This window comes from Roseateles sp. P1_C1_2 (assembly GCF_056406535.1).
Map to the genome: position 1 here is coordinate 1 of NZ_JBFUAB010000007.1, position 55,364 is coordinate 55,364.

A 55,364-nucleotide genomic window follows, 5' to 3' on the forward strand; every position below is an offset into this window, starting at 1 on the left:
GCCACGCCCAGCGTGGAGCTGCCGGCCCCGGTACGCCGCCTCGAGGCGCCGGCCGAGGCGGGCGTGAGCCGCGCCCTGCCGCGCGCGGCCGAACTGCGCACTGCGCCGCCCGGCCCCGTGGCCCAGCCGGCGCCCAGTGCGGCCCTGCCTGCCGCCGTGCAGCGGCTGGAAGCGCCGACGGCCGAAGGCAGTGCCGTCACGCCGCTGGCCCGCGCCAGCGAACTGCGGGCCACCGCGCCCGCCGCAACCAGCGCCACCTCGGCGCTGAACCCCCAGGACCTGCCGGCGGCGGTGCGCCGACTGGAGTCGGCCGACAGCGGCAGCACGGTCGCGCCTATGCAGGCAGCGCCGAACCCGCGCGCCACCGCACCGGCTCCGGGTGCGGCGCCGCTGTCCGAGTTGTCTGGCAGCCTGCCTGGCGAAGTGAACGCCCCGGCCGGTATGGCCAAAGGCGATCCCAATGCCAGCCCCTACGCCGCCCCCAAGGCCTCGGCCGGCTCTCCCGATGCCGGCTCGCGCCTGGGCCCCGACCTGCCCATGCCCCCGACCGCGGCAGCCAGCGCACCGCGCGCGCCGCTGAACCTGTCGCTGCCGCGCGGCGACATCGCGGCCCGGCGCGGCCCCGGCCTCGTCGACATGCTGCCCCAGCCACCCGAGCGCAAGTCCAAGCTCGAGCAGTCCATCGAGGACGCCGCCAACAAGGACTGCCGCAAGGCCTACGCCAACGCCGGCATCCTGGCCGCCCTGCCCCTGGCCGTGGACGCGGCACGCGGCAAGGGCTGCAAATGGTGACCCGGGCTCAGAGCAGGGCCTGAAGCCGCAGCGCATCCTGCAGCGCAGCGCCCGAGGCCGTGTTGTCGAAGACGCACCAGCAGGCCGTGTCGCGCGGCAGGGCCCGCGCGCGTGCCTGCAGCCAAGCCTCCTCGTAGGGTGACCAGTAGATGCGCGGTGAGCCGTGCCAACGGAAGTAGCGCAGGCCTGGCCAGCCGCCGGGCTCGCTGGAACCCGGCCACTTGGCCGGGTCGACCGCGGCACGCGCCACCTCGTGATCGCGCAGCAATTTCTCTGCCTCGGGGGAGAACCAGCTCAGATGGCGCGGCTCGCAGACGATGCCGCCATCGAATGCCGCATGCACTTGCTTGAAGAAACGGCCGGCCACGCCGGCGTCGAAATGCAGGGACGGCGGCAGCTGCACGAGCAGGACCGCCCATTTTTTTCCCAGGGCACCGGCTTCGCCGGCAAAGCGCGCCAGCGGTTCCTCGGCGCCTTCAAGCCGCGCTTCATGCGAGATCTGCTTCGGCAGCTTGACGGCGAAGCGGAAGTGCGCGGGCGTGCTGGCCGCCCAGCGCTCATAGGTCTGCGGCCGGTGCGGGCGGTAAAAGGACGAGTTGATCTCGACACCGTTCATGACGGCTGCATAGCGCTGCAGTTGCGAGCCTTGCGCTGGAAAGGTCGCCGCCACCTTGGCCGGAATGGACCAGCCCGCCGTGGCGATGACGGCCGCAGGCTGGGGCTCAGCGCGGCGGCCGGACATGCACGCGCATCCCGTCGCTCGGGCCATAGGGCCACGCGTCATCGAGGCCGATGTCGTCCCGCAGCATGGCCTTCAGCCGCAGCGCATTGCGCACCGCCTTGCCGCCCGCCGCGTTGCCGAAAATGCCCCAGCACGGTTGGTCCCGGGATTGCGACTGCAGCCACTGCGCGCGCTCGCGGAGCCAGTGCTCGTCGTAGGACGACCAGTACTCGCGCGGCGAGCCGTGCCAGCGGCTGTAGAGCGTCGCGGCATGGTCCATGGCGATGGCGCGGGTCCATCCGCCCGGCTCGCCTGCCTGCGGCCATTTCGCGGGGTCGACCGCCGCGCGTGACACCTCGACGCCGCGCAGCAGGCGCTCGGCCGGCTCGGTGAACCAGCTCGGGTGCCGCGGCTCGCAGACGATGGCACCGCCGAAACAGGCACGCAGCTGTTCGAAGAAGCGCCCCGCCATCCGGTCGTCAAAGGCCAGCGAGGTGGGGAGCTGCACGAGCAACACACACCACTTCGGCCCGAGCGCAGCGGCGGCGTCAACGAAGCGTTTCAGCGGCTCCCGCACGCCTTCGAGCCGGCAGCCATGCGAGATCTTCTTCGGGCATTTGACGGCGAAGCGGAAATCGCCCGGCGTGCAGTCGGCCCAACGCTCGTAGACGCCGGCGCGATGGCTGCGATAGAAGGATGAATTGATCTCCACGCAGTCCATCAAGCCTGCAAAGCGCTGCAGATCGAAGCAGTCCGCCTCGAAGGCCGCTGCCCCCTGGGCCCCCAGGGCCCAGTCTGCCGTGCCGATGAAGATCGTCATGCCACACAGCCTAGGCAGGCCGGTGCGGCATGGGCGTCAGACAAGGGCGCAGCTCAGGGCCGCTCCCGTCCGACGTGTCAGAAACCGCTGACGACGACCTTGCCGCGCATGCGCCCCGACTCGACGAGTTCATGGGCCCGCCGCAGATTCGCCGCATTGATCGGGCTGAATTGCTCGCTGACCGTGGTGCGCAGCCGGCCCGCGTCCACCAGCGCCGCCACGCGCGCCAGCAAGCGGCCCTGCTCGGCGATGTCGGCCGTGCCGAACAGCGGCCGCGTGAACATCATTTCCCAGTGCAGCGACAGGGCCTTGCGCTTGAGCGTCATCACGTCGATGGGGCCGGACAGGTCGTCGATGAGGCCGACGCGGCCCTGCGGTGCCGCGGCATCGATGATGGCGTCCCAGTGCTGCTCGGTGTGAGTGAGGCTGGCGACGTACTCCACCTCAGCGACGCCGGCGGCGACGAGCTGGGGGCGGAATGGCTGGCCGTGGTCGATGACGGCATGGGCGCCGAGCTCCTTCACCCAGGCCTGCGTCTCGGGCCGGCTGGCCGTGCCGATGACGCGCAGCCCGGTCAGTTCGCGGGCCAGTTGCACGAGGATGGACCCCACGCCACCGGCCGCGCCGATGACGAGCAGGCTCTGGCCCGCGCCGCCGCCTTCGTTCACGCCGAGGCGGTCGAACAGCAGCTCCCAGGCCGTGATGGCGGTCAGCGGCAGGGCCGCGGCCTCGGCGTCCGTCAAGCTCTGCGGCGCGCGGGCGGCAATGCGATGGTCGACCAGTTGCAGCTCGGCGTTGGAGCCGGGACGGTTGATGCCACCGGCGTAGTAGACACGCTCGCCGACGACAAAGCCCGTCACGTCCTTGCCCAGCGCCTCGATGGTGCCGACGGCGTCCCAGCCCAGCACCTCGGGCTGGCCGGCCTGCGGTGCACGTCCGAGGCGCACCTTGGTGTCCACCGGATTGACCGACACGGCCGCGACGCGAACCAGCAGGTCTTGCGGACCGGGTGCCGGTGCCGGCAGCTCCAGGTCGACGAGGGATTCGGGGTGGGTGATGGGCAGGGATTGCAGATATCCGACGGCTTTCATGGTGTCCTTTCTGGGACGAAACAGCGATGGCCGTCATGGTGGAGCCCAGCATTCAAAGCAGAAAGCCTAGGATTGGAGAATGAGTTTCATCGAAAGAATGAAGATGGACCGCCTATTCCCCTTGCAGCTCTTCATCGCGGCGGCCGACGCCGGCAGCTTCTCGGCCGCGGCGCGGCGGCTGGACCTGGGCCCGGTTCAGGCCAGCGCCACCATCGCGCGGCTGGAGCGTGAGCTGGGCGTGCGCCTGTTCGAGCGTTCGACGCGCCGGCTGCGCCTGACCGACGCGGGCGAGCAATGGCTGCCGCATGCCCGCCAACTGGTCGCCACCTGGGAGGACGGCCAGGCCTCGTTGCGTGAAGCGGCGGGCGTGGAGCAGCCGCTGAGCGGCCGCTTGCGCGTCAGCCTGCCGAGCGACGTCGGCCGCCAGCACCTGTGGCGCTGGATCGAGGACTTCATCGCCGCGGAAGCCGGGCCGCGCCTGGCACKGGAACTGCGCCTGAGCGACCGCGTCGCCGACCTCGTGCAGGAGCCGGTGGACTACGCCGTGCGCTATGGCGAGCCGCCGGACTCCAGCCTGGTCGCCCTGCCGCTGGCGCCCGACAACCGCCGCGTGCTGTGCGCCAGCCCGGCCTATGTCGCACGCCACGGCCAGCCGCGCACGCCCACCGAGCTGAAGGTGCACGACTGCCTTCGCTGGGGTCTGGGCGAGAGCGTGCACGGCCGCTGGCGCTTCGCCACGCCCGACGGCGAGACGACTGCCGTCGAAGTCGGCGGCAGCCGCATCGCCGATGACGGCGGCCTGGTGCGTGAATGGGCCGTGGCCGGGCTCGGCATCGCCTACAAGAGCCGGCTGGATGTGGCGGCCGATCTGGCCGCGGGCCGCTTGCTGGCCCTGCTGCCGGACTGGCTGGGCGAGCCCGCGCCGCTGCACTGGATGGCAGTGGGCCGGCACCGGCTGACACCGGCGCTGCGGCGGCTCGCAGAAAGCATCAGGGCCCGCTGTGGGGCCCTGGGTGCGAGTGAAGAGCGGCGCTGAGGCCGCTTGATTCAGGCGCGACGGCGGCGGAAGGCGCCCAGGCCCAGCAGGGCGAGGCCGGCCAGCGCCAGGCTGGCAGGCTCGGGCAGGCGGTTGGGGTCACGTACCGTGAAGCTCAGCGGGCCGCTGGAGAAGTTGCAGCCGTAGTACGCGACGCTATGGATGTTGGAATCGAGACACTGGCCTTGGGTCAACAGCACGTCTGTGCCTTCCGCGACCGCCGTGAAATCGAAAATGAACAGCGACGGGTCCAGCGTCCAGTCCACACCCTGAGCGACGGTCCCAATAACGAAATTGGTCACCAGCAGGAGCGGAGCACCATCGCTAGCCACACCGCCACCGGTAAGGCCGTTATTGGCAGCGACTTCGCCGGGCGTATCGCCATGGATGATCACTTCAACCTGGAAGGTCTGACCGATGAGCAGGTTGTTCAGATCCACACCACCCACGCCACGCATGATCAGAACGGGGTCGGCTTGGGCAACCAAAGCAGATGCTGCGAGAGCAACACCGGCCAGGACGTTACGGAAATTCATCTTATTCTCCAGGCGATTGGCAAGGTTAAAGCAAGCATCGGGCCAATGCTGGTTTCTCCTATGAGGGGCGGGTTTGTTGTAACAGCCGCTGTAAAGCTCCCCGACACCCAAATCGGGGTTGGCCCCCTCAATGCGGCTTGACGGGCAGGCAGGGCGATGGCCAGCCCGGCGCCGCGCCTGGCGCGGTCGCCTGACCCTCGCGCCAGGCCGCAGCCCAGGCTTGCGGCCCATGCATCGCCCCGGCGGCAAGGCCACGCACGACACAGCCGGCGCTGGCCCCGCTGGCGGCGATATCGGCCAGTTGCTGCGGCGCCAGCACGCCGCCGATGCCGACCACGGGCGCCGGCGCCATCGCGGCCCACCAGGCCAGGTTGTGCAGCCCCTGCGCCCGCCAGGGCATGGCCTTGGTCAGCGTCGGCCAGACCGGACCGCAGGCGATGTAGTCGGGCGACCAGGCCGCCGCGCGCGCCAGCTCCCAGAGGCTGTGCGAGCTCAGGCCCAGGCGCAGGCCGCGTTGGCGGGCCTCGGCCAGTTCTCGATGATCGGCGGCCGAAAGCGCGAGCAGATCCTCCTGGCCGAGATGGATGAAGTCGACGCCCGCCGCCAGCGCCTCGCGCCAGTGGTCATTGACGATAAGCGTGCCGCCAGGGCGCCGCGCCGTCTCGATCTCGCCACGCAGCCGCGCCTGCCAAGCGACCTCGCCCTCTCCCGGCGCGCGCTTCACGCGCAGCTGGACCGTCCGCAGGCCGGCCTCGAAAAGCTGCGCGGCATGGCTGCCGCTGTCGGTGATGGCATAGACCCCTGCGACGGCGGGCGATCCGCGGCGCGGTGCCGGCCAGACCGTGGGCGGGGCCTCGTCACCGAAGAGGGCCGGCAGCAGGCTGGCGTCGACTATGAAGCCGGGCAGAGGCAGCACCGGCGCGGCACCCGCACCGCGCGGCTGAACGTCGTTGCACAGGCCCGAGGTCGTCAGCATCTTGGCAATGACGGCGGCATCCGCCGCCACGAAGCCGCGCGCCAGGGCCGCGGCCAGCGCGGTCGCAAAGCTGCAGCCGGTGCCGTGGTTGTTGCCAGCGCTGCGGCGCGGCAGGGCCAGCCAGCCGCTGGCGTGCTCGGTAGCCAGCCAGTCCAGCGCGAGCGGGCCGTCGGCATCACCACCGGTGACGCAGGCCGCGCGGGCGCCCAGGGCCTGCAGCGCGCGTGCCTGGGCTGGCGCCTTCCCTTCGCCCACCAGGCGGGCGGCCTCGCGCTGGTTGGGTGTGACGACGCTGGCACGCGGCAGCAATTCGTCGCGGTAGGCGCGCAGCAGCGCGTCGTCGGCGAAGCTCGCGCCGGTGGAGGCGCGCAGCACGGGGTCGACGACCAGGGCCACGGGAGAGCGCTCGCGCAGCCAGTCCACCCAGCGCACGACGACGCGCAGCTGCTCGACGCCGCCGAGCAGGCCGGTCTTGATCGCGGCCGGTGGCAGGTCGGCGGCGAGTGCCGCGAGCTGGGCGTCGAGTTGTTGCGCGGGAACGGCAAACACGGCCTCGACGGCAACGCTGTTCTGCGCCGTCAGCGCTGCGGCCACGGGGCAGAGATGCACGCCGGCGGCGTCGGCGGCGCGCTGGTCGGCCGACAGGCCCGCGCCGCCGCCGCTGTCCAGGCCGGCGATGCTCCAGATGATCGGTGGCTTGGTCATGGAATGAGGAAGGGTCGGCCGCCGACCGGCGTGCTCGCGACCGCCATGTCCTGCTTGCTCATGACACCGGCCTCAAAGCCCAGGCGCCCGGCCGCGATGGCCTGGCCAAACGCCGCGGCCATGCGGATGGGATCGCCGGCCTGGGCGACGGCGGAGTTCAGCAGCACGCCGTCATAGCCCAGCTCCATCGCCTGGGCGGCATGCGAGGGCGCGCCGATGCCGGCATCGACGATCAGCGGCACGCYGGGCAGGCGCTCGCGCAGCGTGCGCAGCGCGAAAGGGTTGAGCAGGCCCTGGCCGGAGCCTATGGGCGCCCCCCAGGGCATCAGCACCTGGCAGCCGGCGTCGAGCAGGCGGCGGCAGGTGACGAGGTCGTCGGTGCAGTAGGGGAAGACCTCGAAGCCGTCCTTGACGAGTTGCTCTGCGGCCGTGACCAGCTCCCAGGGGTCGGGCTGCAAGGTGTATTCATCGCCGACAACCTCGAGCTTGATCCACGGCGTCTCGAAGAACTCGCGGGCCATGTGGGCCAGCGTGACGGCCTCCTGCGCGGTTCGGCAGCCGGCCGTGTTGGGCAGCAGGTGACCGCCGGTTTCGCGCAAGGTCTCTCGGATGGCGGCGACGAAGCCGTTGTCGCCGGCCGCGGCCAGCGTGCGCTTGAGGCCAACGGTCAGCACGCGGGCGCCGCTGGCGCGCACCGCCTGGCGCAGCACGTCGGGCGACGGGTAGCCGGCAGTGCCGAGCAGGAAGCGGCTCGCCAGCGTGCGGCCGTAAAGGGTCAGGGACGACATGTCATCCTCCGGTGATGGGTTGGATCAGGGTCAGCTCGTCGCCGGGCGCTATGAGCGTGGCACTGCGAAGCGCGCGCGGCACGAAAACGCCGTTGAGCGCCGTGGCGACGGACTCGGCCGCCCTCCCCTGCTCGGCCAGGAACTCGGCGACGCTCAAGGCCTCGCGCCAGGGCTGGGGCTGCCGGTTGACGGTGAACTCAGACATGCCGCAGCGCCTTCTCGGCCAGGGCCGGCGCCATCAGCCAGCCGTGGCGGAACAGGCCGTTGATGCGCAGCAGGCCCGGCTCGTGCTCGAGGCGCGGCCTGTGGTCGGGCAGCGCCGGGCGCAGATTGGTTTCCATGTGGACGATGCGCGCCTCGGCCAGCGCCGGCAGCACGCTGTGGGCCGCGGCCATCAGCTCGACGGCGCTGCGCAGGCTGACCGGCGAGCGGTCCTCGCTCTCGACCTCGGAGGCGCCGACGACGATGACATCACCCGGCCGCGGCACGAGGTAGACGCGATGGCGCGGGTGCAGCAGGCGCACGGGGCGGTTGAGCACGACACCCGGCGCGTGCAGCCACAGGATCTCGCCACGCACGCCGCGCAGAAGAGGCAGGTCGGCCTTGGCACCCAGGCCGCGTGTGTCGATGACGAGGTCGGCATCGATGCGGCGGCCATCATCGAGTTCCAGGCCGTAGGGGCGCACGACGGTGGCGCGCCGGCCCCAGAGCCAGTCGACGTCGGGGGCCCGCTCGGCCAGCGCGGCCATCAGCTCGCGCGGCAGCAGCTGGCCTTCGCCCGGCAGCCACCAGGCCTTCAGATCGGGCGCGAGGGCTGGCTCCAGCATCTGCAGCGCGGCGCCGTTCAGCGGCTCGGGCTCGCCCTGCAGGCGCGCGAGCACGCGCAGGGCCGCGCCCAGGTCGCAGCCGTGAGCCAGCAACAGGCTGCCCTCGGTCTTCACCAGTTCGGGCTCGCCCAGGGCACTGGCAATGGCCGGCCACAGCGCCAGCGACCGCCAGCCCAGCGCGACGACTTCGGGCTCGGCATGCGCCTGCTCGGCCAGGGGGCTCAGCATGCCGGCGGCAGTGAAGGCCGCGGCGCCGGGCTGGGTCGGTCCATCGGCCGGGTCCACGACGCTGACGCGATGGCCGGCCCGCGCCAGCTGCCAGGCCAGCAGCCGGCCCATCACGCCGGCACCTGCAATGGCGACGCTGAGCATCAGGCTTTGGCGATGGGGATGTAGAGCTCGCCGCCGCCGGCCCTGAACTCGGCCGACTTCTGCGCCATGCCGTCGGCGACAACGTCCGCTGCCTCCAGCCCCTTGGCCGCCGCGTATTCGCGCACGTCCTGCGTGATTTTCATCGAGCAGAACTTCGGGCCGCACATCGAACAGAAATGCGCCTCCTTGGACGAGTCCTTGGGCAAGGTCTCGTCGTGATAGTCGCGCGCGGTGTCGGGGTCCAGGCCGAGGGCGAACTGGTCGTTCCAGCGGAACTCGAAGCGCGCCTTGCTCATCGCATCGTCGCGCGCCCGCGCGCCGGGGTGGCCCTTGGCGATGTCGGCCGCATGGGCGGCGATCTTGTAGGCAATCAGCCCCTGCTTGACGTCGTCGCGGTCGGGCAGGCCCAGATGCTCCTTGGGCGTCACATAGCAGAGCATGGCCGTGCCCATCCAGCCGATCATGGCGGCGCCTATTGCCGAGGCGATGTGGTCATAGCCCGGCGCGATGTCGATGGTCAGCGGGCCCAGCGTGTAGAACGGCGCCTCGTCGCAGTGCTTCAACTGCTCGGCCATATTGGCCTGGATCAGGTGCATGGGCACATGGCCGGGGCCTTCGATCATGGTCTGCACGTCGTGCTTCCACGCGACTTTGGTCAGTTCGCCCAGCGTGCGCAGTTCGGCGAACTGGGCCTCGTCGTTGGCGTCGGCGCCGCTGCCGGGGCGCAGGCCGTCGCCCAGCGAGAAGGTCACGTCATAGGCCTTCATGATTTCGCAAATCTCTTCGAAGTGCGTGTACAAGAAGTTTTCGCGGTGATGGGTGATGCACCACTTGGCCAGGATGGAGCCGCCGCGCGACACGATGCCCGTGCGGCGCTTGGTGGTCAGGTGGATGAAGGGCAGGCGCAGGCCGGCGTGGATGGTGAAGTAGTCGATGCCCTGCTCGGCCTGCTCGATCAGCGTGTCGCGGAAGATGGCCCACGAGAGGTCCTCGGCCACGCCGCCCACCTTCTCCAGCGCCTGGTAGATGGGCACGGTACCGATGGGCACGGGCGAGTTGCGAACGATCCAGTCGCGCGTCGTGTGGATGTTGCGGCCGGTGGAGAGGTCCATCACCGTGTCCGCACCCCAGCGGATGGACCAGACCAGCTTCTCGACCTCTTCCTCGATGCTGGACGTGACGGCCGAGTTGCCGATGTTGGCGTTGACCTTGACCAGGAAGTTGCGGCCGATGATGGTCGGCTCCAGCTCCGTGTGGTTGATGTTGGCCGGGATGACGGCACGACCGCGGGCCACTTCCTGGCGCACGAACTCGGGCGTGATGACGTCGGGGATGGCCGCACCCAGCGAGTCGCCACGCAGGCGCTGCTCGCGCTCGGCGTCGCCCAGGTACTCACGCATCCACTCGCGTTTGCCGTTCTCGCGCAGCGCGACGAACTCCATCTCCGGCGTGACGATGCCACGGCGGGCGTAGTGGAGTTGGCTCACATTGCCGCCCGGCAAGGCGCGGCGGGGTTGGCGCTGCAGGGCGGCGGCTTCGGCGCGCAGCTGGGTAATGCGCTCGCTGTCCTCCTTGCCGCCGTCGTCCAGAGCGACACGCGTGCGGCCCGTGTAGGCCTCGGTATCGGCACGGTCACCGACCCAGCTGGAGCGAATGGGCGGCAGCCCGCGGCGCACGTCGACCTGGGCTTGGGGGTCGGTGTAGGGGCCGGAGGTGTCGTGCACCACCACGCGCTCGCCGTTGGTCAGCGCGATCTCGCGCATGGGCACACACACGTCGGGCCGGCTGCCCGGCACATAGACCTTGGTGGAGGCCGGGAAGGGCTCGCGCGTCAGCGACAGGCGCTCATCGAGCGAGAGGTTTTTATCGGGGGCATTCACGGCGGTCTCCTGAAGCAGCTGAAGGTGTGCTCCGGGGGGCCGCCTGTGGGTGTGCGAGGGCGCAACCACGGGGGTGGCAGCGCCCGCACGCCGCGAGGCATGCGCTCTCCTTACGCCGGTATTAGCCGGTTCAAGTTCACGGGTTCGGTCTCATGACCGTCTCAGCGTCTGGGTCTGGCAAGCCAGTCCCGGGCACCCCGGAGCGGGGGCGATTGTGCTTGTCAATTCGCGCGCCTGGCAAGCCCGAGAGAGATGGCAAGCAAGGCTGTCGCGATGACGAAGCTCAAACGCAGGCCGCCGGCGGCGAAGACGGCGCCCATGGCCGAAGCGCCCGTGATGAGGCCAAGGTTGCGCGACAGCGTCAACAGGCCGGAGATGACACCGCGCTGCTCGGCCGCCACATCGGCCATGACGGCCGTGTTGTTGGCGGCCTGGAACAGCGCGTAGCCGGGTGTGACGATGACGAGCGGGCCCACGTAGGCGATGGCTCCGAGCGAGGCGGGCAACAGAGCTATCAGCGCGCAGCCGAGGGCCATGGCGCCGAGACCCAACTGGGTTGTGCGCCGCGTGCCGAAGCGGTCCACCAACCGGCCTGCTGGCACGCCGCTCAGCGCCGACGCGATGGGGCCGATGGACATCAGTGCGCCAACTGCCGCCGCACCCAGGCCCAACGCGCCGCTCAGGTGGAAGGGGCCGACGACGAGGGTGGCCATCATGACGGCCGAGACGACGGCGTTCATCGCCAAAGCCGCACCGAGGATGGGATCGCGCAGGCGGTCCAACCGCACCAGCGGCGCCGTGGCGCGGGCTTCGGTGCGCAGGAAGAGCAGAAGGCACACAGCGGCGATGGCGAGCAGACCGAGGTGGCGCGTCATCGCCAGGGCATAGGCCGCCAAAGTCAGGGCAAGCCACAGCGTGCCGGGCAGGTCGAAACCCGTCGCGCCCTGCCCTCGTTCCGCCGGCAGGTAGCGCCAGGCCAGCACGAGGGCCAGCAGGCCCAGCGGCAGGTTGACGGCAAACACGGCCTGCCAACCCAAGGTGCCGATCAGCACGCCGCCCAGCGATGGGCCGAGGGCCGTGCCCACCGCCGACATCGTGCCCAGCAGCCCCATCGCGCTGCCCGTGCGCGCCTTGGGCAGTGCAACGCCCACCATCGCCATCGTCAAGGCCATCATGGCCGCCGCACCCACGCCCTGCAGCGCACGGGCGGCAATCAGCAGCGGCAACGTGGGCGCCAGCGCGCAGAGCGCCGACGCGGCCGTGAACAGTGCGATGCCGGCCAGCAGCAGGCGGCGCTTACCCGTCAGGTCGCCCAACCGGCCGGCGCCGACGATGAGGGTCGTGATCGCCAGCAGATAGGCCAGCACGACCCACTGCACGTCGGCGAAGCTGGCACCCAAGGCGGTGGCCAGCGTGGGCAAGGCGACGTTGGCGCTGCTGATGGCAAGCGACGGCAGCAGCGTGCACAAGGCCAGGCTGGCAAGCACGCCGGCGGCGGGCGCCGCGGCGGTTTCAGCGTGTGGGGCGAGGGTCGTGGTGTTCATGCCTCAACCTTAGGCATTGGCCAGGTATGGCGGAAGACGCATCATCTGCACTTCATCCCTGCACGAAACGCCATGTCAGACCCTGATCTGAATCTGTTGCTGACGCTGGACGCCCTGCTGGCAGAGGGCAGCGTCGCGGGTGCCGCCAGGCGCCTGAGGTTGAGCCCGTCGGCGATGAGCCGGTCACTCGCGCGTCTGCGAGAGGCGACAGGTGACCCGCTGCTGGTGCGGGCTGGCCGCGGCCTGGTGGCGTCGCCGCGGGCGCTGGAATTGCGCGAGCGCATCGGCCCGTTGCTGCACGAAGCCCAGGCCGCGTTGAGGCCGGCCGCGGCGCTGCGGCTGGACAAGCTCGAGCGCGAGTTCACGCTGCGCACGCGCGAGGGCTTTGTCGAGAACTTCGGCGCGGCGCTGCTCGCCCGCGTGACCTCGGAAGCGCCCGGCGTACGGCTACGTTTTGTGCCCAAGCCGGATCGGGACAGCGCGCCGCTGCGCGAGGGCAGCGTGGATCTGGAGACCGGTATCGTCAGTGCGACCAGCGGGCCGGAGCTGCGCACCCAGGCACTGTTTCGTGATCGCTTTGTCGGCGTCATACATGCCAATCACCCACTGGGGCCCCGCAAGCCGACGGCACAGCGCTACGCGGCCGGTCGGCACGTGGCCATCTCCCGTCGCGGCACTTCGCCTGGCCCGGTCGACGAGGCACTCTCCGCGCTGGGCCTGCAGCGCGACATCGCGGTCACCGTGGCGGGCTTTGCCGAAGCCCTGGCCCTGGCACGCGGCACCGACCTGATCGCGACCGTGCCTGAGCGCCACACCGGCCATCTGCGTGACGGGCTGCTGAGCTTTGATTTGCCGCTGGCGCTGACGCCCTTCACCGTGTCGCTGCTGTGGCATCCACGCATGGATGGGGACGCGGCGCACCGATGGTTGCGGGGCTGTGTGCGCGAGGTGTGTTCTGACACCCCCCGTTGATGACCGTGCATCTTCACCGGGGTCGCGCATCAGCCTGTCGATATTCGTGGGCATAGTCCCCGGCATCGACCTCCAACAGGCCCTTGTCCGAAAGATGCAATCTGTCAGCTTCACTCCGGCATCCGCAGACTATGTCTTCGTCCACCAGCACGTGCGCGCCCACCTCCTGGATCCTGGGCTCGCTGGCCAATTGCTGAGCGGGCTTTTCCTCGTTGGGACCATGAGCGGCGTCTTCGGAGCCGTGGGGGTTTTCACCTCGACGGTGACTCGCCACGAGGTTTACTTCTCCGAGCTGCGAATGGTTGGCCTTGCCGCGAGTGCCGGCTTTCTTGCGCTGCTGACCTGGAGCTATGTCCGTCAGGCACTGATCCGCCGGCTGGCTGCGGCTCAGCACAAGGACCTCCTGATTCCGACGGAGGTGCAGCTCACTGCCGCGAATCTGACCCTGCTCAACCCAGGCAAGACGGCAAGCTTTGACTGGCAAACCTTCCATCGTGTGAAAGAAGTCGATGGCTATCTTCTGTTCTATACGTCGGTGGACAGTGCGCTCTTTGTTCCAGCGCACGCTTTTCCGAGTCCGGAGACGTTCTCAGACTTCGTCAAAGTAGCGCTGGCCCAACACGCCAACAGCCACGCCAGCTTGGCCGCCCAACAAAAAGGGCCGACCACCTAAGCAGCCGGCCCAGCGCAGAAGCGCTCGAGGGATCTTGACTATTCCTTGTCCGCCGGCATCGCACCCGGCATGCCATGCTGCGGCAGCGAGCTGGCACCGCCCAGCTCCGCCGCCTTCTTGGCGGGCTTCTTCTCCCGCACCAGATAGCTGTAGAGCACCGGCACCACCACCAGCGTCAGCAGCGTCGACGTGATGACGCCGCCGATGATGGCGCGGCCCATGGGCGCCTGGATTTCGCCGCCGTCGTTCAGCGCGATGGCCATGGGCAGCATGCCGAAGACCATGGCGGCCGTCGTCATGATGATGGGGCGCATGCGGATCAGGCCGGCCTCGCGCAACGCTTCGGCGACGGTCGCACCCGCCTTGCGGGCATGGTTGGCGAAGTCGACGAGAAGAATCGCGTTCTTCGTCACCAGGCCCATCAGCATGACCAGGCCGATCATCGAGAACACATTCAGCGTCGAGCGCCACAGCAGCAGGGCCAGCATCACGCCGATGAGGGCGAGCGGCAGTGAAGCCATGATGGCGATGGGCTGCAGGAAGCTGCCGAACTGGCTGGCCAGCACGATGTAGATGAAGATACCCGCCAGCGCCATCGCCGCCAGCAGGCCGTTGAAGGCTTCGGCCTGCTGCTTGCCGGCGCCGTCCACCTTGAAGCTGGTGCCCGGGGGCAGCTGGGTGGCCTTGATCAGCTTTTGCACATCGGCGTTCACGTCGCCGCCCGGGCGGCCCTGGACGCCGGCGAACACGGCCTCGCGGCGCTGCAGGTTCTCGCGGCGGATCACCTCGGGGTTGAACACCGGCTCGATGGTCGCGACCTGGTCCAGCGCGATGGGCGCGCCGTCCTTGGAGAAGGCCACCGGCAGCTTGCTCATCTGCTCGATGCGCTCGCGCTGTTCGCGCGGCAGGCGCAGCAGCACCTCGACTTGGTTGCCATCCGGCGTCGTCCAGTAGGTCGCGATCTCGCCGTTCACGTAGGCACGCAGGCTGGAGGCGATCTGCGGGGCGGTCAGGCCCAGTTCGCGGATGGCCGAATCCTTCAGGCGCACGGCAAAGGCCGGCAGGCCGGGCTTGACTGTCGTGTCCACGTCGACGGCGCCGGGGATCTTCTTGATCTTCTCGACCAGGTCGGTGGCGGCCTGGGTCAGCACTTCGGGGTCGCTGCCCAGGATGGTGATCCAGATCGGGCGGTTGAAGCCAACACTGACCTCGATGCCAGGGATCTTGGCAATGTCGGCGCGGATGGCGTCCTCGATCTCCTTTTGCGTGCGCTTGCGTTCGCTGCGGTCGGTCAGCGTGATATTCAGCGCCGCCTGGTTGCGGCCGGTGGACAGGCCTTCGCCGGTGCTGCCGACCACGGTCGAGACGGTCTTGATCTCGGGGTAGTTCTTGAGGATCTCCTCGATCTGGGCGACCTTGGCGCTGCCGCGCTCGATGCTGCTGGCCACCGGCATGCGCAGGTTGACCTGCGTGAAGCCGTTGTCCGTCTCGGGCACGAATTCGCTGCCGACCATGGGCGCCAGGGCCAGTGCGGCGACGAAGCTGGCGAAGGCTCCCCACATGACGAGGCCACGCGGCGTCAGCGTCGCGAAGCGGAACACGCGCTTCGCGGCCTTGTCGCGCTTGCCGTCCGCGCTGAACGGATGGCCATAGGCGGGAATGGGCGGCACGAAGACGCGGTAGCGACGGCCGGAGAAGGCCCAGTCGATCGTCCTGGCATAGAGGTCGTGCAGGCGGTCCATGCTCCAGTCGGTCGCGCGGATGAGATGACCGATGACAGGCCAGTGCTTGATGCGCGTGCCCGGCGGGTCTGGCCAGACCGACGACAGCATCGGGTCGAGCGTGAAGCTGACGAACAGGCTGACCAGCACCGCCACCGCGACGGTGATGCCGAAGGGGTAGAAGAACTTGCCGATGATGCCGCCCATGAAGGCGACGGGCACAAACACCGCGCAGATGGCGAAGGTCGTCGCCATGACGGCCAGGCCGATCTCGTTGGTGCCGTCGAACGACGCCTGGCGGTGGTCCTTGCCCATGGCCACATGGCGCACGATGTTCTCGCGCACGACGATGGCGTCGTCGATCAGCAGGCCGATGCACAGGCTCAAGGCCATCATCGTCATGAAGTTCAGCGTGAAGCCGAAGGCCTGCACGGCGATGAAGCTGGAGATGACGGCGATGGGCAGCGTGAGGCCGGTGATGATGGTCGAGCGCCAGCTGTGCAGGAACAGGAAGACGATGGCCACCGTCAGTAGCGCGCCTTCAATCAGCGTGTGCTGCAGGCCGGTCAGCGAGCCCTTGACGAAGTCGCTGGCGGCGTAGATGAGGCGCAGCTCGACGTCCTTGGGCAGCGTCTTGCGCAGCTCGGCCATTGCTTCCTTCACGGACTCGCCGGTCTTGACGATGTTGGCGTCCTGCTGCTTGAAGATGTTGAAGCTGACGGCCGGCTGGCCGTTGATGCGGGCGATGCTGTCCTGCTCGCGCTCGCGCTCGACCAGGGTGCCGAGGTCGTTCAGCGTCAGCGCCAGGTTGCCGCGGCGGGCGACGATCATGTTGCCGAAAGCCTTGGGGTCCTTCACGCGACCTTCCACGCGCAGGATGGCGTCGGAGGTGGAGTCGGACAGCAGGCCCACCGGCTGATCGGCGTTGGCCTCAGCCAGCGCCTTGGCAATCTCGGCCGGCGTCACGCTGTAGGCGCGCAGCCGCATCGGGTCGAGGTCGATACGCACCTCACGGGTGGTCAGGCCGCCCACGTCCACCTTGGCCACGCCTTCCACACGACCCAGGCGCTTGGAGACGATCAGGTCGGCCATCATGGACAGCTCGCGCGAGCCGCGTGTGGGGCTCAGCAGCGCCATGACGACGACGGGCTGCGAGTTGTCGTTCTCGAAGCGCTGCACCGTCGGCGGCTTGGCGTCACGCGGGAATCGGGCCTGCGCGGCGGCGACGCGGTCGCGCAGGTCCTGCATCGCGCGGCCCATGTCGGCGTTCAGCGAGAACTCGACGCTGGCCTGCACACGGCCCTCGAAGCTGCGCGACTGGATGCGTTCCACGCCGGCAATCGTGTTCAGCGCCTCTTCAAGCGGTTTGGCGATCTCGCGCTCAACGGCCTCGGGCGAGGCGCCCGGGTAGCGCACGTCCACCTGCGCGCCGGGGAAGGAAATGTCGGGCATCTGCTCGACGCCCAGCTTGGAGTAGGAAAACAGGCCCAGCACACACAGGGCCACCATCACCATGGTCGCAAAGACCGGGTTCTGGATGGAAACGCGGGTCATCCACATGGCACGCCCCTTACTGAACCGTGGCGGCCGACGCGGCCGAGCTGGCCACCTTGGCCTTGGCTGCAACGATGTTCGCCTTGTCACCTTCGCGCAGGTTGTCGAAGCGCGCCGCCAGTACCTGGGCTTCGGGCTTGAGGCCGTTCAACACCTCCACGCGGCCTTCGCGGGCGTCGCTGCGGCCGGTCGTCACGATCCGGCGCACCAGGGCGCCGCTCTCGATCATCCAGATCTGTTCCTGGCCGGCATTGCGGCTGATGGCGGCGATGGGCACGGTCAAGCGCTGGGTGTCGTCCTGCAGCACCACCTTGGCGACGGCGTACTGGCCGGCGCGGTAGGCCTCCTTGGGGTTGGCCAGCACCAGGGTCACGCCGATGGAACGCGTGCCCGGCTCGGCGCTCGGCGCGATGCGGTCGATCTTGGCCTCGACCGGCTCTTCGACACCCTCGACCTTGACCTGCACCGTCATGCCCGGTTTCAGGCGGCTGACTTCATGGGTGCCGACCAGGCCGGCCAGTTCGAGCTTGGACAGGTCGACGATGGTCAGGATCTGCTGTTCGGCGGCCACTTTCTCGCCGGGCACCACATGGCGCTTGGAGACGACGCCGTTGATGGGCGCCACCAGCGCGGCCTGGCGCATCGTCACCTGGCTGGTGTCGAGCTGGGCCTTGGCGGCGTTCCAGTTGGCGCGGGCCGACTCGTAGGCGGCGCGCGAGTTGTCGAGTGCCGTCTGGGCAATGAAATTCTTGGCAGCCAGGCCTTCGTTGGCCTTGAAGCTGCGCTCGGCCTGCTCCATCTGGGCCCGCATGGCTTCGACGCTGGCGCCGCGCTCGGCGATGCGATAGCGAAGCTCTTCCAGGTCGACCTGACCGAGAGCCTGGCCCGCCTTCACGCGACTGCCTTCGCCAACGGCGAGGGTGAGCAGGGTGCCGTTGGACTTGGCACGCACCATGGCCGTGCCCGGCGCCACCAGCGGCCCGCTGAATTCGATCTGGGCCGGCATGGCGGTCAGCGTCGGCTTGACGACCTCGCTCGGCACGAACTCCAGAACGGTCTTGGCCTTCTCGTCACCCGGCTTCTTCGGGCCATCGCCCTTGCTCGCCATGACGGCCACACCGGCGCCACCCACCAACAAAACGGCTGCGACAACGCTACCGATCTTCCAAGACTTGCGCATGGCTCCCCCAATCACTCTCTGATTTCACGACCTTTACAGTCTAGAAACCGGCGCGGGGCGGCGCAGCGGACTTGTGACGAAACGCGGTTTGCGGGGGCTGAGCTGCACCGGCTGGCGATCAGGCCGGTGGCTTTCCGGTGACGAACTGCAGCTCAGGCCGGACGAGTCGCCGGGATCGGGTCGATCGGCAGCCCCACGTCGCCGCACCGCGCCCTATGACCAACGGCATGGCCCGTCAACGGTTCGATTGACGAACCGCGATGTTGTCGAACATGTGAGGCTTGTTCACCAAGCAATCGCCTTGTTGCCATGAGACGCTGTTCAGGCGGTTGAAGTGGCCAGGGAATCGGATGCGTTGCCAGCCGCGGTCGGCTTTGAGATCGACGCTCAGCACCACCTTTTCGCCGTAGACGGTCGTGCCCTCAAAACGCACGGACACGTCGGGATCGCCATTGAGCGGAGCCAAATCAATCGCCTGCAGGTCAAACGGGTTGTTGTCGATCCCCGTCATCACCACGGTTGCGCCGCAACTGTTGGGGTTCACCGCCGCTGAGCGGCCGTTATAGCGCCAAGTCGGGCCGACGGTTTGAAAACCCACCGGATACGGTTCACCCGCTGCGGGGAAGTAGCGAAAAAGATAGCCCTTCGAAATGAGCTGGTCGCCGGTGCCCTGCAACTCGGCGCCATGCTCGAGTTCTTCAAAGTCCAGCGTGGTCGGTTTGGCATGGCTGATATTCAGCATCAGCATGCTGGCCAAGGCGACGATCCACTTCATTCAATACTCCCTCATTGTTGGAGGGCGAATCATGCTGGAGACGCAATCCGTCCGGTCACCGGTTCAGCCGGCCGCGCCCCTGCGGTTCGGGGGGGCAGATGTTCAATAACTCACGCTGGAGCCGACTATCGCGTCGGCTGGACGACTCACCGCCGACCCGGAATTGCCTCCACCGGCAACACCACATCCCCGCACTGCGCCCTATGACGGAGGGCATGGTCCATCAGCACCAGAGCCAGCATGGCCTCGGCGATGGGCGTGGCGCGGATGCCCACGCAGGGGTCGTGGCGGCCAAAGGTTTCCACCACGGACGGATTGCCGGCGCGGTCGATGCTGGCCTTGGGGCTGCGGATGGAGCTGGTGGGCTTGATCGCGATGCTGGCGACGATGTCCTGGCCGGTGGAAATGCCGCCCAGCATGCCGCCCGAGTTGTTGCTGGCAAAGCCCAGCGGGCTGAGCTCGTCACCATGCTCGGTGCCCTTCTGGCCGACGACCGCGAAGCCGGCGCCGATCTCGACACCCTTGACGGCATTGATGCCCATCATGGCGTAGGCGATGTCGGCGTCCAGCTTGTCGAACAGGGGCTCACCCAGGCCGACCGGCACGCCGGTGGCTTCCACGCGGATGCGCGCGCCGACCGAATCGCCGGCCTTGCGCAGCGCATCCATGTAGTCCTCGAGCGCGGCGATCTTGCTGGTGTTGGCGGCGAAGAAGGGATTGGCGCCGACGTGTTCCCAACCCTCGAACGGGATCTCGATCTCGCCCAGCTGCGTCATGCAGCCGCGGAACTCGGTGCCGTAGGCCTGCTTCAGCCATTTGCGGGCCACGGCGCCGGCGCCGACCATGGGGGCCGTCAGCCGCGCCGACGCGCGGCCACCGCCGCGCGGGTCGCGCACGCCGTATTTGCGCCAGTAGGTGTAGTCGGCGTGCCCCGGGCGGAAGGTGTCGAGGATGTTGCCGTAGTCCTTGCTGCGCTGGTCGGTGTTCTCGATCAGCAGGCAGATCGGCGTGCCGGTCGTGACGCCCTCATAGACACCGGACAGGATCTTGACCGCATCAGGCTCGTTGCGCTGGGTGACGTGGCGGCTGGTACCGGGTCGGCGGCGGTCCAGCTCGGGCTGGATGTCGGCCTCGCTGAGCGCCATGCCGGGCGGGCAGCCGTCGATGACGCAGCCGATGGCCGGACCATGGCTTTCGCCGAAATTGGTGACGCGAAAGAGTTCGCCGAAGGTGCTGCCTGACATGACGAGATGAGAGAGAGGACAGGAGGATTCTAGGCAGCCTGCTTCACGTTCCGCCTTCGTGATCAGCGGGCCATGCCATGCGCACGGCCTGGCGCCAGCGGAGCCGCATAACCTGCCAACACAGGGTGTCGGGAAAGGTTACAAACAAGTCCTTGCAAAACGGAATTTATATTCAAGTCAATGATTTAAAAGGTGTTTTATTCAATGGCATGACGATTGCTTGTCGCATCGTGTCCAACCCACCTTTGTCCAGAGGAGCACAAAATGAAGAAACTGCTTGCTGCTTTCGCCCTTGTCGCCACGGCAGCCGCCGTTCAAGCCGCCCCGATCATCTCGTCGGCAACGCCCATCCCGGACCAGTACGTGCTGCTGAACTACGCAGGTTCGGGTCTGGACTGGACCTACGCCGGCCCGATCGCCCCGAACGAGTTCGGCCCGGGCAACATCGAGCCTTCCTCCTATCGTGCCGCTGAAGGCTGGCGCGCCGCCACTGCTGCAGAGTGGGCCGCACATCCGATCTGGAGCGATTTCATCGCCGCCGGCAACCCCTGCAACATCGTTGCGGCTGCCACCTTCAACAACCACAGCTGCTACGTCTACTCTTCGGAATACTGGAGCACCTTCAGCCACGTTGACGCGCAAGACTTCGCGAACGGTCGCGTGACTGACGGCGTGAACGGTCTGCTCAGCGGCGTTCCCGAGACCATCTACGTGCGTGACTCGCGCAATGCCAACGCCGTGCCCCTGCCCGGCACCCTCGCCCTCGTCGGCGCCGGTTTCCTGGCCATGGGTGCTCGCCGCCGCAAGGCTGCCTGAAGTTCGCAGACTGCGAACCTGGCTTGAGAAGAACCCGCCTCTGGCGGGTTTTTTTTATTGGGCGGCAGACAAAGCGAAGGCGGCCTCGCGAGGCCGCCTTCTTCATTTTGCGTTGCCGTCAGGCCTGCAGGACGGGCGTTTGCCCCCTGTGGCCTCGGTCCGGCCTCAGAGCTTGGACTCGTGCTCGGTCGCGTTCTCCTCGACCGGCCAGTCGCGGATATAGGCCTTGAGCATGCGGTTCTCGAAGTCCTGGCTGTCCACCACGGCCTTGGCCACGTCGTAAAGCGAGATGACGCCCATCAGCGTCTTGCCGTTCATGACCGGCATATAGCGGGCGTGCCGGCCCAGCATCATGCGGCGCACCTCGTCGATCTCGGTCTCGGGCGTGCAGGTCAGCGGCGCGTCGTCCATCACCGAGCGCACGATGGTCGTGCCGACGGCGCCGTTGTTCTTGACGACCGCCGAGATGACCTCGCGGAAGGTCAGCATGCCCACCAGGTCGCCATGCTCCATGACCACCAGCGAGCCGATGTCGCGCTCGGCCATGACGGCGAGGGAATCCTTCAGCGGCTCGTCCGGCGTGACGGTGAACAGGGTGCCACCTTTGACACGCAGGATATCGACGACTTTCATAGGGGCCTCCATGGGAAAACTGCCAGTCAACATAGCACACAATGCCCGCGACTCCACCCCATGAAAAACACCATGCCGGGCTTCGACACCCTAGCTTTGCATGCCGGCGCCACGCCCGATCCGAGCACCGGCGCGCGGGCGACACCGCTGCATCTCAGCACCTCCTTCGTCTTCGAGAACAGCGAGCACGCGGCCTCGCTGTTCAACATGGAGCGCTCGGGACACGTCTACAGCCGGCTGTCCAACCCGACGACAGCGGTCTTCGAGGAGCGGATGGCCGCGCTCGACGGTGGCATCGGCGCCATCGCGACGGCCAGTGGCCAGGCCGCCTTGCACCTGGCCATCTGCACGCTGATGGGCGCCGGCGGCCACATCGTCGCCAGCACTGCGCTGTATGGCGGCAGCCACAACCTGTTGCACTACACGATGAAGCGTTTCGGCATCGAGACGAGCTTCGTGAACCCGCGTGACCTGGACGCCTGGCGCGCGGCCATCCGGCCCGAGACGCGGCTGCTGTTCGGCGAGTCCCTGGGCAACCCGGGGCTGGACGTGCTGGACATCCCGGCTGTCTCGGCACTGGCGCACGAGGCCGGCCTGCCGCTGCTGGTGGATGCCACCTTCACGACACCCTATCTGCAGCGCCCGGCCGAACTGGGTGCCGATCTGGTCTACCACTCGGCCACCAAATTCCTCTGCGGCCACGGCACCGTGGTCGGCGGGGTGCTGGTGGATGCGGGCAGCTTCGACTGGCAGGCCGCGCATGACCGCCATGGCCGCTTCGAGACCTTGTGCGAACCGTACGAAGGCTTCCACGGCATGGTGTTCGCCGAAGAGAGCACCGTCGGCGCCTTCCTGCTGCGCGCCCGCCGCGAAGGCCTGCGCGATTTCGGCGCCTGCATGAGCCCGCACACCGCCTGGTTGATGCTGCAAGGCCTGGAGACGCTGCCGCTTCGCATGGCCCGCCATGTGGCCAATGCCCAGGCGGTAGCGGAGTTCCTGAGCGGGCACGAACTGGTGACCAAGGTGGCCTACCCCGGCCTGGACTCCCACCCCGACCACGCCCTGGCCCAGCAGCTCATGCCACGCGGTGCCGGCGCCGTCTTCTCCTTCGACTTGAAGGGCACGCGGGAACAGGGCCGCGCCTTCATCGAGGCGCTCAAGCTGTTCTCCCACCTCGCCAACGTCGGCGACGCCAAGTCCCTGGTCATCCATCCGGCCAGCACCACCCATTTCCGCATGGACGACGCGGCGCTGCGACAGGCCGGCATCGGCCCCGGCACCATCCGCCTGTCCATCGGCCTGGAGGACCCGGCCGACCTCATCGACGACCTGAAGCGGGCGCTCAAGGTGGCGAGCAAGGCATGAAGTTCGTCGTCGACAACCACGAGGCCTATGCCTATACGGGCGGCAAGGCCTTCGACCCTGCCCTGCCCTGCGTCGTCTTCATCCACGGCGCGCTGAACGACCACAGCGTCTGGACCCTGCTCGCGCGCTGGTGTGCCCATCACGGCTACGGCGTGCTGGCGGTCGACCTGCCCGGCCACGGCCGCAGCGCCGGTGTGCCCTTGACGAGCGTCGAAGACATCGCCGCCTGGCTGCAGCGACTGCTGGACGCGGCCGGCGTGAAGAAGGCCGCCCTCGTCGGCCACAGCATGGGCTCGCTGATCGCCCTCGAAGCCGGCGAAAGGGCATCCACGCTCGTCATGGTGGGCACGGCCTACCCGATGAAGGTCTCCGAGGCCCTGCTGACGACGGCGCGCGACAAGCCCGAAGCCGCGATGGCCATGGTCACGGCCTTCTCGCATTCACTCGCCAGCGCCAAGCCCGGCTACCCCGGCCCGGGTGCCTGGTTGCGCGGCGGCGCCATGGCGCTGATGCGGCGGCTGCAGTCGCGCCAGACGGCCGTCAATCTGTTCGAGAACGACTTCCAGGTCTGCGACCGCTATGCCGGTGGCGAGGCCGCCGCGGTGCGCGTGACCTGCCCGGTGCATTTCATCCTCGGCGCGCTGGACCACATGACCTCGCCCAAGCAGAACGCGGTGCTTGGAAGCCTGCTCAAGCCGCGCATCCACACCGTGCCCGCCGGCCACGCGCTGATGGCCGAAGCGCCGGACGCCGTGCTGGCCGCGCTGCGGGCGGCGCTTCAGCCGAGCTCGTAGGCCGCTTCATCGGGCCGCAGCACGGCACGGACATATTCGCCGGTGAAGCCCGGCCAGATCGCGATGATGCGGCCGCTGTCGTTGCGGTACCAGGAGCTGCAGCGGCTCCAGACCGAGCCGGCGAGTCTTTGCTGGACGTCGGCGTCCTGGGCCGCAAACGCTTCAGGGCGCACGTCTATCCATCGCTTGCCCGACTGCTTCACGCGGCGCATGCACGCCAAGGCATGCTGGACCTGGGGTTCGATGAAGAGCAGCGTCGAGGTGTGGCCCGTGCCGGTGTTGGGGCCCAGCGTCAGGAAGAGGTTGGGGAACCCGGGCACCGTCAGGCCGAAGTAGGCGCTGGGATTGGTGCGCCAGGTCTCTTCCAGCGTGCGGCCGCCGAGGCCCGTGATGGGCAGCTCTGCCAGCGGTTGCGCCGTATCGAAGCCGGTGGCACAGACCAGCGCGTCCAGCTCATGCTCGCGCCCGTCCAACGTCAGCACACCCTTTTCCGTCACGGCGGTGATGGCCTCCGTGACGAGTTCGGACTGCGGCAGCGCCAGCGCGCGGAAGTAGTCGTTGGAGTAGATGATGCGTTTGCACCCGAGCGGATAGCGGGGTGTCAGCCGTTCGCGCAGCGCCGCATCGGCCACCTGGCGCCGCAAATGACCGCGCGCCGCGGCCATCATGGTGCGCCGGGCCAGCGTGCCCTCGTCGAAGCCGCGCCGCCCCAGCTCCAGGAACTGCACCCAGGCATGCCGGGCCAGCGCGGCATACGGCGGGAAGCGCGACAGCCAGCGGTCCAGCACGCCGTAACGCCGGTCCAGCCGCGGCATCACCCAGTTGGGCGTGCGCTGGAACAGCGTGAGGCGTGCCGCCGCGGGCGCCAACGCGGGCACGAGCTGGGCTGCCGTCGAACCCGTGCCGATGACGCCGATGCGCTTGCCCGCCAGAGCCACGCCGGCCGGCCAACGCGCGGAGTGCAGCAACTGCCCCTTGAAGGACATCAGATCGGGAATGTCGGGCCAGCGCGGCCGGCTCAGCGGGCCGGTGCTGCAGACGAAGAAGCGCGCGCTCAGGCTGCTGCCGTCGTCCAGGCTCAGCTGCCAGCGGCCGGCCTCGGCATCGAAACGCGCCTCGGTGATGGCCACGCCCAGACGCATGCGCGCCGCCAGGCCATGCTGCTCGGCCAGGCGCTGCTGGTAGCGATGGATCTCGGGGGCATCGGCGAAGCGGTGCGTCCAGTGCGGATTGGGCGCGAAGCTGAAGCTGTAGGCTGGCGCCGGCACATCGACCTGGGCGCCGGGGTAGCGGTTGGACCACCAGGTGCCGCCCAGCCCCTGAGACTTCTCGATGATGAGGAAGTCCTCGATGCCGGCGCGCTGCAGCTGGATGGCCATGCACAGGCCGGACATGCCGGCGCCGAGGATGACGACTTCGATCTCGCCGTTGGGGGCAGGGTTCATCGACGCATTGTTGCCAGGGCATCCCCGCTTGCCGCTCGGGCGCAACCCGCGCTTGAATCAGGGCCTGCTAACACTGCGGCAGCAGGCCGCGTTGTTGCCAGAATGCCCGCGAGCAAGGCGTAAACCGGAGCCGGGCTGGGTGCCCGGCGAGGATTTGCAACGCCGCGCGTGGGCATTCTGGCAACAACCCGAAGGGAAGACCGTCCGCCAGGGGTCACTCGGCGTTGCACCGCTTGCCCGCACATGAGTGCGGGCGGCACGCTGCGCCTTGATTGGCCCCCGGCGGATGGCCTTCGCGACCTACTGCCGCAGTGTTACCAGGCCCTCCATGAGCACCGAACGCTTCTCCCGCTTCGCCGACTTCTATCCCTTCTATCTCAGCGAACACAGCAACACCGTCTGCCGCCGCCTGCACTTCATCGGCACGACGCTGGTGCTGGTCTGCCTGTGGCAGCTGTTCATGACGGGCGCGCTGGTCTGGCTGCTCTATGGCCTGCTGTGCGGCTACGGCTTCGCCTGGATCGGGCATTTCTTCTTCGAGAAGAACCGCCCAGCGACCTTCAAATACCCGCTCTACAGCTTCATCGGCGATTGGGTCATGTACGCGGATATCTGGCGCGGCCGCGTCAAGCTCTAGTTCCGCCAGGCCAGGCCGATACCGACCGACGTGCCGGTGCGCTTCTCGACCAACGGGCTGTCGGCCACCGGCCCGAGCAGGCGACTCGCACCCGCATTGCCGTAGGCCAGCCAATGCTTGGAGAGGGGCCGGATGAAGCCAACGCCCATGTGCACGTCGCGCAAGCCCGAGCCGGGGTCATAGGCCGGCTTGCCGCTGGCCGCGACGGCCGATTCGGGCACGCCGAAATAGCTGCGCAGGTTCTGCGCGCTGCCGGCCGAGATGCCGATGCCGCTGGTCCATTCCAGCGTCGGGCTGCGGTAGAAGCGCCAACCCAGGTCGGCGCCCAGCGTCATGCCGCCGTGGTGGCCGAGCAGGTCCTGCGACAGGTTGGCGCCGACGTTGAGATCCTTGGTCAGGCTGTAGTTGGTATAGAAACGGGCGCGCAGCGTGCGCCGGACGTCCGGCAAGCCCTTGGTGGTGCTGGCATCACCGCTGCTGCGGCCGCTGTCCACGCGCAGCGAAACGCCGGCGCGCAGCTTGTCGGTGTTGACGAACTCCGTGCTGGCGCCGCCGGCGGATTCTTCGTGGCCGAAGCCCAGCAGGCCACCGGCACCCGAAGTGCTGAAGCGCAYGCGGCCGAGCTTGAAGGCCCACAGCGGCTTGAGCTTGGTCTCGCGCCGGCTCGCGCCGTCGTACTCCGGTTGGGAGACCACAGCGACACCCAGCAGATAGCGGGCCGACGAACTTTCGACCTCTGGCTGCTGGGCCTGGGCCAGCGTCGTCAAGGACAGTGCCAAGAGGGTGGTCAGCGCGGCTCTCATAGAGGGGAGCGTACCAGCCAGACCTGGCACCTCCTGTCAGCCAACGCGTAGTTCGCGTGTCAGCTCAGTCAGCATGTCATCGACCATCGCATCGAGGTCGTATTGCAACTTCCAGCCCCAGTCGGCTTGCGCGGCCGCATCGTCGATGCGCTGCGGCCAACTGGCGGCGATGGCCTGGCGGAAGTCGGGCACGCAGTCCATCGTGAACTCGGGCAGGCGGCGGCGGATGGAGGCGGCGATGCCTGCCGGCGTGAAGCTGACGCCCGCCAGGTTGTAGCTGCCGCGCTGCTTGACCTGGTCGGCCGGTGCGTTCATCAGCTCGATGGTGGCGCGCAGCGCGTCGGGCATGTACATCATCGGCAGCGCCTGGTCCTCCTTCAGGAAGCAGGTGTAGCGGCCTTCCTTGATGGCGGAGTGGAAGATCTCGACGGCGTAGTCCGTCGTGCCGCCACCGGGCGGTGTCTTCCAGCTGATGAGGCCGGGGTAGCGCAGGCTGCGCACGTCCACGCCATGCTTGGCGTGGTACCAGTCGCACCAGCGTTCGCCGGCCAGCTTGGAGATGCCATAGACCGTCGTCGGGTCCATCACGCAAGTCTGCGGCGTGTCGACCGCCGGCGTGTTGGGGCCGAAGGCGGCGATCGAGCTGGGCCAGAAGATCTTGTCCAGCTTCTCGTGGCGGGCCAGCTCCAGCACGTTGAGCAGGCCCTTCATGTTCAGGTCCCAGGCCCACATCGGGTGCTTCTCGCCATTGGCCGAGAGGGCGGCGGCGAGGTGGTAGATCTGCGTGATGTGGTGGCGCTTGACGACAGTGGCCAGGGCGCCGGCATCGGTCACGTCCAGCGCCTCGTGCTGCAGCGCGGGCACACGGCCCTTGGGCGCCAGGTCGCTGGTGATGACGACGTCGTTGCCGTGCAGCTTGGCGAGCTCCGTCGCCAGTTCGGTACCGATCTGGCCGTTGGCGCCGATGATGAGGATGCGGATATCGCTCATTTGACGAGGCCCAGCTCGCGGCCAGCCTGCGTGAACGCAGCGACGGCCTTTTCGAGATGCTCGCGCTCATGCACCGCCGAGACCTGCACGCGGATGCGCGCCTGGCCCTTGGGCACGACGGGGAAGAAGAAGCCGACGGCGTAGATGCCCAGCTCCAGGATGCGCTTGGACAGTTCCTGCGCCTTGACCGCGTCGTAGACCATGATGGGCACGATGGGGTGGGTACCGGGCTTGATCTCGAAGCCCGCGGCCTGGATGGCCTCCCGGAACCAGGCGGTGTTGGCTTCGAGCTTGTCGCGCAGGGCGGTCGAGCCTTCCAGCAGGTCCAGCACAGCGAGAGATGCGCCGGCGATGCTGGGCGCCAGCGTGTTGCTGAATAGATAGGGTCGCGAGCGCTGGCGCAGCAGCTCGACGACTTCCTTGCGTGCGGCCGTGAAGCCACCCGAGGCGCCGCCCAGGGCCTTGCCGAAGGTACCGGTGATGATGTCGATCTTGCCGAACACGCCGCGATGCTCGGCGGTACCGCGGCCGGTCTTGCCCATGAAGCCGCTGGCATGGCATTCATCGATGCCCAGCAGCGCGTCGTACTGGTCGCACAGCGCGCGGATCTTGTCGAGCTGGGCGATGGTGCCGTCCATGGAGAACACGCCGTCGGTGAAGACCAGCGTGAAGCGGGCGCCCTTCTCCTTGGCTTCCTTCAGACAACGCTCAAGGTCGTCGAGGTTGTTGTGCTCATAGCGGTAGCGCTGGGCCTTGCACAGGCGAATGCCGTCGATGATGGAGGCGTGGTTGAGCGCGTCGCTGATGATGGCGTCCTGCTCGCCCAGCAGGGGCTCGAAGAGCCCGCCGTTGGCGTCAAACGCTGCCGCATAGAGGATGGCGTCCTCGCAGCCGACGAAGCGGGCGATACGGCCCTCCAGCTCCTTGTGCAGGTCTTGCGTGCCGCAGATGAAGCGCACCGACGACAGGCCGAAACCATGGGTGCGCAGCGCTTCATGCGCCGCCTCGATGACCTGAGGATGGGACGACAGCCCGAGGTAATTGTTGGCACAGAGGTTGATGACCTCGCGGCCGTCGGTCGTCTTCACGACGGCGCCCTGAGGCGTCGTGATGATGCGCTCCGCCTTGAAGAGGCCGGCGGCACGGATACCGTCCAGCTCGGTCTGCAGATGGGAGTAGAAAGGCTGGCTCATCGCGTGCTCCTGATGCACAATCCTGTAAATCGAACTTGTTCGATATATCGAACTTTCGTGCAGTATCTGAAAAACGTCTACCGCCGTCAAGCATGAATATGGACACCGAACCGCCCCGCGTCGGCGCTGCATTGCAGGCGCTGCGCAGCAGCCGTGGCCTGTCGCTGGATGATTTGTCCAAACGCGCCGGCGTGAGCAAGTCCATGTTGTCGCAGATCGAGCGCAATCAGGCCAATCCCACGGTGGCCGTGGTGTGGCGGCTGGCCAATGCGCTGGGCGTGGACATGGGCGAACTGCTGGGCACGGAACGCATCGCCACGCCAGCCATCGAGACCGTGCCGGCTCATGCGACGCCGGGCCTGACCAGCCCCGACGGCCTGTGCAAGCTGCGCATCCTGGGTCCGATCGAGCTGGCGGGACAGTTCGAGTGGTACGAGCTGAGCGTGCAGCCCGGCGGTGTGCTGGATTCGCAGGCCCATGAGCCCGGCTCGCGCGAGCACCTGAGCGTGCTGACCGGCAGCCTGGAGGTCAGCGCCCAGGGCGTGACCAGCAAGCTCAAGGCCGGCGAGACGGCGCGTTATGCCGTCGACGGCCCGCATGCCATCCGCAATGCCACCAAGTCGGCGGCGACCGCACTGCTGGTGGTCCTGCACCCGTAGACTCCCGCGGGTTCAACTCGGGAGCCCGCCGATGATCCAACGTCGTTCAGCCCTGGCCGCACTCGCGGCCCTGCCCTTTGCCGCTCAGGCCCAGGAAGGCAAGCCCATCCGCCTCCTCGTCGGCTTCCCCGCCGGCGGCGGCACCGATGCCATCGCGCGGCTGCTGGGTGAAGCCCTGCAAGCCTCCCTCGGCACGACGGTCCTGGTCGACAACCGGCCCGGCGCCGGCGGCCAGATCGCGGCCCAGGCGCTGAAGGCAGCCGCCCCAGACGGCACGACCTTCTTCGTCAGCCACGACCACACCATCTCCATCCTGCCGCTGGTGCTGAAGAACCCGGGCTTCGACCCGAGCCACGATTTCGTGCCGGTGGCCGGTTTCGCGACCTTTGCCAACGCGCTGGCCCTGTCGGGCGGCACACCGGCCGCCAGCCTCCCCGAGTACCTCGCCTGGGTGAAGAAGCAAGGCGGCCAGGGCAATGTCGGCATTCCGGCGCCGGCTTCGGTGCCGGAGTTCCTCGTCAAGCTGCTGGGCGAGAAGCATGGCCTCAACCTGCTGGCCGTGCCCTACCGTGGCAGCGCGCCCATGATTGCCGACATGCTGGGCAACCAGATCAGCGCCGGCGTGGGCTCGGTGCCCGACCTCATCGTCAACCACCAGCAGAAGAAGCTGAAGATCGTCGCCGTCATGGGCCAGCAGCGCCAAGGCGTGCTGCCCGAGGTGCCGACCTTCGCCGAACTGGGCATCGCCGGCTTCGAGGACCTGCCCTACTACGGCCTGTTTGCACCCGCCGGCACTTCACCCGCCGTCGTGGAGCGCTTCTCCAACGCGCTGGCCGGGGTGATCAACCAGCCGGTGGTGAAGGCCAGGCTGGCCGAGCTCGGCCTGTCCGTGGGCATGATGACTTCGGCCCAGCTGGCCACCCGCGAGCGCGCCTATGCCGCGGCGTGGGCCAAGATCATCAAGGCCGGAGGCTTCCAGCCGCAGTGAGGCTCAGTTGCGCCAGCCCGTCACGGAGGCTTTGGCCTCGTGCGTACGTGCGGCGGCCGACACTTCCTTGTCGACGATGGTCTTGCCGATGGGCGCCAGCGCGATGCCGGCCAGCTTCAGATGCTGGATGGCGAAGGGAATGCCGATGATGGTGCAGACGCAGGCAATGGCCGAAAACACATGGCCGATGGCCAGCCACACGCCGGCGAGAATGAACCACACCACGTTGCCGATCACGCCGAGCCCGCTGGTGCCAATGTCGTCCACGCCCGACAGCGTCCTCCTGCTGACCGCCTCCTTGCCGAAGGGGAAGAAGGCGAACTGACCGATGACGAAGCAGGCGCGCCCCCAGGGGATGCCGACCACGCTGACGAAGGCCAGCAGCCCGACCACCCACCAGCCCAGGCCCATCAAGGCGCCGCCCAGGACGAACCAAAGAAAATTTCCAATCGCGCTCATGGTTTCCTCTTGCCAAGCGGTCAGCGCACCGGCGCGCCGACCGCGGTCGTGAACAGGTCGGCCAGTTGCAGGCGCTGCCAATCGCTGCGCTGCCACAGCGGGCCCAGCGTGGTGCCGCGCTCGGCCAGGAAGGCCGCCAGCAGCGGCTCGGCCGGCGTGCGCTCGGGCGCGCACATCAGCACCAGGCGCTGGGCGCCCTCCTCTTCCAGCCGGCCTATCCAGTCCATGGCCAGCAGCTTGTCGATGACGGGGCTGAGCTGCAGCGGGTCCACGCGCAGGGCGCTCGCCAGCGCCAGATAGGACAGGCCGCGCTGGCCGGCTTCGCGTACGCGCCAGAGCTCACGCAGTGTTTCCAGCGCCAGCGCCATGGGCTGGCCGGGCGAGTCGGGGCGCAGATGCAGCCGGCCCGTCAGGCTGGGCGTGTTGGCCGCCAGGATGGCGCCCAGCAGCACGATGACCCAGCCGAGGTAGACCCAGATCAGGAAGACCGGCACGGTCGCGAAGGCGCCGTACAGCGTCGAATAGGTCGGCACCTGCTTGACGTACCAGGCCAGCAGCGACTTCGCCAGCGAGAAGCCCAGCGACACGAAGGCGCCGCCGATGAGGGCATGGCGCCAGCGCACATGGGTGTTGGGCACATAGTGGAAGAGCCCGGCCATGGCCAGGCCGAACAGCACGACGTCGGCACTGCCCAAGGTCGTCGACATGGCGGCCGGCATGGCCGTGAGATAACCCTGGCCGACGCTGATGGCATAGCTCGTCAGCGTCAGGCTGCCGCCCAGCAGCAGCGGGCCCAGCGTCAGCGCGGCCCAGTAGACCAGCACGCGCTGCGCCATCGGTCGCGGCCGCTTCACGCGCCAGATGGCGTTCAGCGTGCGGTCTATGGTCAGCATCAGCGCCAGCGCCGTGATGCCGAGAAAGATCAGGCCGACGACGCCGAGCTTGTTGGCCTTGGCCGCGAACTGCGTCAGCGAGGCCAGCACCGGCTTGGCGATATTGGGCGGGATCAGGCTCTTCAGAAAATACTGCTCCAGCGCGGACTGGAAGCTGGAGAACATCGGGAAGGCCGTGAAGATGGCCAGCATCACCGTCAGCAGCGGCACCAGCGAGATCAGCGTCGTGAAAGTCAGGCTGCCGGCGGTCAGGCCGAGCTTCTCCTCGCGAAAGCGCTGGCGGAAGGTGTGCAGCGTCTGCAGCCAGGGCCAGGCCAGCAGCTCGGTGATGAAGTCGCTGGCGAAGGCGATGGGGTTGCGGGCCAGCGGCGCATCGGGGTTGTCGGGCGCTGCAGGCGGAACGGGCGGGATCGGCGGAATCGGCGGGATCGGCGTCATGGACATGGCTTCTATGATGCCGCAGCTATGTCCCCTGCCCTCGAAAGAACCGAACCCACAGCCGTCGAGCGGCTGACACGCAATCTGGCGTTCAGCGCCACCGTGAGCCTCATCCTGCTGTGCCTGGCCTGGGAGCTGTGGCTCGCCCCGACCGGCCGCGGCACGCTGGCCGTGAAGGCGCTGCCGCTGCTGGCTGCCCCGCTGGGCTTGTGGCGCTATCGCATGTACACCTACCGCTGGCTGTCACTCGCCATCTGGCTCTACGTGATGGAAGGGCTGGTGCGCTCGACGAGCGAAAGCGGCCTCGGGCAATGGTTGGCGCTCGCCGAAGTGGTGTTGAGCGTCGTCATCTTCACGGCCTGCACGGCACAGATCCGCCGACGCCTGGCGGCGGCCAAGGCGGCATGAAAGCCTTCCTCGACGCGCTGCGGGAGCGGCTCGGCGAGGCGGGCCTGCTGGTGGGCGGTGATCTGGCCGCCTATGAAAACGACTGGCGCAAGCGCTATGTCGGCAAGACGCTGGCCGTGGCGCGGCCGGCGTCGACCGATGAAGTCGCGGCGGTCATGCGGTTGTGCCACGAGTACCGCGTGACCGTCGTGCCCCAGGGTGGCAACACCGGTCTCGTCGGGGGCTCGACCCCGGACGACAGCGGCCACCAGCTGGTGCTGAGCCTGTCGCGCATGAAGCGCGTGCGCAACATCGATGCCGCCAACGCCAGCCTGACCGTCGAAGCCGGCTGCGTGCTGGCCGAGGTGCAGGCCGCCGCCGCGGCCGCGGGCTGGCTGTTCCCGCTCAGCCTCGCCGCCGAGGGCTCGTGCACGCTGGGCGGCAACCTGGCGACGAATGCCGGTGGCACCCAGGTGCTGCGTTATGGCAATGCGCGCGAACTCTGCCTGGGGCTGGAGGTCGTCACGGCGACGGGCGAGGTCTGGCAAGGCCTGTCGGGCCTGCGCAAGGACAACACCGGCTACGACCTGCGCGATCTCTTCATCGGCAGCGAGGGCACGCTGGGCGTCATCACCGCCGCGACGATGAAGCTCTATCCGCAGCCCAAGGAGCGCCTGACCGCGCTGGCCGCTTGTGACTCGCTGGAGGATGCTGTGGCCCTGCTCGGCCTGGCGCGCGCGCGGGCCGGCGATGCGCTGACCGGCTTCGAGGTCATGAACCGGGCTGCGCTGGCTCTCGTCGCGCGCGAGCTGCCGCAACTGGCACTGCCCCTGGGCCCGGCCGAATGGAGCGTGTTGCTGGAACTGTCCGATGCCGAGAGCGCCGAGCATGCCCGCAGCGTTTTCGAAGGCCTGCTGGAAGCCGCCTTCGAGCGCGGCTGCGTGCAGGACGCGGCCATCGCCCAGAACATCCAGCAGGCCAAGGCCTTCTGGCATCTGCGCGAGTCCATCCCGCTGGCGCAGGCCCAGGCGGGGCTGAACATCAAGCACGACATCTCCTTGCCGGTGTCGGCGATTCCCGGCTTCGTCGCCGAGATGGATGCGGCGCTAGGTGCCTATCTGCCCGGCATCGAGGTCATCGACTTCGGCCACCTCGGCGACGGCAACCTGCACTACAACGTGCAGGCGCCGGCTGGTGTAACACCGGCCGAGTTCCTGGCCGCGCACGAGGCGGCCATCAACGAGAAGGTCTACGACGCCGTGCAGCGCCGTGGCGGCTCGATCTCGGCCGAGCATGGCATCGGCCGGCTCAAGCGCGAAGAGCTCGCTCAGCGCAAGGACCCGACGGCCCTGGCGCTGATGCGAGCGATCAAGCGGGCACTCGACCCACTCGACCTGCTCAACCCTGGGCGGCTGGTGTAACGATCACTCGGCGGCCCGTCACCAGACGGCCCAGCTTGACGATCAGTCGGAACACGAAGCGCACCATCACGAGGGCCAGCACGGCCTCGATCAGCGTCATCACGAAGGCACCCACCACCGTGAAGCGCGGCACGCGGCGGTGGAACTTGGCCAGCGCATGGTCACGGGCCAGTTCGATGCTGTCGTAGAAGGTCGGCACGATCAACAGTGTCAGCAGCGTCGACGTGATGGTGCCACCGATGATGGCCACGGCCATCGGGCGGTAGAACTCGCCGCCTTCGCCGATGCCGATGGCGACCGGCATCATGCCGGCGATCAGCGCCAGCGTCGTCATCAGGATGGGACGGAAGCGCTTGCGGCCCGCATGCATCAACGCCTCTTCACGGTCGATGCCGGCCTTCTCCTCCTGGCGCGTCGCGTCCAGCAGCAGGATGGCGTTCTTGGCCACCAGCCCCATCAGCATGATGACGCCGATGAGGCTCATCAGGTTCAGCGTGCCGCGCGTCAGGATCAGCGCCAGCACGACGCCGATCAGGCTCAGCGGCAGCGACAGCATCACGGCGAAGGGCGCCGTGAAGCTGTTGAACTGGATGACGAGCACGAAGTACATCAGCGCGATGCCGGACAGCAGCGCGGTGATCATGGCCGTGAAAACGACCTGCTGGTCACGCGCCGCGCCAGCCAGTTCGATGCCGAAGCCGGGCGGGAAGTCGATCTTCTCGGCCAGCTTCTTGGCTTCGGCGGTGATCTCACCAGACGAGCGGCCCTGGGCATTGGCGCTGACCGTGATGGTGCGCTTGCCATCGCCGTGCTGGATCTGGCCCGGGCCCTTGCCCATGGTGACGGTGGCGATCTGGTCCAGCGGCACCATGCGGTTGGTGCCGGTCACGGCGATCGGCAGGCGCTCGATGTTGGCGGCGTCGACGCGGTCGGCCGGGTGCAGGCGGATGGACACGTCGCGGGCCTCGCCGGTCGGGTCGATCCAGTCGCCGGCCTCGACACCGGCGAAGGCGACGCGCAGCGCCTGGGCCGCGTCGTTGACCGAGATGCCCATCTGGTTGGCCAGGCTGCGGTCGAGCTCGATCTGCAACTCGTTCTGCGGGTCCTGCTCGGAGTAGCCGATGTCGACCGCGCCCTTGATGCCGGCCATGGTCTTCTGGAAGTCCTGGGTGATCTGCTGCAGGCGGCGCGTGTCGGTGCCGTAGAAGCGGATCTGCACGGGCTTCTGGGCACCGTTGTTCAGGTCGTCGAGCACGACGTACTCGGCGCCGACCAGGCGAGCGACCTTGTCGCGCAATTCCTTGGCGACGTCGGCCGCCGAGCGCTGGCGTTCGGTGCTCTTGCCGATGTCGACATAGATGCGGCCGCCGCTGGCGTTGGGATAGGACGTGGTCGCCTTGGTTTCCTTCATCGTCGAGGCCAGGGCCGCGGCGGCGTCGAGCTTGAGCTTGGAGTAGTCCAGGCTGCTGGACGCCGGGCTGCGCACCTCGATGGCGAGGAAGCCGGCGTCGGCCTGCGGCAGGAAGCTGGAGCCGCCGAACGTGGCCTGCAGGAAGATGGCGCCGACCAGGCTGGCCAAGGCGAAAGCGGTCATCCAGCGGCGGTGATGGAGCGCCCAGGCAATGACATGGCCATAGCTGTTGGCCACGCCGTCGAACCAGTGGTTGAAGCGTTCCAGCAGCTTGCCGAAGCCCTTCTTAGGCTGCTCGTGATAGCCCACGGGGTCGCCCCAGTAGGCCGACAGCATGGGGTCGAGCGTGAAGCTGATGATCAGCGACACGACGACCGAGGCGACGACGGTCAGCGCGAAGGGCTTGAACCATTGACCGGGGCCGTTGCCCATGAAGGCGACGGGCACGAACACCGCGACGATGGCGAAGGTGGTGGCGGCCACGGCCAGGCCGATCTCGGCCGTGCCTTCGCGCGCCGCCGTGACGCGGTCGCTGCCGCGCTCCATGTGGCGCACGATGTTTTCCCGCACGACGATGGCGTCGTCGATGAGCACGCCGATGGCAAGCGACAGGCCCAGCAGGCTCATGAAGTTCAGCGAGAAGCCCATCAGCCAGACGGCGATGAAGGCCGCCAGCACCGAGGTGGGCAGGGACAGCGCGGTGATCAGCGTCGAGCGCCAGCTGTTCAGGAAGGCATAGACGACGAAGATGGTCAGCGCGGCGCCGAAGACGAGGGCGTCGGTGACGTTGTGCAGGCTGTTCTCGGCATCCTTGCCGCCGTCCTGCGTGATCTCGAGCGTCGTGCCCTTGGGCAGCTCCTTCTCGACCTCCTTCAGCAGTGTGCGTGCGCCATTGGCGACGCTGACGGTGGACGCGTCACGCGAACGCGTGATGGAGATGCCGACGTTGGGCCGGCCGTTGCGCAGCGAGTAGCCGGTCATCTCGGCGAAGCCGTCCTGCACTTCGGCGACCTGGCCCAGGCGCACGACGGTACCGGCGGTGCGCTTGATGATCATCTGCTCGAACTCGGCCGGCGACTCCAGGCGGCCGAGCAGGCGGATGCTCTGGTCTTCCAGCGCGCCGCGGATCTTGCCGACCGGCGCCGTGGTGTTCTGGGCACGCACGGCGTTCAGCACCTCGGTGACGGAGACGCCGAACTCGCGCAGCTTCTCGGCATGCAGCAGGATGGACAGCTCGCGCTTGAGCGAGCCGTTGACGCCCACCGTCGACACGCCCGGGATGCCACGGAAACGCTCGGCGAGCTTGTCCTCGGCCAGGCGGCTGAGCTGGGCGTGGGTCAGCGTCGTGCTGGACAGCGACAGCTGCAGGATGGGCTGGGCGCCCGGGTCGGCCCGCGTGATGATGGGCTCGCGGATCTCGGTCGGCAGCTTGTAGCGCACCGAGGCGATGGCGTTGCGCACCTCGTCGGCGGCCTCGATCATGTTCTTCGAGAAGTCGAAGACCAGCACGAGGGTGGCACTGCCCTCGCGCGACGTGGAGTTGGAGCGGTCCACGCCCGAGATGCTCTGCAGCGCCTTCTCGATGCGGTTGACGACCTCGCGCTCCACCGTCTCGGGTGAGGCACCAGGGTATGGGATGTTGATGACGAGCACGGGCGGCTCGACCTCGGGGAACTGGTTGACCTTGAGCTTGGACAGCGCCAGCAGGCCCACCAGCATCAGCCCGATGACCATGACGACGGTCGCGACGGGCCTGCTGATGCTGAAGTTGGAGAGGAACATCGGGGAGCCTCCTGCTTACTTGCTGGCGGTGGGCGTGGGCGCAGCGCCGGGCGTGACGGCCGAGGCCGCACCGGCGCCGGCCGTGACGCGCTGCAGCGGCGCGCCGTCGACCAGGTTGCCCGTGGGCGCGCGCAGCACCTGGTCGCCCAGGGCCAGGCCGGCAGCGATGACGACCTCGCCGCGGCGGTCATCACGCTCGCCCAGGGTCACATTGACCTTCTTCAACTGGTTGCCCTCGACCTTCCAGACATAGGCCGCATCGCCCTGGCGTTGCACCGAGCCCTCGGCCAGCACCAGCGCCTTGCGCTCGGCGCTCTCGACGCGGCCTTCGGCATAGAGGCCGGAGACCTGGGGCGCCTTGGCGCGGTCGTTGAACTCGGCGATGAGCTCGACCTGGCGGGTCGTCGCATTGGCGGCCGCGTCGATGCGGGCCAGCTTGCCGCGGAACTCCGCGTCGCCAAAGCCGTTGATGCGGAAGGCCACCGGCTGACCGAGCTTGAGCTCGCCCAGGCGGTCGGCCGAGACCTGGCCTTCGAAACGCATGGACGCCGGGTCGATGACCTTGATGAGCTCGCGGCCGATCTGCACGGTGTCGCCGACGGAGATCTTGCGTTCGCTGACGACGCCGTCGAAGGGCGCGCGCACCTCGGTGCGCGAGACCTGCTGGCGGGCCGTGACGGCGCGCGCCTTGGCCGCGGCCAGCTCGCTCTGGGCCGAATTGCGGCGCACCTCGGCGTCTTCCAGGCCTTGCATGGAAATCATGCCCTGCTGGTTCAGCGTCTTCTGGCGGGCCAGCACGCGTTCCGTCTGCTCGAAGCTCTGCTGGGCGGCGCGCAGAGCCTCCTCGGCGGAGGTCAGGCCGTCGCGGATGGAGGTGGGGTCGAGGCGGATGATGAGATCACCCGCGCGCAYGCGTTCGCCGTTGTCCTTGGCGACCTGCAGCACGACGGCGGCCACTTCGGCACGCAGGTCGGCGCGGCGGGCCGGCTGGATGGCACCGGTGATGACGGGGGCACCGATCAGGCCGCTCTGGCCCACCTGGCGCAGATCCTCCGGCGCCAAAAGCAGCGGCGCGGCGGCCGGCTTGGCGGCGGCCTTGGCATCGTCAGGCTTGCCGCCCTTGCCGCAGGCGGTGAGGGCCAGGGCCAGTGTCAGGACGGTCAGGATCGGCGTTGCACGCGTCATGGAGAGAAGCTTTCTGCGGTGGAAAGGTTTTCGGGCGGCTCAAACGCCTGAGCTTAACGGTCTGGCAACAGTTCGCCAGAGGTCATGCACTGAAAAAGGATCAGGCGCGCTGCCAATCCAGCGGCCAGGCACCCTGCTGCCAGCGCTGCAGCCACAGCAGGCCGATCAGCGTCTTGGCGTCGGTCAGTTCGCCCTGGGCGGCGAGGCGGTCGAGATCCTCGACCGCGTGCGTGACGAGTTCGAGAAACTCGCCTTCATCCAGCTGCTGCACGCCCCTCGTGAGGCCGCGTGCGAAGTAGATGTGGATGCCTTCGTCCGAGTAGGCGATGGCGTTGTGCAGTACGCCGGCGTAAGCCCACTCGGTGGCGCTGTAGCCGGTCTCTTCCAACAGTTCGCGCTGTCCGCAGGCGAGTGGGTCCTCGCCGGCGTCGAGCTTGCCGGCCGGGAACTCCAGCATCACGCGGCCCATGGGGTAGCGGTACTGACGCTCCATCAGCAGCCGGCCATCGTCGAGCAACGGCACGACCATGACAGCGCCGGGGTGGCGGATGTATTCGCGGTGGGCAGCACGGCCATCGGGCAGCGCGACGCGGTCGCGGCGCACATCGAGGAAATGGCCGGCGTAGACCTGGCTGCCTTCGATCAGGCGTTCGACGAGATGCTCGTCTGAGGCATCAGAGGTGGCCACGGCGCAGATACCTCCAGACGAAGCCGGGAAAGCCCAGCGTGATGAAGAGGCAGGTCGCCGCCGCGTAGAACTCCCAGCCCTGGGCCTGGCGCTGGCCGATGCGGGCTTCCAGCAGCGAGCCAAGGCCGAAGGTCAGCACGGCCATCAGCACCAGCTCCAGCAGCCGCCACCAGGCCGCCTTGGGCGCCTGGCGCGGGCCGACGAGCAGCACGCGCTCATTGAAGTAAGGCAGGTTGGCCGCGACGACGGCCACGGCCAGGACCAGCCAGACGGCGACCGATTGATCCATCAACTTGCGGGCCGAGCGACGGGCCGCTCCCTAGCCGGCCCGCTCTGGCGATGTGCTTGCGGCTCAATGCCGCAAGCATCGCCGTCCCCTCGGGGGACCGGCCAGGACCGCCCGCGTCCAGYGGCGCGGTCGTGGACGAGGGGCTGTGCCATTCAGGTCGCCAGGGCCTGGCGGATCGCGACCTTGCACAGCTCCAGCAGGCCACCCGGCAGCAGGCCGAAGACCAGCACGGCGGCGCCGTTGAGCGTCATGACGAAGCGCACGTCGGCCGGCGCGGCCAGCGGGGCCGTGTCGGTCGGGGCGTCGAAGAACATGACCTTGACGATGCGCAGGTAGTAGAAGGCGCCGACCAGCGACACGACGACGGCGAAGCCGGCCAGCCACAGGTAGAACGGCAGCTGCGTGGCGACCAGGGCCTGCAGCACGGCGAGCTTGGCGTAGAAGCCCACGGTCGGCGGCACGCCGGCCAGCGAGAACATGAACAGCGTCATGACCAGCGCGAACCAGGGGCTGCGCTTGCCCAGGCCGGCCAGGTCTTTGATCTCTTCGGCCTCATGGCCCTGGCGCGACAGCAGGATGACCATGCCGAAGGTGCCCAGCGTCGTCAGCACATAGGTGACGACATAGAACATCGCCGAGCTGTAGGCATTGGTGCCCCAGGTCGTGCTGTCGTTGACGACGCCGGCGGTCATGCCCAGCAGCATGAAGCCCATGTTGGCGATGGTCGAGTAGGCCAGCATGCGCTTCAGATTGGTCTGGGCGATGGCCGCCAGGTTGCCGATAAGCAGCGACATGACGGACAGCACGACCAGCATCTGCTGCCAGTCCACGGCCAGGCCGCTCATGCCCTCGACCAGCAGGCGCACGGTGATGGCGAAGGCGGCCAGCTTGGGCGCGCCGCCGATCAGCAGCGTGACAGCGGTCGGTGCGCCCTGGTAGACGTCGGGCACCCACATATGGAAGGGCGCGGCGCCGAGCTTGAAGGCCAGGCCGGCCACGACGAAGACGGTGCCGAAGACCAGCACGCTCTTGTTCGGGATGCCCTGGGAGATGACATTGAAGACTTCGGGGATGGTCAGCGAGCCGGTGGCGCCGTACATCATCGACAGGCCGTACAGCAGGAAGCCGCTGGCCAGCGCGCCGAGCACGAAGTACTTCATGGCCGCCTCGGTCGACACCGCGTGGTCGCGGCGCAGCGCCACCAGCGCGTACAGCGACAGGCTCATCAGTTCCAGGCCGAGATAGACGACCAGGAAGTTGTTGGCCGACAGCATCACGTTGATGCCCAGCAGCGCGAACAGGCTGAGGATGAAGAGCTCACCCTTGAGCATCTCGCGCGAGGCCGCGTAGGGGCGCGCATAGACCAGCGTGATCAACGTGGCCACGCAGGCGAAGCCGGCCAGCAGATGGCCCATGGGGTCGGCGACCACCATGTCCTGCATGGCATAGCTGGTCAGGCCGGCGTTGAAGTAGCTGAAGTGCAGGCCACCCACGACGACCAGCGTCAGCTGGGTCAGCCAGTAGGTCGGACGGCGCTGTTCGTCGGTGACCCACAGATCCACGAGGGCGACCACGCAGCCCATCGCCAGCAGCAGGATTTCGGGATAGATCGCGAGCCAGTTCATGTCGTTCATTGTTTTGCCTCTGCTCGAGATCAGGCCGGGATCTTGCTGAGCGCCACGTGCTTGAGCAGCTCGGTGACCGAGTTGTGCATCACGTCGGTGAAGGGCTTGGGATAGAGGCCCATGTACAGCGTCGCCACGGCCAGCAGGCCGAGCATGAGGAATTCGCGGCCATTGATGTCGGTCAGCGCGCGCACGTCGTCGTTGGCGATGTCGCCGAAGTAGACGCGCTTGATCATCCACAGCGTGTAGGCCGCGCCGAAGACCAGGGCCGTCGCCGCGACGCCACCCAGCCAGAAGTTGGCCTTGACGGTGCCGAGGATGACCATCCACTCGCCGACGAAGCCGGCCGTGGCGGGCAGGCCGCAGTTGGCCATGCCGAAGAAGACGGCGAAGGCGGCGAACTTGGGCATGGTGTTGACGACACCGCCATAAGAAGCGATCTCACGCGAATGCACGCGGTCGTAGAGCACGCCGATGCACAGGAACATCGCGCCCGACACGAAGCCGTGCGAGATCATCTGCACCAGGCCGCCGGAGACGCCGAGTTCGTTGAAGATGAAGAAGCCCAGCGTCACGAAGCCCATGTGGGCGATGGACGAATAGGCCACCAGCTTCTTCATGTCCTTCTGCACCAGGGCCACCAGGCCGATGTAGACGACGGCGATCAGCGACAGCGCGATGATGAGCCAGGCCCATTGACGGGCGGCGTCCGGCGCGATCGGCAGCGAGAAGCGCAGGAAGCCGTAGCAACCCAGCTTAAGCATGATGGCGGCCAGCACGACCGAGCCACCGGTGGGCGCCTCGACGTGGGCGTCGGGCAGCCAGGTGTGCACCGGCCACATCGGCACCTTGACCGAGAAGGCGGCCAGGAAGGCGAAGAACAGCCAGGTCTGGGCGCCACCGGTCAGCGGCAGCTTGTGCCAGGTCTGGATGTCGAAGCTGCCGCCGGGAACCTGGGAGTACAGGTAGAGCAGCGCGATCAGCATCAGCAGCGAACCGGCCAGCGTGTACAGGAAGAACTTGAAGGCCGCGTAGACGCGGTTCGGTCCGCCCCAGACGCCGATGATGATGTACATCGGGATCAGCGTGGCCTCGAAGAACACGTAGAACAGCATGCCGTCCAGCGCGCTGAACACGCCCACCATCAGCCCCGACAGGATCAGGAAGGCGCCCATGTACTGGTTGACGCGGGTCTCGATGACCTCCCAGGCCGAGATGACGACGATGATGGTGATGAAGGCCGTCAGCGGCACGAACCACATCGAGATGCCGTCCACGCCCAGGTGGTAGCTGATGTTGAAGCGCTCGACCCAGGGCTGGTTCTCGACGAACTGCATCGCTGCCGTCGTCGTGTCGAAGCCGGTGATCAGCGGGATGGTGACGAGGAAGCTCGCCACGGCCGCGACCAGGGCCAGCCAGCGCACGGCGTGCGCCTGCTCGTCGCGCCCGAGCGCCAGCAGCAGTGCGCCGCAGGCAATGGGCAGAAAAATCGCAAGACTCAGCAACATTCTTGTTCTCCGCCTCTTCGCTCAGAACCCGATGAGGGCATTGAACTGGGGCTTGATATAGGGCCAGAGCTGCCAGGTCATCAGTCCCGTGACGCCAAGGATCATGACGAGGGCGTACCAGTAGAGATAACCGCTCTGCAGACGGCGCACCAGGCCCGCAATGCCGCCGACGGTCTTGACAGAGCCATTGATGATGACGCCGTCGATGAGGCCGGCATCGCCACCCTTCCACAGGCCCATGCCGATGAGGCGCGCAGCACGGGCGAGGATGTTCTCGTTGATCCAGTCCATGAAGTATTTGTTCTCCAGGACGATGATCAGCGGGCGCAGCACCTTGGCCAGCGTGGCCGGGATGCTCGGAGCGACCATGTAGAACACATAGGCCGTGACGACGCCGGACAGGGCCAGCCAGAACGGCAGTGCGGTCAGGCCGTGCAGGGCCATCGCGGCAGCGCCGTGGAACTCATGCGCCAGCTCCTCCATCGCCGGGTGGGCGTGCAGGTTGACGATGATGGCGTCCTTGAAGAAGTCGCCGAACAGCATCGGCTGGATCGTCATGAAGCCGATGACGACCGACGGGATGGCCAGCAGCACCAGCGGCGCGGTGACGACCCAGGGCGACTCGTGCGGCACGTGCGCGTGGCCGTGGTCACCATGGTCATCGTCGTGATGATCGTGCTCGCCCGGGAAGGGCTTGTGGTGGAAGTTCTCCTTGCCGTGGAAGACGAGGAAGTACATCCGGAAGGAATAGAAGGCCGTCACGAACACGCCGACGATGACGGCGAAGTAGGCGAAGTGCGCACCCGGCAGATGGCTGGCGTGCACGGCCTCGATGATGGAGTCCTTGGAATAGAAGCCCGAGAACAGCGGCGTGCCGATCAGCGCCAGCGAGCCCAGCAGCGACGTGATCCAGGTGATGGGCATGTACTTGCGCAGGCCGCCCATGTTGCGGATGTCCTGGTCGTGGTGCATGCCGATGATGACGGAGCCGGCACCGAGGAACAGCAGGGCCTTGAAGAAGGCATGCGTCATCAGGTGGAAGACGGCGACCGAATAGGCCGAGGCGCCCAGGGCCACCGTCATGTAGCCGAGCTGGGACAGCGTCGAGTACGCAACGACGCGCTTGATGTCGTTCTGGATGATGCCCAGGAAGCCCATGAACAGCGCCGTGATCGCGCCGATGACGAGCACGAAGTTCAGCGCCGTGTCGCTCAGCTCGAACAGCGGCGACATGCGCGCCACCATGAAGATGCCGGCCGTCACCATCGTTGCCGCGTGGATCAGCGCGGAGATGGGCGTCGGGCCTTCCATGGAGTCGGGCAGCCAGACGTGCAGCGGGAACTGCGCGCTCTTGCCCATCGCGCCGATGAACAGGCAGATGCAGGCGACCGTCAGCAGCGACCAATCGCTACCCCACAAAGGAAGGGGGAAGATCATCTTCGACAGGATTTCGGACTTGGCGAAGATCTCGACGTAGTTCAGCGAGCCGCCGAAGGCCACCAGCAGGCCGATGCCCAGGATGAAGCCGAAGTCACCGACCCGGTTCACCAGGAAGGCCTTCATGTTGGCGAAGATGGCCGTCGGTTTCTTGTACCAGAAGCCGATCAGCAGATAGGACACCAGGCCCACCGCTTCCCAGCCGAAGAACAGCTGCAGCATGTTGTTGCTCATGACGAGCATCAGCATGCTGAAGGTGAACAGCGAGATGTAGGAGAAGAAGCGCTGGTAGCCGTCGTCCTCTTCCATGTAGCCGATGGTGTAGATGTGCACCATCAGCGACACGAAGGTCACGACGCACATCATCATGGCCGTCAGGCCGTCGATGAGGAAGCCGACCTCCATCTTCAGCTCGCCGAGCGTCATCCACTCGTAGACGGTCGCGTTGAAGCGCGCGCCGTCGACGGCGACGCTGTACAGCGTCATGGCCGAGATGATGAAGGCGATGAGGACGCCGAGGATGGTGACCACGTGCGAGCCGCGGCGGCCCACCGTCTTGCCGAAGAAGCCGGCCACGATGGCGCCCGCGAGCGGCGCCAGCGGCACCGTCAGCAACAGGTTCTGGGAGAGTTGTGCAGACATCTTGTTGTGTCCTCAGCCCTTGAGAGCGTCGAGCTCTTCGACATTGATGCTGGCGCGGTTGCGGAACAGCACGACCAGGATGGCCAGGCCGATGGCCGATTCGGCCGCCGCGACGGTCAGGATGAAGAACACGAAGACCTGGCCGCCCATGTCGCCCAGGTAGTGCGAGAAGGCGACGAAGTTCATGTTGACCGCCAGCAGCATCAGCTCGATGGCCATCAGCAGCACGATCAGGTTCTTGCGGTTCAGGAAGATGCCGATCACCGACAGCGCGAACAGCATCGCGCCGAGCGTCAGGAAATGGCCCAGGGTCAGTCCAGCGGCGCCGATCATGCCTGGCCTCCTTTGGTGGGTGCGGCAGCAGATTCGGGGGCGACGGCGGGCGTGGCCACGGTCGGCGCCATCTTGACGATCTTCAGTCGCTGGACCTTGGTGACCTTGACCTGCTCGGACGGGTCCATGGCGCGCGAATCCTTGCGGCGGCGCAGCGTCAGCGCGATGGCCGCGACGATGGCGACCAGCAGCAACACGGCCGCGATCTGCAGCGGGTAGAGGTAGGCCGTGTAGATCTCGATGCCCAGCAGCTTGGTGTTACCCATCTGGACCTGGGCTGCGGTGGCCACCGGCGCATCGGACAGCTGGAAGCCACCCATCAGCACGATGCCCATCTCGAAGGCGATCAGCGCGCCGACGACGGCCGCCAGCGGCAGATGCTTCCAGAAGCCCTCACGAATGCTGTCCGTGTTCAGGTCCAGCATCATGACGACGAACAGGAACAGCACCATGACGGCGCCGATGTAGACGAGCACCAGCGCAATTGCCAGGAACTCGGCCTTCAGCAGCATCCAGAGGCAGGACGCCGTGAAGAAGGACAGGATCAGGAAGAGCGCGGCATGCACGGTGCTGCGCGCCGTGATGACACGGAACGAACTCACCAGCAGGATGCCGGAGAAGACGTAGAAGAGGATGGTCGTGATGTCCATACGTATCCAGGCCAGCTGAGCTGGACCGCGGTGCGCCCTGCGGCGCGCCGGCGATCAGCGGTACTTGGCGTCGGCCTCCTTCTGGGCTGCGATTTCTGCCTCGTACTTGTCACCCACAGCCAGCAGCATGTCCTTGGTGAAGTACAGGTCGCCGCGCTTTTCACCGTGATATTCGAAGATGCTGGTCTCGACGATGGAGTCCACCGGGCAGCTTTCTTCGCAGAAGCCGCAGAAGATGCACTTGGTCAGGTCGATGTCGTAGCGCGTCGTGCGGCGGCTGCCGTCGGCACGCACGTCGCTCTCGATGGTGATGGCCATCGCCGGGCAGACGGCCTCGCAGAGCTTGCAGGCGATGCAGCGCTCTTCACCGTTCTCGTAGCGGCGCAGCGCATGCAGGCCACGGAAGCGCGGGCTCAGCGGCGTCTTCTCTTCCGGGAACTGGACGGTGATGTTGCGGGAGAGGAAATGCCTCCCGGTCAGCTTCATCCCCTTGAGCAGTTCCCAGAGGAAAAACGTCTTCGCGAAATTCGTGATTGCAGTCATGGTCGCCGCCTCACTTCCAGATGTTGTACGGAGCCGGCAATTGCATCCAGGCACCGACAACGACCAGCCAGATCAGCGTGATGGGAATGAAGATCTTCCAGCCCAGACGCATGATCTGGTCGTAGCGGAAGCGCGGGAACGTGGCGCGCACCCACAGGAAGGTCGTGACGACGAAGAAGGTCTTGCCGAACAGCCAGGCCCAATTCCAGAACGCCATCGTGTGCTGGATGAAGGCCGGCGTCTCCATGCCGAAAAGGCTCCAGGAAATCGGTGCACTCCAGCCGCCCAGGAACATGAGCACGGCCAGGGCCGACACCAGGATCATGTTGGCGTACTCGGCCAGGAAGAACATCGCGAACGACATGCCCGAGTACTCGATCATGTGGCCGGCGACGATTTCCGATTCGCCTTCGACGACGTCGAAGGGGTGGCGGTTGGTTTCAGCCAGGCCGGAGATGAAGTACACGATGAAGATGGGGAACAGCGGCAGCCAGTTCCACGACAGCAGCGGCACGCCGTGGGCCGCGAACCAGCCGCGCTCCTGCACCTGCACGACCTCGGTCATGTTCAGGCTGCCGGTCACCATCAGCACGACGACGAGGGCAAAGCCCATCGCGATCTCATACGAGACCATCTGGGCCGAGGCGCGCAGTGCGCCCAGGAAGGCGTACTTCGAATTCGACGCCCAGCCGGCGATGATGACGCCGTAGACCTCGAGCGAGGTGATGGCCATCAGGTACAGCAGGCCGGCATTGACGTTGGCCACGGCGGCATCCGGGCCGAAAGGCACGACGGCCCAGGCGGCCAGCGCCGGCATGATGGTCATGACCGGTCCGAGGAAGAACAGGCCCTTGCTGGCGGCGGTGGGTTTGATGATCTCCTTGAAGATCAGCTTGACCGCATCGGCGATGGGGGTCAGCAGGCCGTAGGGGCCGACGCGGTTCGGGCCCGGGCGGATCTGCGACCAGCCGATGGCCTTGCGCTCCCACAGCGTCAGGTAGGCGACGCAGATCATCAGCGGCGCCACGACCACGATGATCTTGATCAGGCTCCACACCAGGGGCCACAGGGCCCCCAGCAGCGACGCGCCTTGTTGGTAGAGGGTGTCGATCATTCTTGTCAGCTCCCTCAGACCTTGCTGATGTTGAGCGTGCCGAAGGCAGCACCCAACGCGGCGGTTTGTGCGAGGCCGGCGGGCACGCGGGCCACGCCTTCCGGCAGGCCGGCTTCGAGGCGGGCGGGCAGTTGGGCGGCGCCACCATCCTGCACGACGCGAACCTGGTCGCCTTCAGCCAAGCCAAGCTGTTGCCACAGGCTGCTGGGCAGGCCGACCGTGGCGGCTTCGCGGCCGTCGGTGGTCAGCTGCAGCGACGTGGAGTTGCGCACCAGCGCGTCGGTCGCGTAGATGGGCAGGTTGCCGAAGCGCTCGACGCCCTCACCCTTGGCCGCGGCTTGCGGTGCGGCCGAGGTGGTGTTGGACAGGCGGGCAGCGATGTCGCCACCCAGGGCCTGTTCGCGGACCTGCTCGGAGCTGTCCTGGTCGAAACCGGCCAAGCCGAGCAGATTGCCCAGCACGCGCAGCACCTTCCAGCCCGGACGCGTCTCGGCCAGCGGGCGCACGACGCCGACAAAGCTCTGCAGACGGCCCTCGGCGTTGACGAATGAGCCCGAGGTCTCGGTGAACGGCGCGACGGGCAGCAGCACGTCGGCGTATTCGAGGCCGGTCTTGAACGGGCTCAGCACGACGACCATCTCGGCCGCGTCCAACGCCTTGGCGGCGGCGGCGGCGTTGGCAGCGTCGAGCACCGGATCGGTGTTCAGCAGCAGCGCGGCCTTCAGCGACGTGCCGCTCAGCATCTGGCCGGCGTTCAGGCCGTCGATCTGCGGCTGGGCCTTCACGAGCTGCGCGCCGACACTGTTGGCGGCGGCCGTCAGATAGCCGACGCTGGCGCCGGTCTGCTGGGCTATCCACTGCGCCAGCGCCAGCAGGCTGGCGGCCTGCGGGTGTTCGGCGGCGGCATTGCCGAGCAGGATGGCCTTCTTCTGGCCGGACGCGAGGCTGGCGGCGATGGCCTTGGCTTCGTCCGTGGCCGTGCCGGCGAGCGGCGCGCCAGCGCCAATGGCGGCGGCGACGTCGGCCAGGGCTTGCACCCAGCCCGACGGCGCGACGGAGGTCGAGCCGGCAAGCGGCATCAGCCAGTCATCGTTGCTGACGCCCACGCGATGCACGGCGGCACCGCGGCGCGCAGCGTGGCGCAGGCGGGCGGCGAACAGCGGGTGGTCCTTGCGCAGGTTGGAGCCGACGACCAGCGCACGGTCCAGCTCGGACAGGCTGGCGATGCTGGTACCCAGCCAACGTGCCTGACCAGCGGCTGCGGCGTTGCCGAAGTCGCTGTGGCGCAGGCGGTGGTCGATGTTGTCGCTGCCCAGGCCGCGCACGAGTTGTGCGAGCAGATGCAGCTCTTCCACCGTGCTGTGGGCCGAGCCCAGCGCGCCGATGGACGCTGCACCGTGGTCGGCCTTGATGGTCTTGAGGCCGTTGGCGATGTATTCCAGCGCCGTGGTCCAGTCGACCTGCTTCCAGGCGCCGCCCTGCTTGATCATGGGCGCGGTCAGGCGCTGGTCGCTGTTCAGCGCTTCATAGCTGAAGCGGTCGCGGTCGGCGATCCAGCATTCGTTGACGTCTTCGTTCTCCAGCGGCACGACGCGCAGGACCTGGTGGTTCTTGACCTGGACGATCAGGTTGGCACCGGTCGAATCGTGCGGGCTGACGCTCTTGCGGCGCGACAGCTCCCAGGTGCGGGCGCTGTAGCGGAAGGGCTTGCTGGTCAGCGCGCCGACCGGGCAGATGTCGATCATGTTGCCCGACAGCTCGGAGTCCACCGTGCGGCCGACGAAGGTCTGGATCTCGCTGTGCTCGCCGCGGTGGGCCATGCCCAGCTCCATCTGGCCGGCGATCTCCTGGCCGAAGCGCACGCAGCGGGTGCAGTGGATGCAGCGGCTCATCTCTTCCATCGAGATCAGCGGGCCGACGTTCTTGTGGAAGACGACGCGCTTCTCTTCGGTGTAGCGGCTTTTTCCTGCGCCGTAGCCGACGGCCAGGTCCTGCAGCTGGCACTCGCCGCCCTGGTCGCAGATCGGGCAATCCAGCGGGTGGTTGATCAGCAGGAATTCCATGACGCCCTGCTGGGCCTTGATCGCCTTGTCGCTCTTGGTGCGGACGATCATGCCCTGCGTGACCGGCGTCGCGCAGGCCGGCATGGGCTTGGGCGCCTTCTCCACGTCCACCAGGCACATGCGGCAGTTGGCCGCGATGCTGAGCTTCTTGTGATAGCAGAAGTGCGGGATGTAGGTGCCGGCCTTCTCGGCGGCATGCATGACCATGCTGCCTTCCAGGACCGAGACCTTCTGACCGTCGAGTTCGATTTCAACCATGGTGGTGTTTCTCTAGGCGCTCAGGTCGGAGCCACCAGGGGCTTCTTGTGTTCAATCAGGTGCACGAACTCGTGCTTGAAGTGCTTGATCATGGCGCGCACGGGCATCGCGGCAGCGTCGCCCAGCGCGCAGATCGTGCGGCCCTGGATGTTGTCGGCCACCGAGTTCAGCAGGTCGATGTCCTCTGCCCTGCCCTCGCCGTGATAGATGCGCTCCAGCACGCGGTGCATCCAGCCCGTGCCTTCGCGGCAGGGCGTGCATTGGCCGCAGGACTCGTGGGCGTAGAAGTAGGACAGGCGCAGCAGGCTCTGCACCATGCAGCGCGAGTCGTCGATGACGATGACGGCGCCCGAGCCCAGCATGGAGCCGGCCTTGGCGATGGAGTCGTAGTCCATCGTGCACTGCATCATCACGTCGGCCGGCAGCACCGGCGCGGACGAACCGCCAGGGATGACGGCCTTGAGCTTGCGGCCCTTGCGCACGCCACCGGCCAGCTCAAGCAGCTTCTCGAAGGACGTGCCCAGCGGCACCTCGAAGTTGCCGGGCTTCTCGACGTCACCCGACACCGAGAACAGCTTGGTGCCGCCGTTGTTGGGCTTGCCGATCTCCAGGTAGGCCTGGCCGCCGTTGCGGATGATCCAGGGAACCGCCGCGAAGGTCTCGGTGTTGTTGATGGTGGTGGGCTTGCCGTACAGGCCGAAGCTGGCCGGGAACGGCGGCTTGAAGCGCGGCTGGCCCTTCTTGCCTTCCAGCGATTCCAGCAGCGCCGTCTCTTCGCCGCAGATGTAGGCGCCGAAACCATGGTGGCCGTGCAGCTGGAAGCTGTAGTCCGAGCCCATGATCTTGTCGCCGAGGTAACCAGCGGCGCGGGCCTCTTCCAGGGCCGCCTCGAAGCGCTCGTAGACCTCGAAGATCTCGCCGTGGATGTAGTTGTAGCCGACCTTGATGCCCATCGCGTAGGCAGCGATGGCCATGCCCTCGATGACCTGGTGCGGGTTGAACATCAGCAGGTCGCGGTCCTTGCAGGTGCCCGGCTCACCTTCGTCGGAATTGCAGACGAGGTATTTCTGGCCCGGGAACTGGCGGGGCATGAAGCTCCACTTCAGGCCCGTGGGGAAGCCTGCGCCGCCGCGGCCGCGCAGGGCCGAGGTCTTGACCTCGGCGATGACCTGGTCGGGCGTCAGGCCTTCGCCACCGTCCTTGCCGAGGATCTTGCGCAGGGCTGCATAGCCACCGCGGGCTTCATAGTCCTTGATCGACCAGTTCTTGCCGTCCAGGTCCGCGTAGATCTGCGGGCTGATGTGGCGACCGTGGAAACAGGTCTCGGCGCCGGTGGCTTGGAATTTGGAAAGGTCCAGCATCGTCGTCCTCAGGCCTTGGCTGCTTCAGACCGCAGCACGTCGACGAGTTCGTCCAGGCGCTCGGTCGTCATGAAGCTCAACATCTGGCGGTCATTCACCAGCATCACCGGCGAGTCGGCGCAGGCGCCCAGGCACTCGCTCTTCTGCACGGTAAAGAGGCCGTCGGCCGTCGTGCCGCCCTGCTCGATGCCGAGCTTGCTGCACAGATGATCCAGCGCCTTCTGGCCGTCACGCAGCTGGCAGGGCAGGTTGGCGCAGACGTTCAGCTTGAACTTGGCCGTCGGGCGCTGGTTGAACATGTTGTAGAAGGTCGTCACCTCGTAGACCGCAATGGTCGGCATGCCGAGGTGGGCGGCGATCACGTCTTCCGCGGCGCGGGACACGAAGCCCTCTTCCTGCTGCACGATGGCCAGGCAGGCCATGACGGCAGACTGGCGCATCTCGTAGGGGTACTTGGCGACCTCGCGGTCGAAGCGCGCGCGGGTGGCGTCAGAGAGTTGGTAGCTCATCGATCAATCTCGCCGAACACGATGTCCATGGTGCCGATGATGGCGACGGCGTCCGCAATCATGTGGCCGCGACCCATCTCATCCAGCGCCGCCAGATGGGCAAAGCCCGGCGGGCGAATCTTCAGGCGGTAGGGCTTGTTGGCGCCGTCGCTGATCATGTAGATGCCGAACTCGCCCTTGGGGTGCTCGACGGCCGCATAGGCCTCGCCCTCGGGCACGTGGAAGCCCTCGGTGAAGAGCTTGAAGTGGTGGATCAGCTCTTCCATGTTGGACTTCATGTCCACGCGCGAAGGCGGCGCCACCTTGTGGTTGTCGGTGATGACCGGGCCGGGATTGGCACGCAGCCAGGCCGAGCACTGCTGGATGATGCGGTTGGACTGGCGCATCTCTTCCACGCGCACGACATAGCGGTCGTAGGTGTCGCCGTTGGTGCCGATGGGGATGTCGAAGTCCAGCTTGTCGTAGACGTCGTAGGGCTGCTTCTTGCGCAAGTCCCAGGCGATGCCGGAGCCGCGCAGCATGGGGCCGGTGAAGCCCAGGTTCAGCGCGCGCTCGGGCGACACGACGCCGATGCCGACCGTGCGCTGCTTCCAGATGCGGTTGTCGGTCAGCAGCGTTTCGTAGTCGTCGACGTTCTTGGGGAAACGCGCGCAGAAGTCGTCGATGAAGTCCAGCAGCGAGCCCTGGCGGTTCTCGTTGAGGCGATCGATGTCCTTCTTGTTGCGGATCTTGCTGGCCTTGTGCTGCGGCATCGTGTCCGGCAGGTCGCGGTAGACGCCGCCCGGCCGAAAGTAGGCCGCGTGCATGCGCGCGCCCGAGACCGCCTCGTACATGTCGAACAGGTCTTCGCGCTCGCGGAAGCAGTAGATGAGCACATTCATCGCACCGCAATCCAGGCCGTGCGCGCCCAGCCACATCAGGTGGTTCAGCAGGCGCGTGATCTCCGCGAACATCACGCGGATGTACTGAGCACGGACCGGCACGTCGACGCCCAGCATCTTCTCGATGGCCAGGCAGTAGGCTTGCTCGTTGGCCATCATCGACACGTAGTCGAGGCGGTCCATATAGGGCAGCGACTGGATGTAGGTCTTGCTCTCGGCAAGCTTCTCGGTCGCACGGTGCAGCAGGCCGATATGCGGGTCGGCGCGCTGGATGACTTCGCCGTCCAGCTCCAGCACCAGGCGCAGCACGCCGTGCGCGGCCGGATGCTGCGGACCGAAGTTGAGGGTGTAGTTCTTGATTTCGGCCATGGTTCAGAGCCCGCCGTACTTGTCTTCGCGAATGATGCGAGGCGTGATTTCACGCGGCTCGATGGTCACCGGCTGGTAGATGACTCGCTTCTGCTCGGCGTCGTAGCGCATCTCGACATGACCCGACACCGGGAAGTCCTTGCGCATCGGGTGGCCGATGAAGCCGTAGTCGGTCAGGATGCGGCGCAGGTCGCTGTGGCCGTCGAAGATGACGCCATACATGTCGAAGGCCTCGCGCTCAAACCAGTTGGCGGCGCTCCACACCTCGGTGACCGAGGCCACGCAGGGGAAGTCGTCGTCGGTGGCGAACACCTTCAGGCGCAGGCGCCAGTTCTTGCTGACCGACAGCAGGTGGCTGACGACGGCATAGCGCTGGCCTTCCCAGGCGCCGTCGCCAAAGCCGCTGTAGTCGACGCCGCAGAGGTCGATCAACTGCTCAAGCTTGAGCTCGGGGTGGTCGCGCAGCGTCGTCGCGACTTCGAGGTAGTCGGCCGCGCGCACGGTCAGCGTCAGTTCGCCCAGGGCGTTCTTCAGCTCGACGACGTGCTCGCCAAGGACGGCACCAACTTGCTGGGCCAGGGTTTCGAGATTCAGGCTCATACCTTGGCGCTCAGCGTGCAATGGTGTTTTCGCGGCGGATCTTGGCCTGCAGCTGCAGGATGCCGTAGAGCAGCGCCTCGGCCGTCGGCGGGCAGCCGGGCACGTAGACGTCCACCGGCACGATGCGGTCGCAGCCGCGCACGACGGAATAGCTGTAGTGGTAATAGCCGCCGCCATTGGCGCAGGAGCCCATCGAGAGCACCCAGCGCGGCTCGGCCATCTGGYCGTAGACCTTGCGCAGGGCCGGCGCCATCTTGTTGCACAGCGTGCCGGCCACGATCATCAGATCGGACTGACGCGGGCTGGGACGGAACAGCATGCCGAAGCGGTCGATGTCGTAGCGCGCGGCACCCGCATGCATCATCTCGACTGCACAGCAGGCCAGGCCAAACGTCATCGGCCACAGCGAGCCGGTCTTGGACCAGTTGATGAGCTTGTCGACCGAGGTGGTGACAAAGCCCTCTTTCAGGACGCCTTCAATACCCATTTCGAATTCCCAGCAGCGTGTTTGGCGTAGCGCTTATTCCCAGTCCAGGGCGCCTTTTTTCCACTCGTAGGCGAAGCCGACGACCAGAATGCCGAGGAAGATCATCATCGCCCAGAAGCCCGTTGCACCGATTTCCTTGAGCGCCACGGCCCAGGGGAACAGGAAGGCGATTTCCAGGTCGAAAAGAATGAACAGGATGGCGACGAGGTAGTACCGCACATCGAATTTGATGCGCGCGTCTTCAAAGGCCTCGAAGCCGCATTCGTAGGGGGAGTTCTTGGCCTTGTCCGGCCGATTGGGCCCGAGCAACGCGCCGAGCACCTGGGGTGCGATCCCGACTACTGCGCCGACCAAGATGAAGAGGATGACGGGCAGGTATTGTTCGAGATTCATCTGGGCTTTCTCGGTCGACTAGAACGTCTCTTCGTCCACGCGGCCCCTGCGCGAGCAGGGCACAAAAGCAAACAGGCGCGCCACCAGCGAATCGAAAGAACTCGCTCGCGGATCGCGCCCGCCTTGAACCTTGCGTCGGTCAACCCAGCTCCAGGCTGGGCAACCTAGCGACAGGCCGCTTTGGCTGATTCCCGCATCAGGACCAACGGGAATGCTAGCCGATTGTCTGGTGCCGTCGGCGAGACTCGAACTCGCACAGCTTTCGCCACTACCCCCTCAAGATAGCGTGTCTACCAATTTCACCACGACGGCAGGTACTCAAAGTGCCTGGCAACCCAAGGAGGGAAGGCCTGCCAGACAGCCTCGAATTCTATACCGGGAATTAGGGGTGTCCCGGTGAGGAGACGAGGTTTTTAGTCGGTCTTCAGTTGGGCGCGGCGGACGCGGCGGACGCGGCCACCGAAGCCGCAGCAGCCGGCGCGACGACGGCGCCAGGGATGGCGGCGGCACCCGAAGCGGCGGGCGCGACGACGGCGGCGCGGTCCAGCACGCTGTCGGCGCTCGACGCGGCCGGGCGGCTGTTGGACAGGAAGGCCAGGCCCAGCGTGCAACCGAAGAACAGCGTGGCCGCGACGGCCGTGCTGCGCGACAGGAAGTTGGCACTGCCGGTGGCGCCAAACAGGCTGCCCGAAGCGCCGCTGCCAAAGGAGGCGCCCATGTCGGCACCCTTGCCGTGCTGCACCAGCACCAGACCAATGATCGCCAGAGCCGAGAGCAACTGAACGATCAACACCAGATTCGCAAAGACCTGCATTCCAAACACTCCATCAAAACTCTAGTAGCACCCCGCTTCATCGGGGCACCGTGAAAACTCAGTGGGCTGCCGCGCGGCAGATGGCGGCAAAGTCGGCCACCTTCAACGAAGCACCGCCAATCAGGCCACCGTCGATATCAGCCTGCGAGAACAGCTCGGCCGCGTTGTCGGCCTTGACGCTGCCGCCGTAGAGGATGCGCATGGCACCGGACTTGTCCGTCGCCGCATGCAGCTGGGCACGCAGCACGGCATGCACCGCTTGCGCTTCGGCAGGCGTGGCGGTCAGGCCGGTGC

52 protein-coding genes, 1 tRNA gene, 1 pseudogene and 1 riboswitch (1 of these 55 running past the window's edge) are annotated in these 55,364 nt (G+C 67.3%); of the genes and pseudogenes, 12 read left to right on the plus strand and 42 right to left on the minus strand.

Annotation, left to right across the window (positions count from 1 at the left end; translation table 11 throughout):
• Window positions 1–792 (plus strand): annotated as a pseudogene (locus AC1D2H_RS08180) (hypothetical protein); the annotation flags it as partial.
• A gap of 7 nt (window positions 793–799) precedes the next feature.
• Here AC1D2H_RS08180 and AC1D2H_RS08185 read toward each other — a convergent pair.
• From AC1D2H_RS08185 to AC1D2H_RS08195, 3 genes are all read right to left on the minus strand, one after another.
• Window positions 800–1,534 (minus strand): DUF72 domain-containing protein, encoded by a 735-nt coding sequence (locus AC1D2H_RS08185; protein WP_477934220.1) that lies wholly within the window; start codon window positions 1,532–1,534, stop codon window positions 800–802.
• Window positions 1,515–2,333, minus strand: a complete 819-nt coding sequence (locus AC1D2H_RS08190; protein ID WP_478010586.1) for a DUF72 domain-containing protein — start codon at window positions 2,331–2,333, stop codon at window positions 1,515–1,517. Before AC1D2H_RS08190 ends, AC1D2H_RS08185 begins: the two co-directional genes overlap by 20 nt.
• Window positions 2,334–2,410: 77 nt before the next feature.
• Window positions 2,411–3,424, minus strand: a complete 1,014-nt coding sequence (locus tag AC1D2H_RS08195; RefSeq protein ID WP_478010587.1) for a zinc-binding alcohol dehydrogenase family protein — start codon at window positions 3,422–3,424, stop codon at window positions 2,411–2,413.
• Window positions 3,425–3,527: 103 nt separating this feature from the next.
• On the opposite strand from AC1D2H_RS08195, the gene AC1D2H_RS08200 reads away from it, so the two are divergent.
• Window positions 3,528–4,460 carry a LysR family transcriptional regulator gene (locus AC1D2H_RS08200; protein WP_478010718.1) on the plus strand — a complete coding sequence of 311 codons (933 nt, stop codon included), beginning with the start codon at window positions 3,528–3,530 and terminating at the stop codon, window positions 4,458–4,460.
• 11 nt (window positions 4,461–4,471) lie between these two features.
• Here the strand turns inward: AC1D2H_RS08200 and AC1D2H_RS08205 are convergent, their stop codons facing one another.
• From AC1D2H_RS08205 to AC1D2H_RS08235, 7 genes are all read right to left on the minus strand, one after another.
• Entirely contained in the window at window positions 4,472–4,996 is a 525-nt protein-coding gene (locus AC1D2H_RS08205; protein ID WP_477934212.1) for a PEP-CTERM sorting domain-containing protein, read from the minus strand.
• Between the two features lie 127 nt (window positions 4,997–5,123).
• Complete coding sequence (locus AC1D2H_RS08210) at window positions 5,124–6,677, minus strand: bifunctional hydroxymethylpyrimidine kinase/phosphomethylpyrimidine kinase (protein ID WP_478010588.1); 1,554 nt, start codon at window positions 6,675–6,677, stop codon at window positions 5,124–5,126.
• On the minus strand, window positions 6,674–7,465 hold the full coding sequence (locus tag AC1D2H_RS08215; RefSeq protein ID WP_478010589.1) for a thiazole synthase: 792 nt from the start codon (window positions 7,463–7,465) through the stop codon (window positions 6,674–6,676). Before AC1D2H_RS08215 ends, AC1D2H_RS08210 begins: the two co-directional genes overlap by 4 nt.
• Window position 7,466: 1 nt before the next feature.
• On the minus strand, window positions 7,467–7,670 hold the full coding sequence (gene thiS / locus AC1D2H_RS08220; protein WP_478010590.1) for a sulfur carrier protein ThiS: 204 nt from the start codon (window positions 7,668–7,670) through the stop codon (window positions 7,467–7,469).
• Complete coding sequence (locus AC1D2H_RS08225; RefSeq protein ID WP_478010591.1) at window positions 7,663–8,664, minus strand: FAD-dependent oxidoreductase; 1,002 nt, start codon at window positions 8,662–8,664, stop codon at window positions 7,663–7,665. The genes thiS and AC1D2H_RS08225 overlap by 8 nt, the downstream gene beginning before the upstream one ends.
• The gene (gene thiC / locus AC1D2H_RS08230; RefSeq protein ID WP_478010592.1) at window positions 8,664–10,544 is read right to left on the minus strand and encodes a phosphomethylpyrimidine synthase ThiC; all 1,881 of its coding nucleotides are present in this window, start codon (window positions 10,542–10,544) and stop codon (window positions 8,664–8,666) included. Before thiC ends, AC1D2H_RS08225 begins: the two co-directional genes overlap by 1 nt.
• Window positions 10,545–10,634: 90 nt before the next feature.
• Window positions 10,635–10,754: riboswitch (TPP riboswitch) on the minus strand.
• Between the two features lie 11 nt (window positions 10,755–10,765).
• On the minus strand, window positions 10,766–12,088 hold the full coding sequence (locus tag AC1D2H_RS08235; protein WP_478010593.1) for an MFS transporter: 1,323 nt from the start codon (window positions 12,086–12,088) through the stop codon (window positions 10,766–10,768).
• Between the two features lie 72 nt (window positions 12,089–12,160).
• On the opposite strand from AC1D2H_RS08235, the gene AC1D2H_RS08240 reads away from it, so the two are divergent.
• Together AC1D2H_RS08240 and AC1D2H_RS08245 are read left to right on the plus strand one after the other, a co-directional pair.
• The gene (locus AC1D2H_RS08240) at window positions 12,161–13,060 is read left to right on the plus strand and encodes a LysR family transcriptional regulator (RefSeq protein WP_478010594.1); all 900 of its coding nucleotides are present in this window, start codon (window positions 12,161–12,163) and stop codon (window positions 13,058–13,060) included.
• Window positions 13,061–13,280: 220 nt separating this feature from the next.
• The gene (locus AC1D2H_RS08245; RefSeq protein WP_478010595.1) at window positions 13,281–13,733 is read left to right on the plus strand and encodes a YcxB family protein; all 453 of its coding nucleotides are present in this window, start codon (window positions 13,281–13,283) and stop codon (window positions 13,731–13,733) included.
• 38 nt (window positions 13,734–13,771) lie between these two features.
• Here AC1D2H_RS08245 and AC1D2H_RS08250 read toward each other — a convergent pair whose 3' ends face one another.
• The 4 genes from AC1D2H_RS08250 to aroC all read right to left on the minus strand — a co-directional run bounded on the left by AC1D2H_RS08250 (window position 13,772) and on the right by aroC (window position 20,207).
• Window positions 13,772–17,014 (minus strand): efflux RND transporter permease subunit, encoded by a 3,243-nt coding sequence (locus AC1D2H_RS08250; RefSeq protein ID WP_478010596.1) that lies wholly within the window; start codon window positions 17,012–17,014, stop codon window positions 13,772–13,774.
• Between the two features lie 10 nt (window positions 17,015–17,024).
• A complete protein-coding gene (locus tag AC1D2H_RS08255) occupies window positions 17,025–18,188 on the minus strand; it encodes an efflux RND transporter periplasmic adaptor subunit (RefSeq protein WP_478010597.1) in 1,164 nt (387 codons plus the stop codon).
• Window positions 18,189–18,423: 235 nt separating this feature from the next.
• Window positions 18,424–18,963 (minus strand): hypothetical protein, encoded by a 540-nt coding sequence (locus AC1D2H_RS08260; protein WP_477934191.1) that lies wholly within the window; start codon window positions 18,961–18,963, stop codon window positions 18,424–18,426.
• Between the two features lie 146 nt (window positions 18,964–19,109).
• The gene (gene aroC / locus AC1D2H_RS08265; protein WP_478010598.1) at window positions 19,110–20,207 is read right to left on the minus strand and encodes a chorismate synthase; all 1,098 of its coding nucleotides are present in this window, start codon (window positions 20,205–20,207) and stop codon (window positions 19,110–19,112) included.
• 264 nt (window positions 20,208–20,471) lie between these two features.
• On the opposite strand from aroC, the gene AC1D2H_RS08270 reads away from it, so the two are divergent.
• Complete coding sequence (locus AC1D2H_RS08270) at window positions 20,472–21,023, plus strand: PEP-CTERM sorting domain-containing protein (RefSeq protein WP_478010599.1); 552 nt, start codon at window positions 20,472–20,474, stop codon at window positions 21,021–21,023.
• Window positions 21,024–21,188: 165 nt separating this feature from the next.
• On the opposite strand, the gene AC1D2H_RS08275 is transcribed toward AC1D2H_RS08270, so the two are convergent.
• Complete coding sequence (locus AC1D2H_RS08275; RefSeq protein WP_477934186.1) at window positions 21,189–21,656, minus strand: CBS domain-containing protein; 468 nt, start codon at window positions 21,654–21,656, stop codon at window positions 21,189–21,191.
• A gap of 60 nt (window positions 21,657–21,716) precedes the next feature.
• Here AC1D2H_RS08275 and AC1D2H_RS08280 point away from each other — a divergent pair, with 60 nt between their 5' ends.
• Both AC1D2H_RS08280 and AC1D2H_RS08285 read left to right on the plus strand, forming a co-directional pair.
• Window positions 21,717–23,021 (plus strand): O-acetylhomoserine aminocarboxypropyltransferase, encoded by a 1,305-nt coding sequence (locus AC1D2H_RS08280; RefSeq protein WP_478010600.1) that lies wholly within the window; start codon window positions 21,717–21,719, stop codon window positions 23,019–23,021.
• A complete protein-coding gene (locus AC1D2H_RS08285; protein ID WP_478010601.1) occupies window positions 23,018–23,815 on the plus strand; it encodes an alpha/beta fold hydrolase in 798 nt (265 codons plus the stop codon). Before AC1D2H_RS08280 ends, AC1D2H_RS08285 begins: the two co-directional genes overlap by 4 nt.
• On the opposite strand, the gene AC1D2H_RS08290 is transcribed toward AC1D2H_RS08285, so the two are convergent.
• On the minus strand, window positions 23,800–25,260 hold the full coding sequence (locus tag AC1D2H_RS08290; RefSeq protein ID WP_478010602.1) for a flavin-containing monooxygenase: 1,461 nt from the start codon (window positions 25,258–25,260) through the stop codon (window positions 23,800–23,802). The genes AC1D2H_RS08285 and AC1D2H_RS08290 overlap by 16 nt on opposite strands.
• A gap of 328 nt (window positions 25,261–25,588) precedes the next feature.
• Here AC1D2H_RS08290 and AC1D2H_RS08295 point away from each other — a divergent pair, with 328 nt between their 5' ends.
• Window positions 25,589–25,897: an Mpo1-like protein gene (locus tag AC1D2H_RS08295; protein ID WP_477934178.1), complete on the plus strand. Its 309-nt coding sequence runs from the start codon at window positions 25,589–25,591 to the stop codon at window positions 25,895–25,897.
• Here the strand turns inward: AC1D2H_RS08295 and AC1D2H_RS08300 are convergent.
• Genes AC1D2H_RS08300 through kbl form a run of 3 tightly spaced genes read right to left on the minus strand, consistent with a single transcriptional unit; the run spans window position 25,894 to window position 28,883 of the window.
• Window positions 25,894–26,700, minus strand: a complete 807-nt coding sequence (locus tag AC1D2H_RS08300) for a MipA/OmpV family protein (protein ID WP_478010604.1) — start codon at window positions 26,698–26,700, stop codon at window positions 25,894–25,896. The two genes, AC1D2H_RS08295 and AC1D2H_RS08300, sit on opposite strands and share 4 nt — an antisense overlap.
• A gap of 36 nt (window positions 26,701–26,736) precedes the next feature.
• Window positions 26,737–27,690, minus strand: coding sequence for an NAD-dependent epimerase/dehydratase family protein (locus AC1D2H_RS08305; protein ID WP_478010605.1), 954 nt, complete (start codon window positions 27,688–27,690; stop codon window positions 26,737–26,739).
• On the minus strand, window positions 27,687–28,883 hold the full coding sequence (gene kbl / locus AC1D2H_RS08310; RefSeq protein WP_478010606.1) for a glycine C-acetyltransferase: 1,197 nt from the start codon (window positions 28,881–28,883) through the stop codon (window positions 27,687–27,689). The genes AC1D2H_RS08305 and kbl overlap by 4 nt, the downstream gene beginning before the upstream one ends.
• 92 nt (window positions 28,884–28,975) lie before the next feature.
• Here kbl and AC1D2H_RS08315 point away from each other — a divergent pair, with 92 nt between their 5' ends.
• Both AC1D2H_RS08315 and AC1D2H_RS08320 read left to right on the plus strand, forming a co-directional pair.
• Window positions 28,976–29,542 (plus strand): helix-turn-helix domain-containing protein, encoded by a 567-nt coding sequence (locus tag AC1D2H_RS08315; protein WP_478010607.1) that lies wholly within the window; start codon window positions 28,976–28,978, stop codon window positions 29,540–29,542.
• A gap of 31 nt (window positions 29,543–29,573) precedes the next feature.
• Window positions 29,574–30,530, plus strand: coding sequence for a Bug family tripartite tricarboxylate transporter substrate binding protein (locus AC1D2H_RS08320; protein ID WP_478010608.1), 957 nt, complete (start codon window positions 29,574–29,576; stop codon window positions 30,528–30,530).
• Between the two features lie 3 nt (window positions 30,531–30,533).
• On the opposite strand, the gene AC1D2H_RS08325 is transcribed toward AC1D2H_RS08320, so the two are convergent.
• Together AC1D2H_RS08325 and AC1D2H_RS08330 are read right to left on the minus strand one after the other, a co-directional pair.
• Entirely contained in the window at window positions 30,534–30,989 is a 456-nt protein-coding gene (locus AC1D2H_RS08325) for a YccF domain-containing protein (protein WP_478010609.1), read from the minus strand.
• Between the two features lie 20 nt (window positions 30,990–31,009).
• Complete coding sequence (locus AC1D2H_RS08330) at window positions 31,010–32,320, minus strand: YihY family inner membrane protein (protein WP_478010610.1); 1,311 nt, start codon at window positions 32,318–32,320, stop codon at window positions 31,010–31,012.
• A gap of 27 nt (window positions 32,321–32,347) precedes the next feature.
• Here AC1D2H_RS08330 and AC1D2H_RS08335 point away from each other — a divergent pair, with 27 nt between their 5' ends.
• A complete protein-coding gene (locus AC1D2H_RS08335) occupies window positions 32,348–32,728 on the plus strand; it encodes a DUF2069 domain-containing protein (RefSeq protein ID WP_477934162.1) in 381 nt (126 codons plus the stop codon).
• Window positions 32,725–34,128, plus strand: a complete 1,404-nt coding sequence (locus AC1D2H_RS08340; RefSeq protein ID WP_478010611.1) for an FAD-binding oxidoreductase — start codon at window positions 32,725–32,727, stop codon at window positions 34,126–34,128. Before AC1D2H_RS08335 ends, AC1D2H_RS08340 begins: the two co-directional genes overlap by 4 nt.
• Here the strand turns inward: AC1D2H_RS08340 and AC1D2H_RS08345 are convergent.
• The 21 genes from AC1D2H_RS08345 to tpiA all read right to left on the minus strand — a co-directional run.
• On the minus strand, window positions 34,106–37,321 hold the full coding sequence (locus tag AC1D2H_RS08345) for an efflux RND transporter permease subunit (protein WP_478010612.1): 3,216 nt from the start codon (window positions 37,319–37,321) through the stop codon (window positions 34,106–34,108). The genes AC1D2H_RS08340 and AC1D2H_RS08345 overlap by 23 nt on opposite strands.
• Before the next feature lie 15 nt (window positions 37,322–37,336).
• Window positions 37,337–38,506 carry an efflux RND transporter periplasmic adaptor subunit gene (locus tag AC1D2H_RS08350; protein WP_478010613.1) on the minus strand — a complete coding sequence of 390 codons (1,170 nt, stop codon included), beginning with the start codon at window positions 38,504–38,506 and terminating at the stop codon, window positions 37,337–37,339.
• 100 nt (window positions 38,507–38,606) lie between these two features.
• Entirely contained in the window at window positions 38,607–39,194 is a 588-nt protein-coding gene (locus AC1D2H_RS08355; RefSeq protein WP_478010614.1) for an NUDIX domain-containing protein, read from the minus strand.
• Complete coding sequence (locus tag AC1D2H_RS08360) at window positions 39,181–39,483, minus strand: DUF2818 family protein (protein ID WP_477934152.1); 303 nt, start codon at window positions 39,481–39,483, stop codon at window positions 39,181–39,183. Before AC1D2H_RS08360 ends, AC1D2H_RS08355 begins: the two co-directional genes overlap by 14 nt.
• A 152-nt stretch (window positions 39,484–39,635) precedes the next feature.
• Entirely contained in the window at window positions 39,636–41,117 is a 1,482-nt protein-coding gene (nuoN, locus tag AC1D2H_RS08365; RefSeq protein ID WP_477934150.1) for an NADH-quinone oxidoreductase subunit NuoN, read from the minus strand.
• 20 nt (window positions 41,118–41,137) lie between these two features.
• The gene (locus AC1D2H_RS08370) at window positions 41,138–42,616 is read right to left on the minus strand and encodes an NADH-quinone oxidoreductase subunit M (RefSeq protein ID WP_478010615.1); all 1,479 of its coding nucleotides are present in this window, start codon (window positions 42,614–42,616) and stop codon (window positions 41,138–41,140) included.
• A gap of 21 nt (window positions 42,617–42,637) precedes the next feature.
• Window positions 42,638–44,695 carry an NADH-quinone oxidoreductase subunit L gene (nuoL, locus tag AC1D2H_RS08375; protein WP_478010616.1) on the minus strand — a complete coding sequence of 686 codons (2,058 nt, stop codon included), beginning with the start codon at window positions 44,693–44,695 and terminating at the stop codon, window positions 42,638–42,640.
• A 12-nt stretch (window positions 44,696–44,707) separates the two neighbouring features.
• Entirely contained in the window at window positions 44,708–45,028 is a 321-nt protein-coding gene (nuoK, locus tag AC1D2H_RS08380) for an NADH-quinone oxidoreductase subunit NuoK (RefSeq protein WP_056271411.1), read from the minus strand.
• Window positions 45,025–45,678 (minus strand): NADH-quinone oxidoreductase subunit J, encoded by a 654-nt coding sequence (locus AC1D2H_RS08385; RefSeq protein WP_478010617.1) that lies wholly within the window; start codon window positions 45,676–45,678, stop codon window positions 45,025–45,027. The genes nuoK and AC1D2H_RS08385 overlap by 4 nt, the downstream gene beginning before the upstream one ends.
• 54 nt (window positions 45,679–45,732) lie before the next feature.
• Window positions 45,733–46,221, minus strand: a complete 489-nt coding sequence (nuoI, locus tag AC1D2H_RS08390) for an NADH-quinone oxidoreductase subunit NuoI (RefSeq protein ID WP_477895074.1) — start codon at window positions 46,219–46,221, stop codon at window positions 45,733–45,735.
• Between the two features lie 10 nt (window positions 46,222–46,231).
• Entirely contained in the window at window positions 46,232–47,335 is a 1,104-nt protein-coding gene (nuoH, locus tag AC1D2H_RS08395) for an NADH-quinone oxidoreductase subunit NuoH (protein ID WP_477934142.1), read from the minus strand.
• A 14-nt stretch (window positions 47,336–47,349) separates the two neighbouring features.
• Window positions 47,350–49,656 carry an NADH-quinone oxidoreductase subunit NuoG gene (gene nuoG, locus AC1D2H_RS08400; RefSeq protein WP_478010618.1) on the minus strand — a complete coding sequence of 769 codons (2,307 nt, stop codon included), beginning with the start codon at window positions 49,654–49,656 and terminating at the stop codon, window positions 47,350–47,352.
• Between the two features lie 20 nt (window positions 49,657–49,676).
• A complete protein-coding gene (nuoF, locus tag AC1D2H_RS08405) occupies window positions 49,677–51,017 on the minus strand; it encodes an NADH-quinone oxidoreductase subunit NuoF (protein ID WP_478010619.1) in 1,341 nt (446 codons plus the stop codon).
• Between the two features lie 8 nt (window positions 51,018–51,025).
• Complete coding sequence (locus tag AC1D2H_RS08410; RefSeq protein WP_478010620.1) at window positions 51,026–51,526, minus strand: NADH-quinone oxidoreductase subunit NuoE family protein; 501 nt, start codon at window positions 51,524–51,526, stop codon at window positions 51,026–51,028.
• Entirely contained in the window at window positions 51,523–52,776 is a 1,254-nt protein-coding gene (locus AC1D2H_RS08415; protein WP_477934134.1) for an NADH-quinone oxidoreductase subunit D, read from the minus strand. Before AC1D2H_RS08415 ends, AC1D2H_RS08410 begins: the two co-directional genes overlap by 4 nt.
• A gap of 3 nt (window positions 52,777–52,779) precedes the next feature.
• A complete protein-coding gene (locus tag AC1D2H_RS08420; protein WP_478010621.1) occupies window positions 52,780–53,376 on the minus strand; it encodes an NADH-quinone oxidoreductase subunit C in 597 nt (198 codons plus the stop codon).
• Between the two features lie 10 nt (window positions 53,377–53,386).
• A complete protein-coding gene (locus tag AC1D2H_RS08425) occupies window positions 53,387–53,863 on the minus strand; it encodes a NuoB/complex I 20 kDa subunit family protein (RefSeq protein WP_478010622.1) in 477 nt (158 codons plus the stop codon).
• Window positions 53,864–53,896: 33 nt separating this feature from the next.
• Entirely contained in the window at window positions 53,897–54,256 is a 360-nt protein-coding gene (locus AC1D2H_RS08430; protein ID WP_477934130.1) for an NADH-quinone oxidoreductase subunit A, read from the minus strand.
• A 227-nt stretch (window positions 54,257–54,483) separates the two neighbouring features.
• A tRNA-Leu gene (locus AC1D2H_RS08435) sits at window positions 54,484–54,568 on the minus strand.
• A 112-nt stretch (window positions 54,569–54,680) separates the two neighbouring features.
• Entirely contained in the window at window positions 54,681–55,070 is a 390-nt protein-coding gene (gene secG, locus AC1D2H_RS08440; protein WP_478010623.1) for a preprotein translocase subunit SecG, read from the minus strand.
• 58 nt (window positions 55,071–55,128) lie between these two features.
• A protein-coding gene (gene tpiA / locus AC1D2H_RS08445) for a triose-phosphate isomerase (protein ID WP_478010624.1) crosses the window boundary here: on the minus strand, window positions 55,129–55,364 show its 3' end. Its footprint extends 508 nt past the window's final position; the window shows 236 of its 744 coding nt (coding positions 509–744); its start codon lies beyond the right edge, outside the window; the stop codon is at window positions 55,129–55,131.

What these genes read in the sequence shown, in the direction of transcription:
- AC1D2H_RS08185 (WP_477934220.1), bottom strand. Translation starts at nt 1,534, where the DNA reads ATGTCCGGCCGCCGCGCTGAGCCCCAGCCTGCGGCCGTCATCGCCACG.
- AC1D2H_RS08190 (WP_478010586.1), bottom strand. Translation starts at nt 2,333, where the DNA reads ATGACGATCTTCATCGGCACGGCAGACTGGGCCCTGGGGGCCCAGGGG.
- AC1D2H_RS08195 (WP_478010587.1), bottom strand. Translation starts at nt 3,424, where the DNA reads ATGAAAGCCGTCGGATATCTGCAATCCCTGCCCATCACCCACCCCGAA.
- AC1D2H_RS08205 (WP_477934212.1), bottom strand. Translation starts at nt 4,996, where the DNA reads ATGAATTTCCGTAACGTCCTGGCCGGTGTTGCTCTCGCAGCATCTGCT.
- AC1D2H_RS08210 (WP_478010588.1), bottom strand. Translation starts at nt 6,677, where the DNA reads ATGACCAAGCCACCGATCATCTGGAGCATCGCCGGCCTGGACAGCGGC.
- thiS (WP_478010590.1), bottom strand. Translation starts at nt 7,670, where the DNA reads ATGTCTGAGTTCACCGTCAACCGGCAGCCCCAGCCCTGGCGCGAGGCC.
- AC1D2H_RS08225 (WP_478010591.1), bottom strand. Translation starts at nt 8,664, where the DNA reads ATGCTCAGCGTCGCCATTGCAGGTGCCGGCGTGATGGGCCGGCTGCTG.
- AC1D2H_RS08235 (WP_478010593.1), bottom strand. Translation starts at nt 12,088, where the DNA reads ATGAACACCACGACCCTCGCCCCACACGCTGAAACCGCCGCGGCGCCC.
- AC1D2H_RS08240 (WP_478010594.1), top strand. Translation starts at nt 12,161, where the DNA reads ATGTCAGACCCTGATCTGAATCTGTTGCTGACGCTGGACGCCCTGCTG.
- AC1D2H_RS08245 (WP_478010595.1), top strand. Translation starts at nt 13,281, where the DNA reads ATGAGCGGCGTCTTCGGAGCCGTGGGGGTTTTCACCTCGACGGTGACT.
- AC1D2H_RS08250 (WP_478010596.1), bottom strand. Translation starts at nt 17,014, where the DNA reads ATGTGGATGACCCGCGTTTCCATCCAGAACCCGGTCTTTGCGACCATG.
- AC1D2H_RS08255 (WP_478010597.1), bottom strand. Translation starts at nt 18,188, where the DNA reads ATGCGCAAGTCTTGGAAGATCGGTAGCGTTGTCGCAGCCGTTTTGTTG.
- AC1D2H_RS08260 (WP_477934191.1), bottom strand. Translation starts at nt 18,963, where the DNA reads ATGAAGTGGATCGTCGCCTTGGCCAGCATGCTGATGCTGAATATCAGC.
- aroC (WP_478010598.1), bottom strand. Translation starts at nt 20,207, where the DNA reads ATGTCAGGCAGCACCTTCGGCGAACTCTTTCGCGTCACCAATTTCGGC.
- AC1D2H_RS08270 (WP_478010599.1), top strand. Translation starts at nt 20,472, where the DNA reads ATGAAGAAACTGCTTGCTGCTTTCGCCCTTGTCGCCACGGCAGCCGCC.
- AC1D2H_RS08275 (WP_477934186.1), bottom strand. Translation starts at nt 21,656, where the DNA reads ATGAAAGTCGTCGATATCCTGCGTGTCAAAGGTGGCACCCTGTTCACC.
- AC1D2H_RS08280 (WP_478010600.1), top strand. Translation starts at nt 21,717, where the DNA reads ATGAAAAACACCATGCCGGGCTTCGACACCCTAGCTTTGCATGCCGGC.
- AC1D2H_RS08285 (WP_478010601.1), top strand. Translation starts at nt 23,018, where the DNA reads ATGAAGTTCGTCGTCGACAACCACGAGGCCTATGCCTATACGGGCGGC.
- AC1D2H_RS08290 (WP_478010602.1), bottom strand. Translation starts at nt 25,260, where the DNA reads ATGAACCCTGCCCCCAACGGCGAGATCGAAGTCGTCATCCTCGGCGCC.
- AC1D2H_RS08295 (WP_477934178.1), top strand. Translation starts at nt 25,589, where the DNA reads ATGAGCACCGAACGCTTCTCCCGCTTCGCCGACTTCTATCCCTTCTAT.
- AC1D2H_RS08305 (WP_478010605.1), bottom strand. Translation starts at nt 27,690, where the DNA reads ATGAGCGATATCCGCATCCTCATCATCGGCGCCAACGGCCAGATCGGT.
- kbl (WP_478010606.1), bottom strand. Translation starts at nt 28,883, where the DNA reads ATGAGCCAGCCTTTCTACTCCCATCTGCAGACCGAGCTGGACGGTATC.
- AC1D2H_RS08315 (WP_478010607.1), top strand. Translation starts at nt 28,976, where the DNA reads ATGAATATGGACACCGAACCGCCCCGCGTCGGCGCTGCATTGCAGGCG.
- AC1D2H_RS08320 (WP_478010608.1), top strand. Translation starts at nt 29,574, where the DNA reads ATGATCCAACGTCGTTCAGCCCTGGCCGCACTCGCGGCCCTGCCCTTT.
- AC1D2H_RS08325 (WP_478010609.1), bottom strand. Translation starts at nt 30,989, where the DNA reads ATGAGCGCGATTGGAAATTTTCTTTGGTTCGTCCTGGGCGGCGCCTTG.
- AC1D2H_RS08330 (WP_478010610.1), bottom strand. Translation starts at nt 32,320, where the DNA reads ATGACGCCGATCCCGCCGATTCCGCCGATCCCGCCCGTTCCGCCTGCA.
- AC1D2H_RS08335 (WP_477934162.1), top strand. Translation starts at nt 32,348, where the DNA reads ATGTCCCCTGCCCTCGAAAGAACCGAACCCACAGCCGTCGAGCGGCTG.
- AC1D2H_RS08340 (WP_478010611.1), top strand. Translation starts at nt 32,725, where the DNA reads ATGAAAGCCTTCCTCGACGCGCTGCGGGAGCGGCTCGGCGAGGCGGGC.
- AC1D2H_RS08345 (WP_478010612.1), bottom strand. Translation starts at nt 37,321, where the DNA reads ATGTTCCTCTCCAACTTCAGCATCAGCAGGCCCGTCGCGACCGTCGTC.
- AC1D2H_RS08360 (WP_477934152.1), bottom strand. Translation starts at nt 39,483, where the DNA reads ATGGATCAATCGGTCGCCGTCTGGCTGGTCCTGGCCGTGGCCGTCGTC.
- nuoN (WP_477934150.1), bottom strand. Translation starts at nt 41,117, where the DNA reads ATGAACGACATGAACTGGCTCGCGATCTATCCCGAAATCCTGCTGCTG.
- AC1D2H_RS08370 (WP_478010615.1), bottom strand. Translation starts at nt 42,616, where the DNA reads ATGTTGCTGAGTCTTGCGATTTTTCTGCCCATTGCCTGCGGCGCACTG.
- nuoL (WP_478010616.1), bottom strand. Translation starts at nt 44,695, where the DNA reads ATGTCTGCACAACTCTCCCAGAACCTGTTGCTGACGGTGCCGCTGGCG.
- nuoK (WP_056271411.1), bottom strand. Translation starts at nt 45,028, where the DNA reads ATGATCGGCGCCGCTGGACTGACCCTGGGCCATTTCCTGACGCTCGGC.
- AC1D2H_RS08385 (WP_478010617.1), bottom strand. Translation starts at nt 45,678, where the DNA reads ATGGACATCACGACCATCCTCTTCTACGTCTTCTCCGGCATCCTGCTG.
- nuoI (WP_477895074.1), bottom strand. Translation starts at nt 46,221, where the DNA reads ATGACTGCAATCACGAATTTCGCGAAGACGTTTTTCCTCTGGGAACTG.
- nuoH (WP_477934142.1), bottom strand. Translation starts at nt 47,335, where the DNA reads ATGATCGACACCCTCTACCAACAAGGCGCGTCGCTGCTGGGGGCCCTG.
- nuoG (WP_478010618.1), bottom strand. Translation starts at nt 49,656, where the DNA reads ATGGTTGAAATCGAACTCGACGGTCAGAAGGTCTCGGTCCTGGAAGGC.
- nuoF (WP_478010619.1), bottom strand. Translation starts at nt 51,017, where the DNA reads ATGCTGGACCTTTCCAAATTCCAAGCCACCGGCGCCGAGACCTGTTTC.
- AC1D2H_RS08410 (WP_478010620.1), bottom strand. Translation starts at nt 51,526, where the DNA reads ATGAGCTACCAACTCTCTGACGCCACCCGCGCGCGCTTCGACCGCGAG.
- AC1D2H_RS08415 (WP_477934134.1), bottom strand. Translation starts at nt 52,776, where the DNA reads ATGGCCGAAATCAAGAACTACACCCTCAACTTCGGTCCGCAGCATCCG.
- AC1D2H_RS08420 (WP_478010621.1), bottom strand. Translation starts at nt 53,376, where the DNA reads ATGAGCCTGAATCTCGAAACCCTGGCCCAGCAAGTTGGTGCCGTCCTT.
- AC1D2H_RS08430 (WP_477934130.1), bottom strand. Translation starts at nt 54,256, where the DNA reads ATGAATCTCGAACAATACCTGCCCGTCATCCTCTTCATCTTGGTCGGC.
- secG (WP_478010623.1), bottom strand. Translation starts at nt 55,070, where the DNA reads ATGCAGGTCTTTGCGAATCTGGTGTTGATCGTTCAGTTGCTCTCGGCT.